Below are 56,822 nucleotides of genomic sequence, written 5' to 3' on the forward strand. Positions count from 1 at the left end.
AATGGTAGCTGGACAGGGGCGTTGGATAAAAAACTGAGCGAACGGGTCACCGTGATTATAAAAGGTATTCATCAGATTTTACCATATAATACTCCCCTCTCAGTATACGAGCTGGCTTGTTCTGGTATCCATTGCATCAGTTGCTCTTGTCGATGTTCATGCCCGAGTTGGACTGAAAAGCTACATAGTCAGATGCAGCCATTGCGTTTAGCTGATCAATATGGAGGTATCGATATTTGTGGGCAGTTACTTAAAGTGGAATATGACAATCATCTTCTTACATTGAAAATCTTGCTACCTGATAGCTCAGTTATTAAGGTATTTCGTATCCCCCACAGTGCCATTCACGAGCCAATGGAAGTAACAGGGAAAAAAATCTTACTGTACGGATTAAATACTTTCCACGAGACGCCAGCAGATGATTTTCCTCGAAACTTCTATGTCATCAATATGCAAGATACCAGAAGATCAGCATTTCAGTTCCATTTGCGGAGTGAAGGGGCGAATTAAATTACGAATAGTGGCTGCAATGGCTGGCTCAGTGCAAAGACAATCAGCTTTTTAGTAAATCGTAATTTTTCATCGGTACAACTTCTGTTCAGGTTTGCCAATATAATGCTGGAATTCTGTTTCTTAATAAAACAGAATTTTGGGCTAGATCTAAGGAATCATAAATTTCAAAAAGTACATGGAGTAATAACTAGTATCTTTGTAGAGTGACTATTTATAATAGATCATCAATATTGACAATTTTTGTGTTAATTTCAACTTCCAGCATTTCGAGGATCCCAGAAGCTCGGTTATAGCCAATACGAAACTGCCGCTGTATTTTTGAAATGGATACGTCCGACAAGGTAACTTTCGTCAGCTGTTTTTGAATTACCCATTCCCTGACAGAGGTTATCAGTAGTTCTTGTTGTTCATGCTTTTTCATCACTCGATTAACTTTATTCATAATTGCTTTTGTGACTTATTTTTTCTTGATTTAGAATATTTGAAAAACATTACATTACAACCCATACACGTTAATATAAAATTGGTTATCACCATTATCTGTTTTCTGTATCTGATATGTAATGGGGATACTTCTTGTCTCTCTGGCTGCATTATGCGTAAGTTCTAAATCAGCTGCGCATTGATATATGTCTAGTTGTGGCTCATGGTGGGTTGTTCTGGTATTTATTACTGAAAATTGAACTTCACTAAATTTAGTACCGATAGGGAGTCCGAGTCTTACCAAAGCATTATATAAATTTTTTCGACCGTAGTTCTCATGAGCAATATTAACGATCAATTCATGAGCATCATTACTATTGCACTTTGGTGTGCTGGTATCACAACCTACTAATGTAAACAGTGTCAAAAATGAGAAGGCAGGTAATAGTTTCATGGTTACAAACCCTATTAAATAATTAAATGAGATTCTTTTTTAATAAAATGTTTAATTAATGCGAATATTCTTAATAATTTTCCTAGATATCAGCGGTCGCCGTTTTTCTACATAGAAGTAAGCAACGTTGAAAGCGGATTTTTTATGGTTCCCTTGTCCCAATGAAGGCCAGTCTCTGAAAGCTTCAATCTGCTGTTCTGTAAATGGTGTGGTTGAGAAGTCGAAGAGTACTAGCAAGGCTTTACCGTCGTACTTCATCAACTTTTTCATTTCAGTCGCGTTCACATATGCGGAGAGTGTTGCTTTAGGGGCATCGGGACGTCTGACGGCGAATTCCACTGCGACATCATCAATGACAAAATCAATGTAGCCATTGCCCGTGAGTGTGCCAGGGAGCTTTGCCTGAACTTCTGGTGTAAGGTTGTCGCCAAACCAGCCTAAAAGGTAGCACCTTACCAGTGGTAAAAGTTCCCTTTCGTTACACTCATTCAGGCGTAGCGTTTTAACAAATTCATGTCTATAAAGTGAAGAAAACAGGTAATCGAAGCTTGAAACAACATCCCTGACAGAAGTACTCATTCAAGTATCCTTTTGGCTTTTTTCCCATGATAACGACTTGGCCAGATCTCTTCAGGTGTTACACCCAAAGCCTGTGCTATTAGGCTTTCTGCCCTTGGATAGTGACGTTCAAAGGCATTGTTTAATGTTCTTGCAGCCAGTCCCTGATCACGTGAAAGCTGTGATAATGTGAGCCCACGTTTATGCAAAGCTGCCACAATATCTGCTCTATGCCAGTCCTGTTGACTTCCCTTAGTTCGCTTTTTTTGCGATGCTAGTGAGTTATTCACGGTATTAACTCCACTGATTCATTACAGTGATATTAAAAGCGAACAAAAGGAACTTTTCAAGTATCTTTTTATTGTTTTTGTGCTCTTTTGTTTTAATGCTTTGATATCTGGTGATATTTTTATGACGCGTCAAGATAAAAAATTACATATATCAGACAATAATGCTTCCAATGAAAGTGGCGAATGGTTATCAGTAGCTGGTTTTGTGGGAATGAAAGGGATGCCCGGTACTGCCAAAGGCGCTCGTTTGCGACTGGAAAAGCTGGCTGCTATACATCCGGGGATTAAGCGAAAGAGAACTCAGGGAAAAGGGTTTGAATACCATATCAGCGCTGCAAGTATGTCGCTAAAAAGTGAGCGCTCGGCTGTGCAGGTTTCCTCTGATGAACAACTGAATCTTTGGATACAGCTGTTTAAATCGATGACGCCTGCATCACGTGAAAAAATTTTACAACAGGCGCTGGTGTTAGTGGCAGAGGATTTATCTTCTAAGCCCTGAAGAATGTCATAATGATTGTAACCATCTGATTTTTAAGTGATTTATTTTTGACTTTTATTATATAGATGGTATAATTATCAATGTTGGCAAAATACATTTTTTAAAATGCTTTGCCACATGTTATTTACTCACAAATAAACAAATATTTTATTATCCTTTTATTGGGAGGTTTATTGTTGTCTAAAATCTGAAAAATAAATTATTAAAACGAAGGTTTGTATTGTTTTTAATAAGTGATTAATTGTCGTTTCGTGTTAATTAATGGAAATACATTATGGAAAATAAAATGGCTTTTAAGCAGTCAGGGTTAAGTTTACCCATAAGCCAGGCATTTATTACTATTTTGAAAAGTATTATTTCTTTATCATCCAAAAATGAAATAAGTCATCATGTAGTAATACTTAATTTTCGAGACCCTCAATACACAGCAGAGAAGGGGGGATTTCATCCGGTGGAGATCCGTCTAATACGATGTAATGATGGCTGGCAATTTGATTATCTCACCGATTTCAGTTTTATGGGTGCAGTATGGCCTGAACTGGAAAAAGAAATGGATATCAGTTGGAGTCAGGAATATGTTTGGCATTATCTGATGGGGGATTTAGATCTCGAAGAAGGAGGAGCGTTATTTGAACTGTGGCAACGTAACTTTATTCAATACTGGAAAATGAAAATTTATACCGTTTCTGTCCAATGGGAATGTTGAGATAGGACGATAGTTAAAACAATAAATTTAAGTAATACGCGTAAAACCTTATTCATGACGTCATGAGCAACAGATATGTGGCTCAAAAATGGAAAAACTTCAAGCATCACTTTTAACCCCTGCAAAACAGGGTGAACTGGACAGCCTCTGTGGGCTTTACAGTGTCATCAATACGCTTTATTGGTTCTATGGTCAACAAGTTCGACGAAAGCCGCTGTTCAGAGCGCTCGTTCATCATCTCAGCCAACACAGTAGCATTGCCGATTACCTTACTAACGGCATGGAATCTCCCCAAATAGATTGTCTGCTGCACTTCCTTCAAACCAGCCGCTACAAACGTTATCCCATCACCGTTTACCGTCCGTTTCTTACCCAGCCTAATGTATCAACGAAAGCCATTTTAGCGCAGTGCCAGGAATGGCTTGAGTATAACCACGGTGTCATATTGCTGGGCGATCAGTATCACTGGTCTGTTGTCACGCATATTGATGATGATTGGTTGTGTTTTTTTGACAGTGGTTCACGTAAGCATATTCACCGGCATCGTTGGTCACTACGTCATCAACAGGGGAAATATCAGTTATTCAAAGATGCCATCTACTTTATTGAGCAGGGGGAACAGCCATGACCTCAACTGAACATCTATTGATAGAGCAGGCAAGAAAGCTACTTCGAGCATCAGTACGTAAGGGGAAGCAGCTAACGTCACCTGATGATGTACGTGACTTTCTGCTTTTCACGTTGGCCTTACGGGAAAATGAGGTGTTTGGTGTTGTTTTACTGGATAACCAAAATCGCGTACAGGTCTGGTGTGAGTTATTTCAGGGTTCCGTAAATGAAACCCCAATCTATCCAAGAGAAGTAGTGAAACTAGCGTTACAGCATAATGCGGCTGCAATCATCCTTGTTCATAACCATCCGAGCGGCAGCACAGAGGTTAGCGCTCAAGATCGCCACATTACTCAAAGACTACAACAAGCTTTAGAACTCATTGACGTCAGAGTATTGGATCACTTCATCGTTGCAGGGGATTGCACTGTATCGATGGCAGAGCGCGGCCAGCTGTAATGCTGGCTTTTGTTAATATGCATTAATGGACAAATATAATGACTAAAAATCATGGTAATAAGAATGCGCTGACGTCATTTTGTTCCGGGAAACCAACGTCAAAGACAGTGCTGGCAATTTATCTGGGTGGTTTGGCACCCAGTGGCCGACGTAGTATGTACTCTCTGCTAAACAGCTGTGCAGAAATACTGAAACCTGATAGTCGTGCTGATGACTTCGATTGGATGCAACTACGCTATGTGCATGTGGCCAAAACTCGAGCTACATTGCTGGATAAAGGATATGCAACATCTACGATAAACATGACGCTGGCAGCCCTGAAAGGCATTGCGCAGACGGCATTTAACTTACAGTTACTAGATGCTGACAATCTAGCGCGTATTAGAACCGTTAAGCGTGTCAAAGGCGACAGTTACCGCAAAGGTCGGGCATTAAGCAAGGATGAGATAAAAAAGCTTATTCAGGCAGCCAAGCAGCATCCGCAAAAAATACGCCAGCAACGTGATAAAGCGATTGTTCTAACGCTGTGCGGGGCTGGATTGCGTGTAGGAGAGCTGGTTGCGCTACGTATCGATGACTACCGTATTGCTACTCAAACACTCACCATACGCCGGGGAAAAGGGCGAAAATATCGAGAAATTACCGTTGCCCCTGTAGTAGCCCGTGCCTTGTGTTGCTGGATAAAAGCGAATGCTGGCAGTGATGCTTTGTTTACCCATATACATCGCTATGGTCAAGCGGGACAAAAAGCACTGACGGAAGCGGGGATCACCAGTATCTTGCAACAATTGGGGGATGTGGCTGGCTTACAACCATTTACGCCCCATGATTTGCGCAGAACCTTCATTACCCGCTTGTTAGAACAGGGCGCTGATATCAACATTGTACGCCAACTGGCTGGACATAGTGACATCAGCACGACGGTGTTGTATGACAGGCGTAGCGATAATATTAAGCGAATTACTTCTTCTCGCTTGCGTTTTTAACATCTTCTCGTGAAATACCATCTAGTTTTTCCATAGTTTGAACGATCCAACGGTAATTTTGAAGTAGCTCAAGATCATCATTCGACCAGCCTTTTCCATTAACAGTGGTTTTTCCTTTTTTAATATCCTCAGGTTTTGCATATTCTTCCGATAAGGTTTTTTTTAATTTTATTAAAGTGATGCTGGGATCTCTATTAAGCTCAAAATATCTCTCATAAAGTTTTTTAAGCGTTTTAGCCGCTTTAGTTTTGGGTTCATAAATATTATCGATATAAACCATATTTATCAGGTTGCTAATTGTTTTGTGGAATACATGTCCTTTAGTTTGTTTTAGTTCTTCATAATGCCGATTGTCGAGCCACTGAGCTATTTCAACCAACCTCTGCCTGCTATCGTGATGCAAATTTAAGTTTGCGACTGGCCCAAATTCTTCTACAAGGAAGTCACGGCTATTTTTTTTAACGATGAGTTTTTCGGAGCCATCTTTATCTTTCTTCATGTTTATTCCTATGGCAGTCATTTTATGATTAATGAACCTATGACGGTCATCATATGATTCAAGATATTAAGTTTATGACGGTCATAGTCAGTTATCTATGACCGTCATCACAGCGTAAGGTATTCAATGACATTCATAACTATAAAATTTTTATTTATGACCGTCATAGGATGAGGAAAATCACCAAAAATCAATTGTTTTAAACGCCCCTACGTGCCAAAGGGAGCACGCTATTTTGTAGGGCAATAATATGAAAAACGTACAATTGATTTCCAAAATCGATGTCTTAAAACTGTATCCGGTATCACGTGCGACGCTTGATCGTCAGGTAAAAGCAGGAATCTTTCCAAAACCGCTCCGCATCGGTGCTCGGCGGGTCGCATGGCGTTTAGAAGACGTTGAAACCCATATCGAAAAGCTTGTGAAAGTATCGTCAGTTGAATAAAGCTGCAAGCAAAACGTATCTAGTAGCAAGTTATAACCCCTATAAAGATACCTATAACTTAATTCATTAATAGCAATAGTAACTATCTCTCTATTTCTTTATAGAGGGCGTGGATTGCTATTGCCTGCGGGTAGGCGTTATGCCTGCCCGTAAGGAGTAAATATGAGTAAAAAGAAAGTAAGCAAACAGCGGGTAGATACTTTACGCCATTCTGTTTCTATGGGATCGACATCACTTGGGCAGCCGATGTACGCTCGGGTGGATAAGTTGGCTCTCGTGTCGGAGTTGGGTGCTGATGGCAATAAGGCGCTGTTTGCTCGTTTGTTTGCGTTAAAGAGCCGCTCCCGTTCGCCTTATAGCGTCGAGTACCATGAAGCTGCGAAAGATGAATGCGGAAACTTGTATCAGAGTGTAGTTAAGATTCGCATCAGGGATAAGCCAAAAGGACACTCTCCCGCGTTGATGATCTTCTTCAAGCCCACCTCAAAGCAGCATGGTGGTAAGCAGGGTATTACCCAGCGCGGTGCTATACGCATGGAACTTAGCCCGCAGCATTATTCCGCGGATGAACTGACGCAACTGTTGCGCTGGTTGGGTAAAAAAGGACGGCTAGGCAAATATTTATACCGTGTACTGAAAAAAGCATGGATAACACGAGTTGATTATGCGTTGGATATCGTCGGTATGCGGCTGTGCGACTTCTATATCAGCTTAGCAAGGGCGGGTACAGGGGAAGTCTACGATTCTGACAATGGCATGGAAGGAATGCGTATAGGAAGCTCTAAATCAACATTGTATGTTGCAGGCTATGAAAAAGTCGATGTAAGCGATTTGAGTGATGAGGAACGCTATCAGGCAACCCTTGTTGAGCTGGAATATAAGCAATATCGTGAGTTCCTTCGCCTTGAGCTGCGTTTGTCGCCTGAGAAAGGTGAGTTACCTCTGAAACAGGTGAATGAAATGATGAATTTACCATCTCGGCTGGCTTTCTACAGTAAGCAACTGCGTGAAGATAAGCGGCTAGATCCAGCGCTGGCAAGCCTGTTAGATAAAGGAATGAGTATCCCTCAAGCATGGCGTAAACATGTGCCATCGTCTGTTGTTAATGGGGAATCTGTCAGCACAGCTAAAAAACAGGCTAAAAAGCGCTTTAACCGCCTTTTGGTAAAGTATGAGGTTGAATTGTTTGATGCAGAAGCGCTATGGGACAAGCTACCTGAGGTGATTGAGCGGCTAGGAATATTGGGGAAACCGCAATACTGGAAGTATGAAAATCGCATAAAATGGCTGAGTAAATCATAAATAGAGCATACGGGCAGGGACGCCCATATCATTGAAAAAAAACACACGCTAAAAAAATATATAATGATATGTCATATTATATGACTATGTATATGAGGTACCCTCTCTGAGATAACTATGTGTGTTATATGGCTATAGTATGGGGAATCTTAATATAGTTAAATTAACAGAGAGCGGTTGTAGCGGTATCAGCTTTATTACTAGCCAGCTTGAAACCGTGCGTAGAGAATTATTGTTATTTCAAAATAGCCAATGAAAAACCGTTGCTAAGGTAGCGGCGTTTTTTAATGATGTGTTATATGCGCTTACGTAATTCATTGTGTCATAGAAATGTCTTGTAAATAGGCATTGCTAATTCACGCAATGGAGAATTTAAAATGAAAGCGTACTGTACTAAAAATAATATTTTGGTAACAGGGGGAACATCTAATTTCTATAAAGAGACTGTATTTAGTATTCCTATCGATAAATGTATCGATGGGCGAAGCAAGCCAACCTACTATACTTCTATCGCAATTTTCTTACAGCACCTAATTTGCAGTGCAACGGCCAGCCGGAATACTAAAAAACGGGCTCGTTTTAAAGGCGACAAAGATTGGACTTATTCAGTCCCCTTTCCTTATCAACTGGGTCATAAACATGCTGCTGGGGTCTTTAAGCAAAGCAGGGAGCTTCCTTTTAAGCGGGCACTGGAAAGGCTAAAACAGGTTGGTTTAATAAAGATCATTCCAAAGGATGTCGAAAATCATAAGTGCCGTGAGTTTGCGTTATCAAAGCGCTTTCTGAAGCTGTTGTTTCCCGGTAAGCGCAAGGACTATCTGCAACGGGAAGATCGCTATACCTATTTGACGGATATCTACGATAAGCGCCAAGCTCCCCAGACGTTAGAAGATTTAATGGTTCAAGCCGCTTCCGGAACGATGAAAGTGAAGCACAAGACTTCTGTACGCGATATTCCTGACAAGGCGTTTCGTGAGCGAGTAAAGCTGGTCTACAGCCAGCTTGAACCCCTCTGTATCAATCTGGATGCGCTGCGAGATTATTGTAACCAGCATCCTACGTCAGTGAATATGGGGTATTACCATAACATTATATCTCATCTTTGCGATGTCGGGGTGGAAATCATCAGTCATAAGCCGCTGGTGGTGGCTTATCGTCAATCTTATAAAGCTGCAAAAACAGGAGGACGTTCGTTTGAGCTGGGTACTGGATTTCAGTACTTGCCGAAAGGGATGAAATGGAGTTGTCTGACTGAAGGTTACAACTACGATATTAAGGGATGCCAGTTGGAAATTTTGCGCCATGAATTTCTTCGTATTGGTGTTCTCCCTAAAAACTTGAAGCGCCTTGAAACCTCTTATATCAGTAAAAAACTGGGAGTCAGCGAAGATAAGGTAAAAAACTTCCGTTTTTCGGCTATTTTCAGCGTTGGGACAGTCAGTCTGTCACTGAAAAGCTCAACCAGAAAGTATCTGAATAAACATTTGGGATCGGTAGAAGCTGAAAGGGTACTAAAACGCTGGAAAAAGCTAATGAAGCCGCTAAAAGAAGATCTAAAACAGCTTGTAGAACATTACTTAGCTACAGGAAAGTGTAACCGATATGGCTTGTGCGTTAAGAATGCTGTAGGACAGACTTTGAACTGTACGTATAAAAAATCAGGTAAAGGGAAAGAGTGGCAGCCTCATAAAATGCACTGTAAGCTGCTGGCTCATATGCTACAAGGGCTGGAAAGTCAGGCTGTATATGACTTTGTTGCTGAGCATAAGGGGATTTGTGCGTTGGAACATGATGGGTTCATCTGTAGGTGGAAGCTTGATGTGGAGAAGGATTGGCGGCATCCGTATTTGGTTATTGTGTTGAAGAACTTAGGGTAAAAAATTAAATATGAACGCTTTCATAATTTAATTGGGGGTATCTCCCTTAAAACACCCGATAATAAGGGAGATCCTAGTTTATTGAAATGGCATCCTTACAAACGAGAGCGAATTTCTAATAATGCCATGGCTGCATTATTAATTTCTAAAGCAAGCAATCTTGTGTTTTCTATGATTTTATAAAAGTGGTCAACTTGATCAGGACTTCTGACTCTAATTTGAGGAATATCAATATAGTCGTAATATTCGAGTCCGCCAGCTGATTGCTGAGAAAAGTAACGCCAGAAGTTTTGCACTTTCCTTACGAGATCGAGTCTGAGCTGCTCAAGAACATAGTTGTTGAAGGAATATGCAGGGTTGCCGTTCATGCTATCTAACCTATCAAGTGGATGAAGCACCGAACGAGAGACCTTAGCCCTGAATGGTTCATTAATAAGCGCTTGTAATGCATTGTAATTGAAAATATCAGTAATGGTTTCAAGGAGTCTCAGATCTCGCTCTGAATAAGTCTGCATTCCATTTTGTTGTGAAAGTTTTTGCAGTTCAGATTGATTAGCTTCTGCTAAACTTTTCCAACTCTTCAACTGCTCTACAGTGTAGGTTGAAAAGTCTGCATCTATCAAGCGCCCATGGTACTCACACATCCATATTCCATTTTCTATAGAACTTCTCTGCTCGGAGGTTAGACTTTCGTCAAATCTAGGGCCACCCTTTGCGGCAGCTGTAATATGTGCTGCCACACCTGTATTGACTTTTTTGGCAGGATCATGAAGATTCGGGCCAGTTGTAACTTGCCCACATCCCGGATATGAGCATCTTCCCCCGACTCGGTCAGATAAAATTTGTTTAGTTTTTGTTGAGAAATCATCTCTTGGTGCCATAATGCCCTCCTTATGTAATGTATTGACGCCCTAATATTCAACTGTTTTTTGAATATGCTATTGCATGGCTTGGGCTTTGTTATAATTGCAATGTAATAACGAGTTGTGTTAGTGTGCAAACTCACTCAAATCCAATATCTTTCATTTTTATCTTTGTTTGAACTTTATAGCTTTTACTCTGAATTTTAATTTCATTAGAAATAGTGTAGGAATGTGACTCACAAAATAATTGCCAATGCTCCTCATTTTTTATTTTCCTAACAGAAATCCTCCCATCTTCAATTCTATCTAGTGCTCTGGTAAATCCAGATTTAACTCCTGCACTAAAAATTGTATTAACAAAATCTATTATTTGGCTATTAGTTAAATTAAGCTTGGTTTTTAATTGCAGTATTGCATCATCAATTTCCTTACAACCATAACTAATTAGCTCCTCTTCTCTTAACCGTTTCAGAACATGGCGTTTACCTATTACAACTCCTTTTTTTTCTGCTCCATTTATCATACGGTACTCCTTTAGGGAAAATGATTAGACTTAACTGATTGTATGGATTGAGGTTTGCCTCTGTATATCCAATTTAGCATACTTTTTTACTTTAAATTTGAATAGTACTGCATACCCACCCATCCAACTTATCCGCCCAATCCTGCATCATCACTCGTCGCTCATCAAGGTAGGTAGCGTGGTTATAAGTCCTACGAACGTTGTTTTTATCCGCATGTGCCAGTTGTGCTTCGATAGCGTCAGCGCGGTAGCCCATTTCATTTAAACGTGTACTGCCGGTAGTTCGGGTGGCATGAGGGCTATAGGTGCCACTCCAGCCCAGAGTTTTAAGCGCCTGTCTCAAGGAATGCGTTGTCATCGGGCCATGACGATTGTCGCGACCGGGGAACAGGTGCTTGCGATTTCCTGTTATTCCTTTGAGTGCGGTGAGCATTTCTACGGCCTGATGGGGTAGGGGAATGGTGTGGTCGCGGCGAGCTTTCATTCTTTCTGCTGGAATAATCCATAGTGCTTTTTCCAGAGCAAATTCAGCCCACTCGGCTTCCGCCACTTCTGCAGGGCGAGCCAGCGTCCACCACATTAGCCACATGCAATAATTTACCTGATAAGTGCATCGAGTGTTGTCAAAGCTGCTTAATAACTTACCGATTTGCTCTGGTGTCAGGGCTGGCTTGTGCTGAGTTTTATTAGCGGGTAACGCCTTACGTACAGGCCAAACGGGATCGCTATCTGCGCGTAGTGTAGCTACGGCAAGCTCAAAGATGGCAGAAATGGTGCGTCTGGCTTCAGCAGCAACGGTAGGTGCTCCACGCTTAGCTGTGTTTTGCAGAATACTCAAAATGTGGTGTGGCGTTATTTCTTTGACAGGAAGCTTTCCGATAGCGGGGAAGACAACGCGCTCCAGCATATCAAGGCGGCGTGTTTTAGTAATTTCAGCCCAATCCTTCATCTGTAACCACTCTCTTGCGATGACCTCAAAAGTATTGGCGGCTTCATTGGTTTTACGGATCTTATCGAGCTGGCGTGCCTGAGCGGGATTGATGCCTTCACTGACGAGTTTGCGAGCCTGCTTACATTTCTCACGCGCTTCAACCAGTTTAACGAGCGGATACTCACCCAGAGCAAACATGCTGGATTTTCCATTGATTTTGAAACGATAACGCCAGGCTTTCTTGCCGTTGGGCTTAACTTCCAGATAGAGGCCGTTAGTGTCATTGAGGCGATAAAGCTTTTCTTTGGGCTTTGCAGTACGGCACTGGGTGTCTGTGAGCATAACGTTGTCCCTGTATAATTATTATACCGTTATTGTACTCACCCTGAGAGAAGATAAAAGTATTTTATACTCACTCCTGTACTCATTTTTGACTGAGCTGTATTGAGATTAGTTGAGGTCTTGTGAAAATAAAAATCCATGCAATTGCATGGATTTTATGGAGTTTTTTGATTATCGTGAGATCTAATGAAACCTCATGAGGCAACAGATATTATTTAGACGTTGAACAGGAAGTTCATCACATCGCCATCTTTCACGATGTAGTCTTTACCTTCAGCGCGCATTTTACCGGCTTCTTTCGCGCCCTGTTCGCCTTTGTAGGCGATAAAGTCTTCATAAGCGATGGTCTGCGCGCGGATAAAGCCTTTTTCGAAGTCGGTGTGGATCTTACCGGCTGCCTGCGGCGCGGTCGCCCCGACCGGGATGGTCCAGGCGCGAACTTCTTTCACCCCAGCGGTGAAGTAGGTCTGCAGGTTCAGCAGGGCGTAGCCAGCGCGGATCACGCGGTTCAGGCCCGGTTCTTCGAGACCCAGCTCAGCCATAAACTCATCACGCTCTTCATCGTCCAGTTCGGCGATGTCCGCTTCAACCGCGGCGCACACCGGCACCACTACAGACCCTTCCTGCTCGGCGATAGCGCGAACCTGATCGAGGTATGGGTTGTTCTCGAAACCGTCTTCGTTGACGTTCGCGATGTACATGGTCGGCTTGAGGGTCAGGAAGCTCAGATAGCGGATGGCCTCTTTCTCTTCTTTGGTCAGATCCAGCGCGCGCAGCATACCGGCGTTTTCCAGCTGCGGCAGGCATTTCTCCAGCGCGGCCAGCTCAACTTTCGCGTCTTTATCGCCGCCTTTGGCTTTTTTGGAGACGCGGTGAATCGCGCGCTCGCAGGTATCAAGGTCAGACAGCGCCAGTTCGGTGTTGATAACGTCGATATCTTCCGCCGGGTTCACTTTACCTGCCACGTGAATGATATTGTCGTTTTCAAAGCAGCGAACCACATGGCCGATAGCTTCGGTTTCGCGGATGTTGGTCAGGAACTGGTTGCCGAGACCTTCGCCTTTGGACGCGCCTTTCACCAGGCCCGCGATATCAACGAACTCCATGGTGGTCGGCAGGATACGCTGCGGTTTGACGATTTCAGCCAGCTTGTCCAGACGCGGATCGGGCATCGGTACGACACCGGTGTTCGGCTCAATGGTACAGAAGGGGAAGTTGGCCGCTTCAATACCCGCTTTGGTGAGCGCATTGAACAGGGTGGATTTGCCGACGTTGGGCAAACCGACGATACCGCATTTGAATCCCATGATTTAAATCACCTTAATCTTTGGATAATCAATCTGTTATCAGGAACAGATTGCAGAAAATTGAATAGCTTTGCCTATTATACACGGTGCGCGGCAAAAATGCCGCACGACAACGGCTTATTGCGCCTTAAAGGCGTGTAAACGGTTGGTCGCTTTAGTGAGACCATCCTTTAACCAGATTTCCGTACAGCGCGCCGCTTCGTCGACGGCATCATCAATCAGTTTCTGCTCGCTGGCCGGTGGTTTGCCGAGGACAAAGCCGACAACCTTGTTTTTGTCGCCCGGATGGCCGATCCCGACGCGTAAGCGGTGAAAGTTCGGGTTATTGCCGAGCTTGCTGATGATGTCTTTCAGGCCGTTGTGGCCGCCATGGCCGCCGCCAAGCTTAAATTTCGCCACGCCCGGCGGTAAATCCAGCTCATCATGGGCAACCAGAATTTCGTCCGGGTTGATGCGATAAAAGGTCGCCATCGCGGCCACGGCTTTACCGCTAAGGTTCATAAAGGTGGTGGGCACCAGCAGGCGAACATCCTCGCCCGCCAGGTTGATGCGCGAGGTATAGCCGAAGAATTTGCTCTCTTCGCGCAGCGGCGCGCGATGGCGATCCGCCAGTAAATCCACATACCAGGCGCCAGCGTTGTGCCGGGTGGCGGCATATTCCGCACCGGGGTTGGCCAGGCCGACAATCAGTTTAATGGTCACGTTTTCTTTCCTGCATGGGGCATTCTCTGCCGCGTAGTGTACTGTCTGCGGGCGCGCTTGACAAAGTTCTGGCCTCGAGACAATACCAGCATTGATGATTTACTCTCTAAACCATTAGAATTTGATATTGTTCATAGGCTTATTTGTAAATTTTTGTCTATTTGCTGTTCACTAATGTGATCGTGGGCGCACTCCACAGAAGAGACCTTGTCTATACTACACCTATAAGATTTGGGGACATTCCCTGGCAACCCAAAGTCCGGAGGTGACACATGAAACGCAAAAACGCTTCGTTACTCGGTAACGTACTCATGGGGTTAGGGTTGGTGGTGATGGTTGTGGGGGTGGGTTACTCCATTCTGAACCAGCTTCCGCAGCTTAACCTGCCACAATTCTTTGCGCATGGCGCAATCTTAAGCATCTTCGTTGGTGCGGTGCTCTGGCTGGCCGGTGCCCGTATTGGCGGCCACGAGCAGGTCAGCGACCGCTACTGGTGGGTGCGCCACTACGATAAACGCTGCCGTCGTAATCAGCATCGCCACAGCTAACCGCAGCATGATTCCCGCATCGGTCCCTGAAGGCCGATGCGTTTTACTGTGCCTCTCGTTATCTCTTCTTCTTTTTCCCGCCATTTGACGACCCCCATTCCGACCTGACCTTCGTGATGCTATGGTTGCCGCCAAAAGTGAATATCAAGCGCGTTTTTCGCTTGACCCTGACGTTACGTCAGGCAGCAGAGTAGCGGACCTGGCCACAGAGAGGAGCAGTCATGTTAATTCAGGTAGGAGAGCTGGCGAAGCGCGCCGGGCTGACGGTGCGTACGCTGCATCATTATGAACAGACGGGGCTGTTAACGCCTTCGGCCAGAAGCGAGGCGGGCTATCGGCTCTATAACCTGTCCGCGGTTCAGCGCCTGCATATGATCAAGGCGCTGGCGCAGACCGGGCTGACGCTCGCCACCATCAAGGACTATCTCGATCGGCGAACGCTGTCGCTACCCGAACTGCTGACGCAGCAGATAGAGACGCTTAATGACCAACTGCGCGATGTCGGCAGGCTGCGCGACCGGCTGTTGGCGCTGCGCGAGGCGCTGGCGAGCGGCAATGAACCCGATCTGGAGTCCTGGCTACAGACGCTGGAGTTAATGAAAATGTACGATCGTTGGTTTAGTCAACAGGAGTTAGCCGTGCTGCCGTTTGCGGCACAGGATGAACAGCGCGCGCAGGCGTGGCGCGAGCTAACAGAGGAGGTGCAGACGCTGATGGCGAGCGGCTGCCCGACGGACAGTCCGCAGGCGATGAGTCTGGCGACGCGCTGGATGGAGCGCCTGGAGCAGGATACGGCCGGGCGCCCGGAGTTTCTGACCCGCCTGAACGAGATGCATGCCGCCGAGCCGCAAATGGTTGAACAGACCGGCGTCACCCCGGCCATCATTGCCTTTATCACCGAAGCCTTTGCCGAAAGCAAACTGGCTATCTGGGCGCGGTATCTCGACGACGAGGAGATGGCGTTCACCCGCCGGCACTACTTCGACCGGCTACAGGAGTGGCCAGCGCTGGTGGCGAAGCTGCATCAGGCGTGCCGTGAGGGCGTAGCGCCGGACTCGGCGTCGGGTCAGGCGCTGGCCCGGGCGTGGCTTGAGCTGTTTCAGTCCTACGCCGGCACCCGGCCGCAGACGTTGCAGAAGTTTCGTCAGGCAATGGAGCAGGAGCCGCATTTGATGAAGGGCACCTGGATGACGCCGGCGGTGCTGAGCTGGCTGCAGCAGGCGACCGGAGCCTTGATGCGGCAGGCGCAGGGGCCTGCCGCCGGGTGATCACAGGTCAGCCAGCGCGGCCTGACGATCGGGGTAGAAGCTCAGGCGTCCGGGCAGCGGCTTGACGCCGGCGCGCGCTAACGTGCGTAGCGGCTGAAATTCGAGGTTAGATACGCGTAATTCACAGCCTTCCGGCAGCTTGTTCACAAAGCGCTGGAAGGCATCCAGACCGCCGGCGTCGAGAACCGGCACCGCGTCCCACTTCAGCACCACGATGCGCTTGCCGGCGATCCGGGTCTCCAGGTCGTTGAATAGACCTTCGGCGGCGGCAAAGAACAGCGGACCGATCACCCGCAGCACCAGCACGTCGTCTGGCACTTCGACGTTGACCGGCGCCAGATGGGTCATGCGCGCGATACGGCGCATAAATAACAGCGAAGCCAGCACAATCCCGACGCTGATGGCGATCACCATATCAAACAGCACCGTCAGCGACATGCACATCAGCATCACCACGATGTCGTCCTTCGGCGCGTGGCGCAGCAGATTGATGACTTTATGCGCCTCGCTCATGTTCCATGCCACCATCAGCAGCAGGGCGGCCATCGCCGACAGCGGCAGCCAGGAGAGCAGCGGGGCGAGGATCAGCAGCGCCATGATCACCAGCAGGGCGTGGATCACGGCGGCGATCGGCGATGTTGCGCCGGCGCGGACGTTCGCCGCCGAGCGGGCAATCGCCGCGGTGGCGGTGATCCCGCCGAAGAACGGCGCAACGATGTTGCCCAGCCCCTGGCCAATCAGCTCGCTGTTGGCTTTATGTTTGGTACCGGTCATGCCGTCGAGCACCACCGCGCACAGCAGAGATTCAATAGCGCCAAGCATCGCCATGGAGAAAGCCGCGGGCAGCAGTGCCTGCAGCGAAGCCCAGCTCAGGCTAAAGTTGGAACCCGGCATATCCCAGGGCAGCACCAGCTGCGGCAGCAGCTGCGGAATGCCGTTGCCCTGAGTGCCGTCCGCCAGCTGATAGTGGAACTGCGAGCCGATCGTCGCCACATCGCCGCCGAGCAAGTTGACGACCAGCATCACCCCACAGCCGGCCAGCAGCGCCGGGAGGTGGCCCGGCAGACGGATACCCAGCCGCGGCCAGAGGATCAGGGTGCTGAGGGTGACGACGCCGATGGCGGCGTCCCCAACGTTAATGGTCGGCAGGGCCATCGCCAGCGCCGCCACTTTCTGCAGATAATGTTCCGGCACATGGGGCATCTGCAGGCCGAGGAAATCTTTAATCTGCATGGTACCGATGGTGATACCGATCCCGGAGGTGAAGCCGAGGGTGACCGACAGCGGGATATATTCGATCAGGCGGCCAAAGCGCGCCAGGCCGAAAAGCATTAAAAAGATCCCCGACATCAGCGTCGCCACCAGCAGCCCCGCCAGGCCGAACTGCTGGGAAACCGGATAGAGGATCACCACAAAGGCGGCGGTCGGTCCGGAAACGCTAAAGCGCGATCCGCCGGTTAAGGCGATCACAATCCCTGCCACCGCTGAGGTATAGAGGCCGTACTGCGGCGGCACACCGCTGCCAATCGCCAGCGCCATCGCCAGCGGAATCGCAATGATCCCGACGGTGATCCCGGCGATCAGGTCGCGGGTAAAGCGGGCAGTGGTGTACTTTTCTTTCCAGCAAGCGTCGATGAGGGCGCGGAAAGGCATCACATGTGAGGAAAATAATCTGTTCACAATAATGTTTCATCCATGAGCGCATCATCTGTCAACTGAATGGCAGGTGAAGGAGGCATCGGTCATTGCCACATCATCCTTCGGGATGCCTCTGTGTTGGCTGCGTTCATTTACCCCGGTCACGTACTGCCTGTACGCTCCCGGGGATTCATTCACTTGCCGCCTTGACGCATGCCGAATGATTTTGTGGAAGAATTAAAAATTCAGAGACAAAAAAACCCGCCGCAGCGGGTTTTTGTGCTCGGCTCGATTAATGTTCGAACATAGCAGAGATTGATTCTTCATTGCTGATACGGCGAATAGCTTCAGCCAGCATACCGGAGAGCGTCAGAGTACGCACTTTATCCAGCGCTTTAATTTCTGGTGCCAGCGGAATGGTATCGCAGACGACAAATTCATCGATCACAGAGTTTTTAATGTTCTGGATAGCGTTGCCGGAGAAGATCGGGTGCGTCGCGTAAGCGAATACGCGTTTCGCGCCGCGCTCTTTCAGCGCTTCTGCCGCTTTACACAGGGTGCCGCCGGTGTCGATCATATCGTCGACCATCACGCAGTCACGACCCGCGACGTCGCCGATGATATGCATCACCTGGGAGACGTTGGCGCGCGGACGGCGCTTGTCGATGATAGCCATATCGGTATCGTTCAGCAGTTTAGCGATAGCGCGAGCACGAACCACGCCGCCGATGTCCGGAGAAACCACGATCGGGTTGTCCAGGTTCAGCTGCAGCATATCTTCCAGCAGGATTGGGCTGCCGAACACGTTATCAACTGGCACATCGAAGAAGCCCTGGATCTGTTCTGCGTGCAGGTCAACGGTCAGCACGCGGTCAACGCCGACGCTGGACAGGAAATCTGCCACCACTTTCGCGGTGATTGGCACACGAGCAGAACGAACACGACGGTCCTGACGAGCATAACCGAAGTAAGGGATAACGGCGGTGATACGACCTGCCGAAGCACGACGCAGAGCATCAACCATAACAACCAGTTCCATCAGGTTGTCATTGGTGGGAGCACAAGTGGACTGGATGATGAAAATATCACCACCGCGTACGTTTTCATTGATTTGTACGCTGACTTCGCCGTCGCTAAAACGACCTACAGCGGCGTCGCCAAGAGAAGTGTACAGGCGGTTGGCAATACGTTGTGCTAGTTCCGGGGTGGCGTTACCAGCAAAAAGCTTCATATCAGGCACGAGAAGAACCTCAGGCATGCGTCCAGTGGTGGATGAATGGGCCAATAATGTGCGGGCTGGCGCCATTCGATCCAGTCGGTGTATTTAAAGAGCACGATGCAACGTCTGGAACAGGGTGACGTTGTCACCATAACTCAATTTCCCCGGCTGACTCATGAACGATGCGCCCTCACGGCGCAGGATTCAGAGCAGGGCCTGCTTGAGCGGCGAGAGATTTACTCCGCGCGCCACAAAGCCATTTAGCCATGCCGGGGCAGTGTCCAGCACCTGACGGGCAGCGGATTCGGTGTTAAATTCAGCAAACACACAGGCCCCTGTGCCGGTCAGGCGTGACGGCGCATATTCTAACAGCCAGGAAAGCGCGGCATCAACCTCGCGAAAACGTTTTCTTGCGATAAGCTCGCAATCGTTGCTGAATTCACAATTTAATAACGTATTAATTGACCGGCGCGGGGTATTTCGTGGTAGCTCCGGGTCGCGAAAAATGATCGGCGTCGGAATACTGACGCCCGGGTGGGCCACCAGGTACCATTTTTCCTCAGGCTCCACCGGCGTCAGAATTTCACCCACCCCCTCGGCAAAGGCGGCATGGCCGCGCACGAACACCGGCACATCGGCCCCCAGCTGCAGGCCAAGGGTCGCCAGCTCATCTTCCGAGAGTCCGCAGCCCCAGAGATGGTTGAGCGCCACCAGCACGGTGGCGGCATTGGACGAGCCGCCCCCCAGACCGCCGCCCATCGGCAGGCGCTTATCGATACTGATATCGGCGCCGCTGCCCGCCGGCAGGCGGCCGCTTTCGCCGGCGGCGCGCATCAGCAGACGCGCGGCGCGAACGATCAGATTCTCTTCGTCCGGCACCCCGGCCACCGGCGTCAGCAGGCGCAGTTCGCCGTCAGCGCGCGGTTCGATGGTCAGCGTATCGCCGTAGTCGAGGAACTGAAACAGCGTCTGCAGGGTGTGGTAACCATCGGCCCGCTGGCCGGTGATATATAAAAACAGATTCAGTTTTGCAGGTGAGGGCCAGCGGCTCATCATTTCACGATCCAGTTATCCATCTTCAGCTTGATGCGCTGGGCGCCATTGTTCAGCTCGACATTAGACGGCAGGGCGGGCTGGGTATCGCTGGTGTAGCCGCCGTAGGTGACGTGCCAGGTTTTGCCGTTTTGCGTGTAGTTCAGTTCACGCAGACGGTACCGATCGTCCAGCGAATAGTCGGTGGCGTCGCCCGGCAGGCCGATGATCCACTGGCGCAGGCTGTTCAGCGGGATCGGCATCCCGGTCAGGCGGCCAATCATCTCTTCGGCATCGGTGGCGGTGTAGGTCTGGCCTTTGTTGTCGATCAACTGCACGCTGCCAGGCTGCGCGGTCAGCGACAGCTCGGTGCTGCCCAGCGGGTTGGTCAACAGCAGGCGATAGCGGTCCTGGCCGGTCTGCTGCCAGAAGAAGCGGGCATAGACTTTTTGCTCATCGGAGAGATAGGCAAACGCCCCGCGGGTCTGGAACTGGTTGAGGCTGCGAACAGCCTGCTGGTGCTGGCGCCACTGCGGCGAATCCGGGCTTTTGCCAGGCCCCTCGGGGGTATGAACAGAACAAGCGGTCAGGACGAGGCTGGCCAGCGGCAGCAGGCGGAACAGTCGATTCATAATGATGACAAATCCTTGATGTCTACAGTGAAATCCGGCGGCAGGGGAACAGCGGGCCGATTTGTGTAGCAGGTTACATTTATAATCCTTAATGCTAGCGTCGCCGGGCGATAGCGTCTACGTTCAAGTTGTCTGAAATCAAAAAATTAACCTTAATGGCGGTCTTGCTTTGGCTATTACTCCAAAAGGGGAGCCTCTCTTTTATTGATTACGCGCATCCTGTATGATGCACTCAGACTAACCTTAGCAACGCTGGTACTACTCCCTCACAATGACCCTTTTAGCTCTTGGCATCAATCACAAAACAGCTCCGGTCGCCCTGCGAGAACGCGTTGCGTTTTCGCCGGAAACGCTCGATAAGGCGCTGGAGAGCTTGCTGGCTCAGCCGATGGTGCAGGGTGGGGTGGTGCTGTCGACCTGCAACCGCACGGAACTCTATCTCAGCGTCGAAGAGCAGGATAACCTGCAGGAAGCGCTGATCCGCTGGCTGTGCGATTACCACGGCCTCAATGAAGAAGACCTGCGTAAAAGCCTCTACTGGCACCAGGATAACGACGCCGTCAGCCATCTGATGCGCGTCGCCAGCGGCCTTGATTCGCTGGTGCTGGGCGAACCGCAGATCCTCGGTCAGGTGAAAAAAGCCTTCGCCGATTCCAGCCGCGGCCATCTTAACGTCAGCGAACTGGAGCGGATGTTCCAGAAATCGTTCTCGGTGGCCAAGCGCGTGCGTACTGAAACCGATATCGGCGCCAGCGCCGTTTCCGTCGCGTTCGCCGCCTGTACCCTGGCGCGGCAAATCTTTGAATCCCTGTCGAGCGTGACGGTGCTGCTGGTCGGCGCCGGTGAAACCATCGAACTGGTGGCGCGCCATCTTCGCGAACATCACGTGCGCAAAATGGTGATCGCCAACCGCACTCGTGAACGCGCCCAGGCGCTGGCGGAAGAAGTGGGCGCCGAGGTGATTGCCCTCAGCGATATCGACGAACGGCTGAAAGAGGCCGACATCATTATCAGCTCCACCGCCAGCCCGCTGCCGATCATCGGCAAAGGCATGGTGGAACGTGCGCTCAAGGCGCGGCGCAACCAGCCGATGCTGCTGGTGGATATCGCCGTCCCCCGCGACGTCGAACCGGAGGTCGGCAAACTGGCTAACGCTTACCTCTACAGCGTCGACGATCTGCAAAACATCATTCAGCATAACCTGGCGCAGCGTAAGGCCGCGGCGGTGCAGGCGGAATCGATCGTCGAGCAGGAGACCAGCGAATTTATGGCCTGGCTGCGCGCGCAGAGCGCCAGCGAGACCATTCGCGAATACCGTTCTCAGTCCGAGCAGGTCCGTGAGGAGCTGACGGCGAAGGCGCTGGCCGCGCTGGAGCAGGGCGGTGATGCCCAGGAAATTATGCAGGATCTGGCGCGTAAGCTCACCAACCGCCTGATCCACGCGCCAACCAAATCACTTCAGCAGGCCGCCCGTGACGGGGACGACGAACGCCTGCATATTCTGCGCAACAGCCTCGGGCTGGAATAGCGCACCTTTCTCTTATTTTCAGGACAGGGTGAATTCACGCCTATGAAGTCTTCTATTGTTGCCAAACTGGAAGCGTTGTACGAGCGCCACGAAGAAGTGCAGGCGCTGCTCGGCGATGCCGCGACGATTGCCGATCAGGATAAATTCCGCGCGCTGTCGCGGGAGTATGCTCAACTAAGCGATGTGGCGCGCTGCTATACCGACTGGCGTCAGGTGCAGGAGGATATTGAAACCGCGCAGATGATGCTCGACGATCCGGAAATGCGCGAAATGGCGCAGGAAGAGCTGCGCGACGCCAAAGATAAAGGCGAACAGCTGGAGCAACAGCTACAGGTCCTGCTCCTGCCGAAAGATCCTGATGACGAGCGTAACGCCTTCGTGGAAGTGCGCGCCGGGACCGGCGGCGACGAAGCGGCGCTGTTTGCCGGCGACCTGTTCCGCATGTACACCCGTTACGCGGAATCGCGCCGCTGGCAGGTGGAGATCCTCAGCGCCAACGAAGGTGAACACGGCGGCTTTAAAGAGGTGATCGCCAAGATCAGTGGCGACGGCGTCTATGGTCGGCTCAAATTTGAATCCGGCGGCCATCGCGTGCAGCGCGTGCCGGCCACCGAGTCGCAGGGGCGTATCCACACCTCCGCCTGTACGGTGGCGGTGATGCCGGAGCTGCCGGAGGCGGAAATGCCGGATATCAACCCGGCGGATCTGCGCATCGATACGTTCCGTTCCTCCGGCGCGGGCGGTCAGCACGTTAACACCACCGACTCGGCGATCCGTATTACCCACCTGCCCACCGGCATCGTGGTGGAGTGTCAGGACGAACGTTCGCAGCATAAAAACAAAGCCAAGGCGCTGTCGGTGCTGGGGGCGCGGATCCGCGCCGCCGAAGTGGCCAAGCGTCAGCAGGCGGAAGCCTCCACGCGCCGCAACCTGCTGGGCAGCGGCGACCGCAGCGATCGCAACCGTACCTACAACTTCCCGCAGGGCCGCGTGACCGACCACCGCATCAACCTGACCCTTTACCGTCTCGATGAGGCGATGGAGGGCAAACTCGACATGCTGATTGAGCCGATAGTCCAGGAACACCAGGCCGATCAGCTGGCGGCGCTGTCCGAGCAGGAATGATGACCTTTCAGGCCTGGCTGCAGCAGGCAATCGCCCGCCTGGCGGAGAGCGACAGTCCGCGACGCGACGCCGAGATCCTGCTAGGACACGTCACCGGTCGGGCGCGCACCTGGATCCTGGCCTTCGGCGAAACGACGCTGTCCGCCGACGAGGCGACGACGCTGGAGGCGCTCCTGCAGCGACGCCAGCGCGGGGAGCCCATCGCCCATCTGGTCGGGCAGCGGGAGTTCTGGTCGCTGCCGCTGTTTGTCTCCCCGGCGACGCTGATCCCCCGCCCGGATACCGAATGTCTGGTGGAGCAGGCGCTGGCGCGTCTGCCCGTCGCGCCGTGCCGTATTCTCGACCTCGGCACCGGGACCGGCGCCATTGCCCTGGCGCTGGCCAGCGAACGTCCTGACTGTGAAGTGATCGCGGTGGACGTGATGCCGGACGCCGTGGCGCTGGCGTTGCGTAATGCCGCCCATCTGGGCATTGCTAACGTGACGATACGGCAAAGTGACTGGTTCAGTGCGCTGGCCGGGCAGCGCTTCGCCATGATCGTCAGCAATCCCCCCTATATCGACGCCGCTGACCCGCATCTTGCCGAAGGCGATGTGCGTTTTGAGCCGTTGACGGCGCTGGTGGCAGGCGACCAGGGGCTGGCCGATCTGGCGCAGATTATCCGCGAGGGGCGGCAGTATCTGCAGCCCGGCGGCTGGATGCTGCTGGAGCATGGCTGGACCCAGGGCGAAGCGGTACGCGCCCTGTTTCGCGAGGCGGGCTATCTGGATGTCGCGACCTGCCGCGACTATGGCGACAATGAGCGTCTGACCCTCGGACGTTTACCCGACATGGAGAACGTTGGCTGATGAACTTATTCACGGCTGTCCTCTACCTGCACATCGCCAGCGTGGTGGTGTCGGTAGGATTGTTCGTTTTACGTTACTGGTGGATGTATCACCAGAGCCCGCTGCTGAACCAGCGGTGGGTGCGAATTGCGCCGCACTGCAGCGATACGCTGCTGTTTCTCAGCGGTGCGGGATTAATGGCGATAACGCACTACCTGCCGTTCACAGAAGACGGCGCATGGCTGACTGAAAAGCTGTTTGGCGTTATCATTTACATCGCATTAGGTTTTATCGCGCTGGGCCGTCGTCGTCCGCGCAGCCAGCAGAGCCGCTTTATCGCGTTCCTGCTGGCGCTGGTGGTGTTGTTTATCATCATTCAACTCGCCATCACAAGAATACCGATACTGGGGTAGGTCATGGGGTCATTAGCGGATTTCGAATTTAACAAAGCGCCATTGTGTGATGGCATGGTCCTCATTTCTGAACAGGTCCGCGACGATTTTCCGACGCGTTTTGTCGAGGAAGAGCTGCAGCGGCTGCTGCGCCTCGCGCAGGAGGAGATTGCGCCTTCGTGGGACCAGGAACGCCAGATAGAACGCCTGCTGGCGCTGTTTTACGAGGAGTGGGGCTTTGGCGCCTCGCAGGGCGTTTATCGTCTATCCGACGCGCTATGGCTCGATAAAGTGCTGGTCAACCGCCAGGGTAGCGCGGTGTCGTTAGGGGCGATCCTGCTGTGGATCGCCCAGCGCCTGGGGCTGCCGGTGGTGCCGGTGATCTTCCCGACCCAGATGCTGCTGCGCGCGGACCCGGAAACCAGCGAAGAGATGTGGCTGATTAATCCGTTCAACGGCGAAACTCTCGACGAACATACTCTGGAGGTATGGCTGAAGGGCAACATCGGGCCGGTGGCGGAACTGTTTAATGAAGATCTCGACGAAGCGGATAACGCCGAGGTGATCCGCAAGCTGCTGGACACCCTGAAATCGGCGCTGATGGAAGAGCGGCAGATGGAGCTGGCCCTGCGCGCCAGCGAAGCGCTGCTGCAGTTTAACCCGGAAGATCCGTATGAGATCCGCGACCGCGGGCTGATATACGCCCAGCTGGATTGCGATCACGTGGCGCTGCTGGACCTGAGCTATTTTGTCGAGCAGTGTCCGGAGGATCCGATCAGCGAGATGATCCGCGCACAAATCAACACGATTTCGCACAAACAAATTACATTGCATTAGTCTGGAACCATTCCGGTTACACCCTGATAAGGCGAATTTATGAAACAAAAAGTGGTTAGCATTGGTGATATCAACGTAGCGAACGACCTGCCGTTCGTGCTGTTCGGCGGGATGAACGTGCTGGAGTCACGCGATCTGGCGATGCGCATCTGCGAACATTACGTCACCGTTACGCAGAAGCTTGGCATCCCCTACGTCTTCAAAGCCTCCTTTGATAAAGCCAACCGTTCCTCCATTCACTCCTATCGTGGGCCGGGTCTGGAAGAAGGGATGAAGATTTTCCAGGAGCTGAAGCAGACCTTTGGCGTGAAAATCATCACCGACGTTCATGAAGCCAGCCAGGCGCAGCCGGTGGCTGACGTCGTGGACGTGATCCAGCTTCCCGCCTTCCTCGCGCGCCAGACTGACCTGGTGGAAGCGATGGCCAAAACCGGAGCGGTGATCAACGTCAAGAAACCGCAGTTCGTCAGCCCGGGCCAGATGGGTAACATCGTCGATAAATTCATCGAAGGTGGTAACGACAAAGTGATCCTCTGCGACCGCGGCGCGAACTTCGGTTACGACAACCTGGTGGTGGATATGCTCGGCTTCGGCGTGATGAAGAAAGCCTCCAACAACTCGCCGGTTATTTTCGACGTCACCCACGCGCTGCAGTGCCGCGACCCGTTTGGCGCTGCCTCCGGCGGTCGCCGCGCGCAGGTGAGCGAGCTGGCCCGCGCCGGTATGGCGGTGGGTATCGCCGGTCTGTTTATCGAAGCGCATCCGGATCCGGACCACGCGAAATGCGACGGCCCGTCCGCGCTGCCGCTGGATAAACTGGAGCCGTTCCTCAAGCAGATGAAAGCGATTGACGATCTGGTGAAAAGCTTCGACGAGCTGGATACCAGCAAGTAAGCCTGACCGCATCACTGAAAAAGCCTGCCGGCGTCAAAACCGGCAGGCTTTTTTTTCGCCCGGACTCCGCCGGACGGGAAAGCGGGGTCAGGCGAAAATGGTCATCAGGTAGGCGGCGAACAGCGCCAGATGGGCCGCGCCGTTCAGCACATTGGTGCGTCCGGTGGAGAAGGAGATATGGCACAGCACCAGCGAGGCGACCATCACCACCATCTCCGGCGCGCCAAGGCCAAAGCGCAGCTCATTGCCGGTCAGGAAGGCGATGAGGGTGACCACCGGGACCGTCAGCGAGATGGTGGCCAGCACGGAGCCGAAGAACAGGTTCATCGCCCGCTGTACCTGATTGTTGAGCACCGCTTTGAGCGCGCCAAGGCCTTCCGGCGACAGGATCAGCAAGGCCACGAGGAAGCCGGTGAAGGCCACCGGGGCATTCATGCTGGTCAACAGCGTTTCCAACGGGTTGGCGTTCATTTTAGTGACGGCGATCACCGCCACCAGGTGCACCAGCAGCCAGGCGGTATGCCACCCGCTGCTGTGGGCGGACGGTTTACCGTGGTGCGGGTCGTCATCATCGCCGTCGTCTTCATGCTCATAAACAAACAGACTCTGATGGGTTTTGGTCTGAATAAGCAGGAAAACGCCGTACATGGCCGCCGAAATCACCGCCACCAGCAGCGATTGCCCGGTGCTGAAGTTCGCGCCCGGCAGCGCCATGGGAAACACCAGCACGATAATCGCCAGCGGAAACAGGGCGATAAGATACTGCTTAATGCCGAACAGATTCATATATTGGGTGGCGAATTTACGCCCGCCCAGCAGCAGGGAGAAACCGACCAGACCGCCGGTGACGATCATAATGATGGAGTAGAGCGTATCACGCATCAGGGTCGGCGCGGCGTCGCCGGTGGCCATCAACGCGGAGATCAGACTGACCTCAAGGATAACCACCGACAGGCTGAGAATCAGGGAGCCGTAGGGTTCGCCCAGGCGGTGGGCGAGGACGTCGGCGTGGCGGACCACGCTGAAGGCGCTGCTTAAAATACCGACCAGCGCGAGGATATTAATCGCGATAACCACTGGCAGTGACTGGCTGCTGCCCCAGAAAAACAGCACTGCCAGCGCCAGCACCGGAAAGACGAGGGAAGACTCCTTATGGCGGGTTTTTACCGCCTCATGTGCATGGGTCATGAACCATCTCCATTTATGCAGGTGTTATAATTATAAAAACGCAGGGCGATAAAGTAACAGATTTTGCTAAATTTATGCTGTATTTTTACTTAAGTTTACGGGTGTCGAGAGATATCTTGATTAGTTTATTATAATTTGCGATTACGTTATTTTTATACTTACTATTCAGATAATTACTAAAATTCATTTTTAACTCATCATCGGCTTGATAGCCTGTCGCCTGCGTTCCAGACTTAAATTTTATGCTCAAACAGGAGGTCATTATGCCCTATAACAGTAAACAAGAGCTCCCCGACAGCGTTCAGCATGTTCTGCCTGCCCATGCGCAGGAAATTTATAAAGAAGCGTTTAACAGCGCCTGGGATCAATATAAAGATAAAGACGAGCGGCGCGATGACGCCAGCCGTGAAGAGACGGCGCACAAAGTCGCCTGGGCGGCGGTTAAGAACAGTTACGAGAAAGGCGATGACGATAAGTGGCATAAGAAAAAATAATTGCTGACGCCGCTTTTATGCTTGCCAGCGCCCCGCTGATTGCTTATTGAAAGATAAAGCTGGATAATATTTCAGCAATATTGACGGATGCATGAGACGAACGCCGGGAAGCGGGCAGTGGCGGAGGTAGTAAACAGTGTTAACTCGTGATTTCTTGATGAATGCGGATTGTAAGACAGCGTTTGGCGCTATTGAGGAATCGCTACTCTGGTCGGCAGAACAACGCGCAGCCTCGCTGGCGGCGACGCTGGCCTGCCGCCCGGATGATGGCTCAGTATGGATCTTTGGCTACGGTTCGCTTATCTGGAACCCGGCGCTCAATTATCGCGAGTCCTGCACTGGCACGCTGCCGGGCTGGCACCGCGCGTTTTGCCTGCGGTTGACCGCCGGGCGCGGGAGCGCCTGCCAGCCGGGACGCATGCTGGCCCTGAAAGAGGGCGGTCGAACCACCGGCGTCGCTTATCGTCTGCCGGACGACACGCTGGAAGAAGAGCTGACGCTGCTGTGGAAACGGGAGATGATTACCGGCTGCTATCTGCCCACCTGGTGCAAGCTGGAGCTGGACGACGGGCGGACGGTAAATGCGCTGGTGTTTATTATGGATCCGCGTCATCCGCTGTTTGAGCCGGATACCAGCGCCCAGGTCATTGCTCCGCTGATCGCCCGGGCCAGCGGGCCGCTCGGCACCAACGCGCAGTACCTGTTTTCGCTGGAGCAGGCGTTGAGTAAGCTCGGGATGCACGACGCCAGTCTTGATGATCTGGTGGCCAGCGTCCGCGCGCTGTTGGGCGACAGCCCGACGCCGGGCCTGGCCTGAGCGCGCGGAAAAGAAAAACGCCCGGCATGGCCGGGCGTGTGTTAAGGCAGTGACTGTCAGGCCGGAACGTAGCTGATGGAGTGCTCCAGTGACTGGCTGTGACTGTCGATAAGCACGTTCCAGGTGCCGCTGTAGGGCACCGTCAGATAGGCGCTGTCCCGATCCTGCACGCTCAGAATATCCGCATGGCTGTCGCCAGGAACCTTCGCGCTCATCAGATGAATATGGCAGCGCTCTGAGCACCGCACCACCAGCGTGTCACCGCCAAACAACGTCAAACTTGCTTTTACCATCGCCATTTTTGTACCCCGTTTCTGTCCCGCTACAGCATCCTGCCCACCCAGTCCTCGCGTGATATTGTTCACACTTTGCTCTGTGCATCACACCAAACGGCGCGGGTCGGGATGCTGATTTTGATCAAAAAAAAGGATAAAGATTAAACAAAAATGACGTTGTTCCTGAAAGCATTCAGCTAACGTTTTTTTTACCTCTTCAGGCGGCGAAACCTGATATTTCCTCCCGTTCGGCGGCGCAGATTTAGAAGGTCAGCACTTTATCTGCCGCCAGGGTCCACTGGGCCAGCTCAACGAGAGTGCCAACCTCCACCCCATCAACCAGCGGCAGTGCGCTGACCCCGCGGCCGTCCGCGCAGGTCTTGCACAGCTTCACGGGAACCTGCTGGGCGGTGAGGATCTCCAGCATCTGCTGCACATTATACCCTTCCGCCGGCTTCTGCCCGCGTAGCCCGGCGGTGACGGCGTCGGACATCAAAAACAGCTTGAGATCGAGGTCGGACTGCTGTTCGCGCAGGGCAATGGCCAGGCGCAGGCTGTTGAACAGGGATTCACTGCCGTAGGCGGCGCCGTTGGCGATAATCACAATACGTTGCATACAAACTCCTTCTTAAAGGCACGGTTATTGCTTTACCGCAGTATAAAGCGTTAACCCGGAGGAGGGGTATGAATAATACGACTGGTCACGCGGACGAGGCGACGGCCTGGCTGCAGCTGGCGCGCCGCCTGCAAAAACAACAGCTTCAGCAACTTGCCCGGCTGGGCGAGCTGGCAAGTCAGCTCAGCGCGCTGGTGCATATGCTGCAGTGCGAGCGCGGGGCGTCGAATATTTTTCTTTGCTCGGGCGGTCAGCTGTACGCGGCGGAGTGTCGGGCGGGTGGGGCGCTGGTTGATGAGCGGCTGGCCTTGTTCTATGCCGCCCTCGAACGGGCGCGCGCGGTCGCCGGCAGCGCGCTGTGCTGGCGCATCGCCCGGACGGTCGGCGATCTGGCGCAGCTCCCGGCGCTGCGTGAGCAGGTCAGCCGTCGGCAGGTCGCCGCTGAAGCCGCGACGGAGCAGTTCAGCCGTATTATCCGCCATCTGCTGAATATCGTCCCGCAGCTCAATGACAGCATTGACGACCCGTCGGTAGCCGGGCGTATGGTCGCCCTGTACAGCTTTATGCAGGGAAAAGAGCTGGTGGGCCAGGAGCGCGCGCTGGGAGCATTGGGCTTTACCCGCGGCGAGTTCAGCGACAGCCTGCGCCAGCAGCTGGTGGACCGTATTGATGGTCAGCAGCCCTGCTTTGACAGCTTCCAGGCGCTGGGCAGTCCGGCGACGGTCCAGCTGTTTACGACCGAGTGCCAGGCCGGTCTGGACATCGAGCAACTGCGGCGGATCGCCTGCACCCGCCAGCCGGCGGCGGACGGCGGGGAAACGGCGCTGCGCTGGTTCGGCCTGCAAACCCAGCGGCTTGAGCAACTGCGCGAAGTGGAAGAGCAACTGATCGACGATCTGCTGGACGCCACCGACGCGCTGTTAGAAGACGACGCGCCTGGCTGGCTGGCTGGGGAGGAGAGCGACAGCGTGACGCCGCGGCTGGATAAACAGCTGCTGCCGCTGGTGCGCCAGCAGGCCTATGAGCTGCAACAGCTCTCCAGCCAGCTGGCTTCGCTGAAAGACGCGCTCGAGGAACGCAAGCTGATCGAAAAAGCGAAAAGCCTGCTGATGACTCACCAGGGGATGCCGGAGGAGCAGGCCTGGCAGACGCTGCGCAAGATGGCCATGGACAAGAATCAGCGGATGGTTGAGATAGCCCGCGCGCTGCTGATGGTGAAGGCGATCTGGCCATTAACCCCAAAGGAGTAGATGCACAATCGATGGGCATTCGCTGCCTGTCGGCGGTGCACTTTTGCCTGACAAACCGACCAGAGCGAAAGGAAAAGCCCGCCAGCGCGCCATAGCCAAAGCTGGCATCCCCTTTGCATTAGCATTAGTGAGTGAATATAAGTCCGGGCGACGAACCAATGGCGGTTCGGGTGTCCGTGGATAAAGGCGTCCTGCAGTGCATATGCACTGTCGGGCGCTTTTTTTTTGCGCGTGTGGAGCGGATATGAGCGATAAGTTTTCAATTTCACGGCGGCGCTTGCTGCAGGCAGGGGCCGCGCTGGGCGGCGCGATGCTGCTGCCGGGCGTGATGCAGGCCGCATGGGCCGGCGGCTCGGACAGACCGGAGCAAACCACCGTGCGGGTAGGGTTTATTCCGCTGACCGACTGTGCGCCGCTGGCCATCGCCGCGGCGAAGGGGTTTGACAAAAAATATGGCATTACCCTGGCGCCGAGTAAGGAGGCCAGCTGGGCGGCGGTGCGCGACAAGCTGGTGGCCGGTGAACTGGACGCGGCGCATATTCTCTATGGCCTGCTGTACGGTCTTGAACTGGGGATCGCCAGCAAGCCGCAGGCGATGGCTAATCTGATGACCCTCAACCGCAATGGTCAGGCCATCACCCTCTCCAGCGAACTGCAGGAGAAAGGGGTGACCGACCTCGGCGGACTGAAGCGGCTGATCGACCGCAGCGCGCCGGGCAGCTACACCTTCGCCCATACCTTTCCCACCGGCACCCATGCCATGTGGCTTTACTACTGGCTGGCGAGCGCCGGCATCGATCCCTTTAACGATGTGCGCACCGTCGTGGTGCCGCCGCCGCAGATGGTGATGAACATGCGCATCGGCAATATGAGCGGCTTTTGCGTCGGCGAGCCGTGGAACGCCCGCGCCATTAACGACCGTATCGGCTTCACCGCGGCCACTTCCCAGGATATCTGGCCTGAGCATCCGGAAAAGGTGCTGGGCGCCCGTCGCGACTGGGTGGAACGCCACCCGAACACCGCCCGCGCGCTGGTGGCGGCCCTGATGGAGGCGCAGCGCTGGATCGCCGCCTCGGCGGAGAACACCCGGGAGACGGCCCGCCTGCTCGCCAGACGCGGCTGGCTCAATACCAAAGAGCAGTACCTCACCGGCCGGATGCTTGGGGAGTATGACAACGGCCTCGGCCGCCGCTGGCAGGATGCCCATCCGATGCGCTTTTACGCCGAGGGAGAGGTGAGCTTTCCCTGGCTGTCGGACGGGATGTGGTTCCTCACCCAGTTTCGTCGCTGGGGGCTGCTGAAGCAGGCTCCGGATTACCTCGCGGTGGCGTCGCGTCTTAACCGCATCGACGTCTGGCAGGCGGCCGCCCAGGCGGTCGGCGGGATCAGTACACCGGCGGCCACGATGCGCAGCAGCACACTGATGGACGGTACGGTCTGGAACGGGTCTGACCCGGAAGGCTACGCCCGCCATTTCGCTATTCAACGTAAGGGGGCATGAGATGAAGCAGGCACAACGTAAGCAACCGGTCGTCAGCGTGGAGAACGCGCCTGGCGAAGTCATTATCCTGCCGCCGGTGCAGGTCCGGCGCACCACGCCGACCGTCACGCGCTGGCTGCGTGAGCTCATCCAGCGCCTGCTGCCCCCGCTGCTGGGGCTGGGGGTGCTGCTGCTGGCCTGGCAGCTGGCGGCGATGCACAGCAAAGGCTTTCCCACCCCGCTGAGCACGCTGGACTCGGCGCTGACGCTGTTCGCCGATCCGTTCTATCAGGACGGGCCGAATGACATGGGGATCGGCTGGAACGTGCTGGCCTCCCTGCAGCGCGTGGCGGTGGGCTTCGGCCTGGCGGCGCTGGCGGGCATTCCGCTGGGGTTTTTGATCGGCCGCTCGCTGTTCTTCGCCCGCATGTTTAATCCGCTGATTGCTCTGCTGCGCCCGGTCAGCCCGCTGGCCTGGCTGCCGATTGGCCTGCTGCTGTTCCAGAAGGCGGAGCCAGCCTCCAGCTGGACCATTTTTATCTGCTCCATCTGGCCGATGGTGATCAACACCGCGGAAGGCGTGCGGCGGATCCCGCAGGACTATCTCAACGTCGCCCGCGTCCTCCAGCTCTCAGAGTGGACGGTGATGCGCAAAATTCTCTTTCCGGCGGTGCTGCCGGCGGTGCTCACCGGCGTGCGCCTCTCCATCGGCATCGCTTGGCTGGTGATCGTGGCGGCGGAAATGCTCACCGGCGGGCTGGGGATCGGCTTCTGGATCTGGAACGAGTGGAACAACCTCAATGTGGAAAACATCATCATCGCCATCGTCATTATCGGCGTCGTCGGCCTGCTGCTGGAGCAGGGCCTGATGCTGCTCGCCCGCCGCTTTAGCTGGCAGGACAAATAAGGAGCCAATATGAAACCATTAATTCAGGTGCAGGCCGTCAGCCAGCGCTTCAACACCGCCAGCGGCGAGTTTCTGGCGCTACAGAATGTCTCCTTCGATATCGTCGAAGGGGAGACCATTAGCCTGATCGGCCACTCGGGGTGCGGAAAATCGACCCTGCTGAATCTGATCGCCGGGATCACGACCCCTACCGAGGGCGGACTGCTGTGCGATAACCGGGAAATCGCCGGGCCCGGGCCGGAGCGGGCGGTGGTTTTCCAGAACCACTCGCTGCTGCCGTGGCTGAGCTGTTTCGACAATGTGGCGCTGGCGGTGGATCAGGTGTTCCGTCGCACCATGAGCAAGCATGAGCGTCGGGAGTGGATTGAACACAACCTTGCTCGCGTGCAGATGAGTCATGCGCTGCATAAACGGCCCGGGGAGATCTCCGGCGGCATGAAGCAGCGGGTGGGTATCGCCCGGGCGCTGGCGATGAAGCCGAAAGTGCTGCTGCTTGATGAGCCCTTCGGCGCCCTGGACGCGCTGACCCGCGCTCACCTCCAGGACACGGTGATGCATATCCAGCAGGAGCTCAATACCACCATCGTCATGATCACTCACGACGTTGATGAAGCGGTGCTGCTTTCCGACCGGGTGCTGATGATGACCAACGGCCCGGCGGCGACGGTCGGCGAGATCCTCGCGGTCGATCTGCCGCGTCCGCGGCATCGCGTTCAGCTGGCGGACGACAGCCGGTATCACCATCTGCGCCAGCAGATCCTCCATTTCCTGTATGAAAAACAGCCGAAAGCGGCATGAGGAGGCGGTAATGACGCGGCGATTGGTGGTGATCGGTAACGGCATGGCGGCCACCCGGCTGGTGCAGCGGCTGGTTGAGCGCGACCCTGCGCGGTTTGCCATTACCGTCGTCGGCGACGAGCCGCACCCGGCCTATAACCGCATCCAGCTCTCGCCGCTGCTGGCTGGCGAAAAAACGGCATCGCAGATCCCGTTGCTGCCGGCGGAGTGGTACACCCGGCACGGGGTGTGTCTGCGGTCTGGCGAGGCGGTGGATGAAGTGGATGTTGCGCAACGGCGGCTGCGCATCGCTGACGCCTGGCTGCCGTGGGACGAGCTGGTTTTCGCCACCGGCTCGCGGCCCTTTATCCCGCTGCTGCCGGGCATTGATCGTCCGCAGGTTATGCCCTTCCGCACCCTGGCGGACGTGGAACGTATTCTGGCGATACCCGGCCCGGCGGTGGTGATTGGCGGTGGGGTTCTGGGCGTGGAGGCGGCGGCGGCGCTGCGTCGCCGCGGCGGGGAGGTCACACTCCTGCATCGCGGCAGCGGATTAATGGCGCCGCTGATCGACGCCTTTGCCGCCGATGAGCTCAGGCAGCAGCTTGAAGCGCGCGGTATTCGCTGCGTGCTGGATTGCCGGATCGCCGCCATCGACGCCGACGGCGTGCGGCTGGCGGACGGGCGCGTATTCCGCGCCGCCCGAGTGGTGCTGGCGACCGGCGTGCAGCCCAACAGCCGTCTGGCGGCGCAGTCCGGCGTGCTGTGCCAGCAGGGGATCGTGGTTGACCGCCAGATGGCCGCCTCGCTGCCGGGGATCAGCGCCATTGGCGAGTGTTGCGAAATTGACGGCCAGACCTGGGGGCTAGTGGCTCCCTGCCTGCGCCAGGCCGAGGTGCTGGCGGATCGCCTGTGCGGCGCCCCCGGCGCGGGCTTTGTCTGGCAGGACGCCGGGACCCGCCTGAAGGTCACCGGCATTGAACTCTTTAGCGTCGGCGAACAGCAGGCCGGCGAACAGGATGACATCTATACCAGCTGGGATCCCATCGACCGGCACTATCGTCGCCTGCTGCTGCGCGACGGCCGCCTGCGCGGCGTGCTGCTGATGGGCGACTGTACCACCGCCGCCGCGCTCACCGCGCGCCTGGAAAGCGACGAGCCCGCCACCGCGGACTGGCTTTTTGACCCTTCTTCAACGCAGCCGCAGGCTGCAGGAATAATGACGATGACGAAACCTGTATTAGTGCTGGTGGGACATGGCATGGTCGGCCACCATTTTCTCGAACAATGCGTGAGCCGCAACCTGCATCAGCAATATCGTATCGTGGTGTTTGGCGAAGAGCGTTACGCCGCCTACGACCGGGTGCATCTCTCCGAATATTTCGCCGGACGCAGTGCCGAATCGCTGTCGCTGGTGGCCGATGATTTCTTTCACCAGCACGGCATCGAACTCCGCCTCGGCAAGGCGGTGGCGACGATCGACCGCGACGCCCGGCTGGTGCGGGACGCCGAGGGGCATGAAACCCACTGGGATAAACTGGTGCTGGCGACCGGCTCCTATCCCTTTGTTCCGCCGATCCCTGGCAACGATCTCGACGGGTGCTTTGTCTATCGTACCCTTGACGATCTCGACCGTATCGCCGCCCATGCCGCCGCGGCGAAGACCGGGGTGGTGATCGGGGGCGGCCTGCTCGGGCTGGAGGCCGCCAACGCCCTGAAACAGCTGGGGCTGGAGACGCACGTGGTGGAGTTTGCCCCGAACCTGATGGCCGTCCAGTTGGATAACGGCGGGGCGGCGATGCTGCGGGAGAAGATCGTCGCCCTCGGCGTGGGGGTGCATACCAGCAAAGCCACCACCGCCATCGTGCGCGAGGCCGACGGCCTGCGGCTGAACTTTGCCGACGGCGGCACGCTGGCGGCCGACATGGTGGTCTTCTCGGCAGGGATCCGCCCGCAGGACGCGCTGGCCCGCGGCTGCGCGCTGCAGGTTGGCGAGCGCGGGGGGATTGGCATCGACGGCCAGTGCCGCACCACTGACCCGGACGTGCTGGCGATAGGCGAATGCGCCCTGTGGGATAATAAAATTTACGGCCTGGTGGCGCCGGGTTATCAGATGGCGCGGATCGCCGCGGCCACCCTCGCAGGAGAGGACGCCTGCTTTAGCGGCGCCGACATGAGCACCAAACTGAAGCTGCTGGGGGTTGACGTAGCCTCGTTTGGCGATGCGCAGGAGCGCACGCCGGGCTGCCAGAGCTATCAATGGACCGACGGTCCGCAGCAGGTTTACAAAAAAATCGTCGTCAGTCAGGACGGCAAAGCCCTGCTTGGCGGCGTGCTGGTGGGGGACGCCAGCGACTACGCCACGCTGCTGCAGATGATGCTGAACGGCATGGCGCTGCCGCCGCGTCCGGAGAGCCTGATCCTGCCGGCGCTGGAGGGGGCCGCGCCGAAGGCGCTGGGGGTGGCGGCGCTGCCCGACAGCGCGCCGATCTGCTCCTGCCATAGCGTCAGCAAAGGCGATATCTGCCAGGCGGTGAACAATGGCGCGGGGGATATGGCGGCGATAAAAAGCTGCACCAGAGCGGCCACCGGCTGCGGCGGCTGCAGCGCGCTGGTGAAACAGGTGATGGAGCACCAGCTGGCGGCGCAGGGCGTCGAAGTGAAAAAAGACGTCTGCGAGCATTTCCCGTGGTCGCGTCAGGAGATCTACCATCTGGTGCGGGTCAACCATATCCATACCTTCGAGCAGCTGATTAGCCGCTACGGCCAGGGGCACGGCTGCGAGGTTTGTAAACCGCTGGTGGCCTCGGTGCTGGCCTCCTGCTGGAACGAATACCTGCTGAAGCCGGCGCACCTGCCGCTGCAGGATACCAATGACCGCTATTTCGCCAACATTCAGAAGGACGGCACCTATTCGGTGATACCGCGGATGGCGGCGGGGGAAGTGACGCCGGACGGGCTGATCGCCATCGGGCAGATCGCCAAACGTTACCAGCTCTACAGCAAAGTGACCGGCGGCCAGCGCATCGACCTGTTTGGCGCGCGGCTGGAACAGCTGCCGGCGATCTGGCGCGAGCTGGCCGACGCCGGGTTTGAAACCGGCCACGCCTATGGCAAGTCGCTGCGCACGGTGAAGTCCTGCGTCGGCGCAACCTGGTGTCGCTACGGCGTGCAGGACTCCACCGGGCTCGCGGTGCGGCTCGAGCATCGCTATAAAGGGCTGCGCGCGCCGCACAAAATCAAGATGGCGGTCTCCGGCTGCACCCGCGAGTGCGCCGAAGCCCAGGGCAAAGATATCGGGGTGATTGCCACCGACAAAGGCTGGAATCTCTACGTCTGCGGCAACGGCGGAATGAAGCCGCGTCACGCCGACCTGTTTGCCAGCGACCTCGACGAAGCGACGCTGATCCGCAGCATCGATCGTCTGCTGATGTTCTATATCCGCACCGCCGATCGCCTGCAGCGGACCAGCACCTGGATGGACAACCTGGAGGGTGGCGTGGCCTACCTGCGGCAGGTGGTGCTGGAGGACAGTCTCGGCATTGGCGAGGAGCTGGAACAGGAGATGGCCCGCATCGTCGACAGCTACCAGTGCGAGTGGCAGACCACGCTCAACGATCCCCAGCGCCTGGCGCTGTTCCGTTCCTTCGTGAACAGCGACCAGCCCGACGAGGCGGTGCAGCGCCACGATCTGCGCGGTCAGCCGCAGCCGTTGCCTGCTGAAGCGTTGCCTGAAGGCGAACTCCCATCCCGGCCGTGGCAGGCGATTTGCGACCTTGACGCTATCCCGGCGCAGGCGGGGATCGGCGCCCGGTTAGGGGAGCGGCAGATCGCCCTGTTCCGCTTTGGCGATCGGGTGTATGCCCTGGACAACCGCGAGCCGGGCAGCGCGGCCAACGTGTTGTCGCGGGGGCTGTTAGGGGACGTCGGCGGGGAACCGGTGGTGATCTCCCCGCTGTACAAACAGCGGATTCGCCTGCGCGACGGCTGGCCGTGCGACGGCGGTGAACAGGCAGTGCGCGCCTGGCCGGTGAAAGTGGAAAACGGCAAAGTGTGGGTGGGCAGCCAGCAGCTGCTGGCGCGAGCGGAGGCCTCCTGATGAAGACCATCCGAACGACCTGTCCCTACTGCGGCGTAGGCTGCGGCGTGCTGGCGAGCGTGGATGACGCGGGTCAGGTGAGCGTGCGCGGCGACGAACAGCACCCGGCCAACCTCGGCCGCCTGTGCGTCAAAGGGGCGGCACTAGGGGAGACCATGGGTCTGGCGGGGCGGCTGCTGGCGCCGGAGGTGGACGGCCAGCCGGTGGCCTGGTCTCAGGCGCTGGCGGAGACCGCTTCCCGCCTGCAACAGGTTATCGACCAGCACGGTCCGCAGGCGGTGGCCTTCTACGCCTCCGGCCAGCTGTTGACGGAGGATTACTATGCCGCCAACAAGCTGATGAAGGGATTTATCGGCGCGGCGAACATCGACACCAATTCGCGGCTGTGCATGTCGTCGGCGGTGACCGGCTACAAGCGGGCCTTTGGCGCCGACGTGGTGCCCTGTAGCTATGAGGATGTGGAAAACAGCGATCTGGTGGTGCTGGTCGGCTCGAACGCCGCCTGGGCGCACCCGGTGCTGTACCAGCGTCTGGCGCAGGCGAAGCGGGATAATCCCCGGCTACAGATCGTGGCGATAGACCCCCGGCGCACCGCCACCTGCGAAATCGCCGATCGCCATCTGGCGCTGGCGCCGGGAAGCGACGGCGGGCTGTTCGTGGGGTTGCTTAACGCCCTGGCGCAGGCCGGGGCCTGCGTCGACGGTTTTCGCGACGGCCCGCAGGCGCTGGCCGCCGCCCGCGGCTGGGACGTGGCGAAAGTGGCGGCTTTTTGCGGCCTGCCCGCCGATGAGGTGGCGAGTTTCTATCGGGATTTTATCGCCGCCCCGCGGGCCATCACCCTCTACACCATGGGAATTAACCAGTCAGCCAGCGGCAGCGACAAATGTAATGCCATCATCAACGTCCATCTGGCCAGCGGAAAGTATGGCCGCCGAGGCTGCGGCCCCTTTTCGCTGACCGGTCAACCCAACGCCATGGGCGGGCGCGAAGTCGGCGGGTTGGCGACGATGCTGGCGGCGCACATGGATTTTGTGCCAGACGATCTGCAGCGGCTGGCCCGCTTTTGGGGAACCGAGCGGCTGGCGCAGACCCCGGGGCTGACCGCCGTGGAGCTGTTTGCCGCCATCGGCCGCGGCGAGGTGAAAGCGGTGTGGATCATGGGCACCAACCCGGTGGTGTCGCTCCCCGACAGCCACGCGGTGAGCCAGGCGCTGGCCGGCTGTCCGCTGGTGATCGTCTCGGATGTCGCCGCTGAGACGGATACCGGACAATTCGCCCACATTCGCTTTCCGGCGCTGGCCTGGGGCGAGAAAAATGGCACGGTCACCAACTCGGAGCGGCGCATCTCCCGTCAGCGTAGCTTCCTGCCGCCGCCGGGGGAGGCGAAAGCGGACTGGTGGATCATCGCCAGAGTGGGGCAGGCGCTGGGGTATCGCGAGGCGTTTACCTGGCAGCATCCGCATGACGTCTTCCGCGAGCATGCGGCGCTGTCCGGTTTCGAAAACGACGGCCAGCGGGCGTTTGATATCGGCGCGCTGGCGGATCTCAGCCGCGAGGCATGGGACGCCATGGCGCCGGTACGCTGGCCGGTCAGCCGCCGCCGCGCCGCCTGGGATGTCACGCGCGGCTGGCATAGCGATGGCAGGCTGCGGATGGTGCCAGTGACGCCTCAGCCGACCCGGGCGGCAACCGATGCCTTTTATCCGCTGATCCTCAACAGCGGGCGGATCCGCGATCAGTGGCACACCATGACCCGCACCGGCGCCGTGCCGCGGCTGATGCAGCATATCGCGGAGCCGGTGGTGGAGGTGGCGCCGCAGGACGCCGTTCGCTACCAGCTTGTCGCCGGCGGGCTGGCGCGGATCTGGTCGCGCCATGGGGTGATGGTGGCGAAAGTGGCGATCAGCGAAGGCCAGCGCCCCGGCTCGCTGTTTGTCCCAATGCACTGGAACAATCAGTTCGCCCGCCAGGGGCGGGTGAATAATCTGCTGGCCGCCGTCACGGACCCGCATTCCGCCCAGCCGGAGAGTAAACAGGCGGCGGTGGCCATCGCCCCCTGGCAGCCTGCCTGGCATAGCGAACTGTTTTGTCGCGAACCGCTGCCGTTTCCTGCGGCCTGGCACTGGCGGCGGCGGGCGGCGGCGGGCGTATTGCACTACTCGCTGGCCGGGGAGGCGTCAGCCCGACAGTGGCTCAGCGTCTGGTGCGCGCAGCGCGGCTGGCAGCTGCAGATAGCAGACGGCGGCGCGGTGTGGAACCTGCTGGCGTGGCATCAGGGGAGGCTGATGCTGGGCTGGTGGAGCGATGCGCGCGAGCCGGCGGTGGATAGCGCAGGGATAAGCGCCGCCTTCGCCGCGCCGCCGTCCGATGCCGCCCGGCGCCATGCGTTGCTCAGCGGCCGACCGGACGCCGCCGCCGCGCCGCCGGGGCGGATCGTCTGCAGCTGTTTTGGGGTGGGGGAGCGGGCGATCGGCGAGGCCATCGCCAGCGGCTGCGCCAGCGTTGGGGCTTTGGGCGCCAGGCTTAAGTGCGGGACCAACTGCGGCTCCTGCGTGCCGGAGCTCAACGCGCTGCTGACGGCGCAACCGGCCCGCGTCGGGGCGTAACGGCGCGGCGGCACCTTCTGTGGTTGGGCGACAATGTGCCCAACCGGTTTCAGCATATTCCTGGAATTGTCCGCAGGGCTGCGGGAGAAGGGAAAAAACGATAAACTAAAACTATCTTCCAATTTTTTCTGCGAGCCCGCGCCAAACCTGTTGATGCCTGTGTCGTACCGTTTGCTGCCATCCCTGATCTTTCTCCTGCTGCTGCCGGGCGCTCCCGTCTGGGCGCTGACCGCCAGCGACACCGCTCTTATGCCCCAGGGAGAAGATCCCTTGCCCGATTTGGGGATCGCCCCGCAGGTCGATGACGACGCCAGACACTTTGCCGAAGTGGCGAAGAAATTCGGCGAGGCCAGCATGAGCGATAACGGATTGACGGCGGGAGAGCAGGCGCAGATGTTCGCCATCAACAAACTCGGCAATGAAGTGAGCCACCAGCTGGAGAGCTGGCTCTCGCCGTGGGGCAACGCCAATGTCGACCTGCTGGTCGATAAAGAGGGGAAGTTCACCGGCAGTAAAGGGAGCTGGTTCGTGCCATTGCAGGATAACGAGCGCTACCTGACGTGGAACCAGTATTCGGTGACCCGGCGCGAGAACGATCTGGTGGGCAACATTGGGCTTGGCCAGCGCTGGCGGGTCGGCGGCTGGCTGCTGGGCTATAACTCGTTTTATGACAAGGTGCTGAGCGAAAGTCTGGCCCGCGGCAGCGTCGGCGCCGAGGCGTGGGGGGAATATCTCCGCCTGTCGGCGAACTACTATCATCCGCTGGGCGACTGGCAGCTGCGGGAGAATCAAACTCAGGAGCAGCGGATGGCCGCGGGGTATGACGTTACCGCCCAGGCGCGGCTGCCGTTTTATGAGCACATCAACACCAGCGTCAGCGTCGAACAGTACTTCGGCGACAGCGTCGATCTGTTTCACACCGGCACAGGCTACCATAACCCGGTGGCCGTCTCCGTCGGGCTCAATTATACCCCGGTCCCGCTGGTCACCGTAACCGCCAAGCATAAGCAAGGGGAAAATGGCGTCAGCCAGAACAACGTTGGCCTGAAGCTCAACTACCGCTTTGGCGTGCCGCTCAAGCAGCAGCTGGCGGCGGACGAGGTGGCGTTCAGCAACTCGCTGCGCGGCAGCCGCTTCGACAGCCCGGAGCGGGATAATCTGCCGGTCGTGGAGTATCGGCAGCGCAAAAATCTGACGGTCTACCTGGCCACGCCGCCCTGGGATCTACAGTCCGGGGAGACGGTGCAGCTGAAGCTGCAGAGCCATAGTCTGCACGGCATCAAGTCGCTGCACTGGCAGGGCGACACCCAGGCACTCAGCCTGACGCCGCCGGTGGATGCCAGCAGCCCCGATGGCTGGAGCGTGATTATGCCGGTGTGGAACAGTGAACCGGGCGCCGCGAACCGCTGGCGCCTGTCGGTGGTGGTAGAGGATAAACAGGGGCAGCGCGTCTCCTCCAATGAGATCGTCCTGACGCTGACCGAGCCGCTGATCAAGTTCACCGCGCCTGGCGTCTCGTGGACGGACTCGCCTTAAAAAATTCGCTCCTGGTGGACCCATACCGCGGCTTCCACCCGGGATTTGAGCTTCATTTTCTTCAGCATGTGCTTGACGTGCACTTTGACGGTGCTTTCGGTGATATCCAGCCGGCGGGCGATCATTTTGTTCGGCAGCCCCTGGGCGATCAGCTTGAGGATGTCGCGCTCGCGCGGGGTCAGCTGGCTGATGTCGCGATCGGAGGTGGCGCGGTTGGCGCGCAGGCTGGCGGCCAGCACCGGGGTTAACGCTTCGCTTAATACCATCTCGCCGGCGGCGGCCTGCTGCAGCGCTTTCAGCAGATCTTCCGGCTCCATGTCTTTCAGCAGATAGCCATCGGCACCGCGCTTGAGGGCGGTAACAACGTCCTCTTCATGGTTAGAGACGCTGAAGACCACCACCCGGCCAGACAGCGATTTCTCACGCAGTTTGTCCAGCGTTTCCAGACCGTTCATGCCCGGCATATTGAGGTCCAGCAGGATCAGGTCCGGATCCAGCGACTCCGCCAGCTCGATACCTTGCGCGCCATTGCTGGCTTCGCCAATCACCTGGATGTCCGGCGCCATGCTGATCAGTTGTTTCACGCCGGTGCGCAGCATCGGATGGTCGTCAATGAGAAGGATGGTTGCCCGTTCCTGTTGACTCATGGGGGTCTCCTTATTGGATGGAAAACGTTTTTTCCGGGATAAACGTGACGATCACTTCGGTCCCGCCGGTTTCCCGGCGCCGAACCTGACAGTCGCCGCGCAGACTTTGCGCGCGATCCCGCATAATGATTAAACCGTAATGGTTACTCCGCTCGGCGTGGTCCGGCACGCCGCGGCCGTTATCCGCCACCACCAGACGGACCTGATTATCGCGTTGTGACACCGTCACGGTGACTTGGGTCGCGCAGGCATGCTTCAGGGCATTGCTTAACGCTTCGCGGGCGATCTGCAGCAGGTGAATGGCCTGATGCGACGGCACAAAGCGCGGCGGGAGCTGATAATCAAGCTGCACCGTAAAGCCGAAGTGGGCGCTGTACTCCTGACAGCTGGCCTCCAGCGCCGGGCGCAGGCCCGGCTCGGTCAGCTGCAGGCGGAAGGTGGTCAACAGCTCACGCAGCTGGGCCCAGGAGGTATTCAGCTCGTTACGTATCTGCCCCAGCAGCTGACGGCTCTCCGCCGGCAAGGCGTCGCCCTGCATCTGCAGGCAGCTGACCTGCATCTTCATACAGGATAGCGACTGGGCGATGGAGTCATGCAGCTCGCGGGCGATAGTGGCCCGCTCTTCCATAACGATCAGCTGCTGCTGTTTCTCCTGATGGCGGTCCAGCGCCAGGGTGCTGGTCAGTTGTTCAACCACAGTATCCACCAGCTGCTGCTGATCGTGGCTGAGATGACGGCCAACCGGCAGCGTCGCCAGCAGGATGCCGTACTGATTATGCGCATCCGACAGCCGCCACTTCAGCGTCGTTCCGCCATCCGGCAGCGGCGGCAGGTTGCGTGGGCAGAGGTAGCAGCCCATGTCGTCACATTCATTATCCGAGTGGCAGGTAAACTCCTGATGGTTGTCTTCATCTTCCAGATCGTAGACCCGCACCTCGATATCGCGCAGCAGCGTCAGACCCTGCAGGCCGTTCAGCACCGGCGAAATGCGTTCACAGAGCGGGGCGTTGGCGTGCAGCCGGCGGTTGGCCTGCCATAAGAAGGCGAGGATCTCGTTCTTCTGTTCCAGCCCGGCGGTCTTCTCCTGCACCCGGCGCTCCAGCACGGCGTAGCTTTCCGCCAGCTCTTCCGACATGTTATTTAGGGCCATGCCGAGGGTCGCCATTTCGTTGCGTCCGCTGATGTGCGCCCGCTGGGTGAAATCACGCTGGCTCACCGCTCGCGCCATGCTCAGCAGCTGTTTCCATGGCCGCAGCAGGCGGGCGCGTAGCCAGATGATGGTGAAGATCAGCAGCAGCGCCATGCCGATGGCGAGGAGGCGATGGATCCAGACCACCCGTTCGATACGCTGCTCGGTGGTATGGTCGAATGCGGTGACCAACTGGTCGATACGATCGACAAAGTCGGCGACATCCTGGGCGACCTCCGCCTGGTTGACCGCGCGCTGCATGCCGGGAGCCAGCGCCAGCTGCCAGTACTGCTGCAGGGCCTGCAGCTGGCGCTCCTGCCCGTCGCGGCGGGCGGAGTTTTGCAGCTCCGGACTGAAGACGGTGGCGGTCATATCATCGACCAGCTTTTGGTCGTGTTCATTCAGCGGGATCGCCGCCAGCAGCCGGTAGCTCTGCATGCGTAATGACCCGGCTTTGTTAATGGCGTGCGCGCTGCCCTGCACGCCGTTGACCAGGCGCGCGGAGATCGCCATACCGGCGACGCCAGTAAGGGTGGCAAGCAGGACGATCAACGCCAGTTGATTGACCAGCGTCAGCGGGGTAAAAAGACGTTTTAACATGGAATGCGTGGCTCCTGACCGGTCGTGTCCCCGGGAGTGGCGCTTATTCTCGGCTATCCCCTGGAGTATACCCATACCCACAAAGAGTTACTCCTTAATTGTCGGTGGTAGGCGCCGTTGGGAGAGGGGTTAGACGCATCCCGGCAGCCGTGTGAAAAACCACACTTTTTTTCCCACCATTCTCTACTCACTTCGGAGCATGGTTTATTTTCGCACAAATTAGCGCGCGCTTTTCCTTTGATTTATATCAACTTACCGCCCGGGGCAACCCCTAAGGTAGCGGCAGGAAAAATGAATAATCAGAGGTATCTATGAGTCAATCTTCCCTCCCGGAGAAGGCTAACCGCTCGGTCATTACCGACTGGCGGCCTGAAGATCCTGAATTCTGGCAACAGCGCGGCCACCATGTGGCGAGCCGCAATTTATGGATCTCCGTTCCCTGTCTGTTACTGGCGTTCTGCGTGTGGATGTTGTTCAGCGCCGTTGCCGTTAACCTCAACAAAGTGGGCTTTCAGTTTACGACCGATCAGCTGTTTATGCTGACCGCGCTGCCGGCGCTGTCAGGCGCCTTGTTGCGCGTGCCTTACGCTTTCATGGTACCGCTGTTCGGCGGCCGCCGCTGGACGGCGTTCAGTACCGGGATCATGATTGTGCCGTGCGTGTGGCTGGGCTTTGCGGTCCAGGATACCTCCACGCCGTTTAGCGTCTTCGTGATCATCTCTCTGCTGTGCGGCTTCGCCGGGGCCAACTTCGCCTCCAGTATGGCCAATATCAGCTTCTTCTTCCCGAAAGCGAAGCAGGGCGGGGCGCTGGGCGTCAACGGCGGCCTTGGTAATATGGGCGTCAGCGTGATGCAGCTGGTCGCGCCGCTGGTGGTGTCGGTCTCGGTGTTTGCCATTTTTGGCGGGACCGGCAGCGAGCAGCCGGACGGCTCAATGCTGTATCTGGAAAACGCCGCATGGATCTGGGTACCTTTCCTGATTATTTTCACCCTGGCGGCGTGGTTCTTTATGAACGACCTGTCCGCTTCTAAAGCCTCGCTGAGCGAACAGCTGCCGGTGCTCAAACGCCTGCACCTGTGGATCATGGCGCTGCTCTATCTGGCGACCTTTGGCTCCTTTATCGGTTTCTCCGCCGGTTTCGCCATGCTGTCAAAGACCCAGTTCCCGGACGTGCAGATCCTGCACTACGCCTTCTTCGGTCCGTTTATTGGCGCGCTGGCGCGTTCGATGGGCGGGGCGATCTCCGACCGTCTCGGCGGTACCCGCGTGACGCTGGTCAACTTTGTGGTGATGGCTGTCTTCTGTGCGCTGCTGTTCCTGACCCTGCCGACCAACGGCCAGGGCGGTAACTTCATCGCCTTCTTCGCGGTGTTTATGGTGCTGTTCCTGACCGCCGGGCTGGGGAGCGCTTCCACCTTCCAGATGATCTCCGTGATCTTCCGTAAGCTGACCATGGACCGGGTGAAGGCCCAGGGCGGCAGCGAAGCCCAGGCGATGCGCGAGGCGGCGACCGATACCGCGGCGGCGCTGGGCTTTATCTCCGCCATTGGTGCCATCGGCGGCTTCTTTATTCCGAAGGCGTTCGGTATCTCGCTGGATCTGACCGGCTCGCCGGCCGGCGCGATGAAAGTCTTCCTGATCTTCTATATCGCCTGCGTGATCATCACCTGGGCGGTATACGGCCGTAAGCGTCAGTAATTCGCCATCGTCGATGTTGCTTCGTAAAGGCGTACTCCCGAAGGAGGCGCCTTTTTTTACCGGCCTATTTAGTTACAACATACTAATGGGTGATTGTATGCGTATTGGCCACTGAGCTGGGAAGGGACGGCTTACCAGCGTCACTGCTCTACCCCTTAATACCTCCCTGGTGAACAATTCCGCGCCTGGTGACCCATTTTTCGATAAAAACCATTAAAAAACATGCAGTTAAAAAATCGAGATTACTACCACCTTGGTGGTAAATGCCAATTTCCGCCGCGATAACAAGCCAGTCCGTATTGATCGCTATCAATTCCCGTCCGCTTTCATAGCGTTACCTTCGCTGCAAATCCAGCAATGTCGATTTATCAGAGAGCCGTCAGGCTCCATATCAGGAGAAACCCGATGAGTAAATTCCTGGACCGGTTTCGCTACTTCAAACAGAAGGGTGAAACCTTTGCCGATGGGCACGGCCAGCTTCTAAACACCAACCGGGACTGGGAGGATGGATACCGTCAACGTTGGCAGCATGACAAAATTGTGCGTTCCACTCACGGTGTCAACTGCACCGGTTCATGCAGCTGGAAGATTTATGTCAAAAACGGACTGGTGACCTGGGAAACCCAGCAAACGGACTATCCGCGCACCCGTCCGGACCTGCCAAACCACGAACCACGCGGCTGCCCGCGCGGCGCCAGCTACTCCTGGTATCTGTACAGCGCGAACCGCCTGAAATACCCGCTGATGCGCAAACGCCTGATGAAGATGTGGCGGGAAGCGAAGGTCCAGCATAGCGATCCGGTTGAGGCATGGGCCTCGATTATCGAAGACGCCGACAAAGCGAAAAGCTTCAAGCAGGCTCGCGGTCGCGGCGGGTTTGTCCGCTCCTCCTGGCAGGAAGTGAATGAGCTGATTGCCGCCTCCAACGTTTATACCGTGAAAACTTACGGTCCGGATCGCGTGGCCGGCTTCTCGCCGATCCCGGCGATGTCGATGGTCTCCTACGCCTCCGGCGCTCGTTACCTGTCGCTGATCGGCGGTACCTGCCTGAGCTTCTACGACTGGTACTGCGACCTGCCGCCGGCCTCGCCGATGACCTGGGGCGAGCAGACCGACGTGCCGGAATCCGCCGACTGGTACAACTCCAGCTATATCATCGCCTGGGGCTCCAACGTGCCGCAGACCCGTACCCCGGATGCGCACTTCTTTACCGAAGTTCGCTATAAAGGGACCAAAACTGTCGCCATCACCCCGGACTACGCCGAAATCGCCAAGCTCTGCGATCTGTGGCTGGCGCCGAAGCAGGGTACCGATGCCGCGATGGCGCTGGCGATGGGCCACGTGATGCTGCGTGAGTTCCATCTTGATAAACCGAGCCAGTACTTCACCGATTACGTGCGTCGCTACACCGACATGCCGATGCTGGTGATGCTTGAGGAGCGCGACGGCTATTACGCCGCCGGCCGCACGCTGCGCGCGTCCGACCTCGTGGATTCCCTTGGTCAGGAGAAGAATCCGGAATGGAAAACCGTCGCCTTTGATGAGAAGGGCGATCTGACCGTGCCGAACGGTTCCCTCGGATTCCGCTGGGGCGACAAAGGCAAATGGAACCTCGAACAGCGCGACGGTAAAACCGGCGAAGAGATTGAGCTGCGTCTGAGCCTGCTGGGCAGCCATGACGAGGTCGCGGACGTCGGCTTCCCGTACTTCGGCGGCGAAGGTTCTGAACACTTCAACAAAGTCGCGCTGGAAAACATTCTGCTGCACAAACTGCCGGTTAAACGCCTGCAGCTGGCCGACGGCTCCACCGCCCTGGTGACCACCGTGTACGACCTGACCATGGCCAACTATGGCCTGGAGCGCGGTCTGAACGATGACAACTGCGCCGCCAGCTATGATGAAGTGAAAGCCTACACTCCGGCCTGGGCGGAGAAAATTACCGGCGTCTCCCGCGCGCATATTATCCGTACCGCCCGCGAGTTTGCCGATAACGCCGATAAAACCCATGGTCGGTCGATGATTATCGTCGGGGCGGGTCTCAACCACTGGTTCCACCTCGACATGAACTACCGCGGTCTGATCAACATGCTGATCTTCTGCGGTTGCGTCGGCCAGAGCGGCGGCGGTTGGGCGCACTATGTGGGCCAGGAAAAACTGCGTCCGCAGACCGGCTGGCAGCCGCTGGCGTTCGCCCTTGACTGGCAACGCCCGGCACGTCATATGAACAGCACCTCGTACTTCTATAACCACTCCAGCCAGTGGCGCTATGAAAGCGTGACCGCGCAGGAGCTGCTCTCGCCGATGGCGGATAAATCCCGCTACAGCGGCCATCTGATCGACTTCAACGTCCGCGCCGAGCGGATGGGCTGGCTGCCGTCGGCGCCGCAGCTGGGCGTAAACCCGCTGCGCATCGCCGATGAGGCGAAAAAAGCGGGCATGACGCCGGTGGATTACACCGTCAAATCTCTGAAGGAGGGATCGATTCGCTTTGCGGCAGAGCAGCCGGAAAACGGAAAAAACCATCCGCGTAACCTGTTTATCTGGCGTTCCAACCTGCTGGGCTCCTCCGGTAAAGGTCATGAGTACATGCTCAAGTACCTGCTGGGTACGGAGAACGGCATTCAGGGTAAAGACCTTGGCAAGCAGGGCGGCGTGAAGCCGGAAGAAGTCGAATGGCGCGATAACGGCCTCGACGGCAAACTGGACCTGGTGGTGACCCTCGACTTCCGTCTGTCGAGCACCTGTCTCTACTCCGATATCGTGCTGCCGACCGCCACCTGGTACGAAAAAGACGACATGAATACCTCGGATATGCATCCGTTTATTCATCCGCTGTCGGCGGCCGTTGACCCGGCCTGGGAATCGAAGAGCGACTGGGATATCTACAAAGGTATCGCGAAGAAATTCTCTGAAGTGTGCGTGGGCCACCTCGGTAAAGAAACCGACGTCGTTACGCTGCCGATCCAGCATGATTCCGCCGCGGAAATGGCGCAGCCGCTGGACGTCAAAGACTGGAAGAAGGGCGAATGTGACCTGATTCCGGGGAAAACCGCCCCGCATATTATTCCGGTCGAGCGTGATTACCCGGCGACTTATGAGCGCTTCACCTCCATTGGCCCGCTGCTGGAAACCATCGGCAACGGCGGGAAAGGCATCGCCTGGAATACCCAGAGCGAAATGGACCTGCTGCGTAAGCTCAACTACACCAAGGCCGAAGGCCCGGCGAAAGGTCAGCCGAAGCTGGAAACGGCCATCGACGCCGCGGAGATGATCCTCACCCTGGCGCCGGAAACGAACGGTCAGGTGGCGGTGAAGGCGTGGAAAGCGCTGAGCGAAATCACCGGCCGCGAACACGCGCACCTGGCGCTGAACAAAGAAGACGAGAAGATCCGTTTCCGCGATATTCAGGCGCAGCCGCGGAAAATCATCTCCAGCCCGACCTGGTCCGGGCTGGAAGACGAACACGTCTCCTATAACGCCGGATACACCAACGTTCACGAGCTGATCCCATGGCGTACCCTGTCCGGTCGTCAGTCGCTGTATCAGGATCACCAGTGGATGCGCGACTTTGGCGAGAGCCTGCTGGTTTATCGTCCGCCGATTGACACCCGCTCGGTGAAAGCGGTGATGGGCGAGAAGTCCAACGGCAACCCGGAGAAGGCGCTGAACTTCCTGACGCCGCACCAGAAATGGGGTATCCACTCGACCTACAGCGATAACCTGCTGATGCTGACCCTGTCACGCGGCGGTCCGATCGTCTGGATGAGCGAGGCGGATGCGAAAGATCTGGGTATCGAAGATAACGACTGGATCGAAGTGTTCAACGCCAACGGCGCCCTGACGGCGCGCGCGGTGGTGAGCCAGCGCGTGCCGGCCGGGATGACCATGATGTACCACGCGCAGGAACGCATCGTGAACCTGCCTGGCTCTGAAGTCACCGGCCAGCGCGGCGGGATCCATAACTCGGTTACCCGTATTACGCCGAAACCGACCCATATGATCGGCGGCTATGGCCATCTGGCCTATGGCTTTAACTACTACGGCACCGTCGGCTCCAACCGCGATGAGTTTGTGGTGGTACGTAAGATGAAGAACATTAACTGGTTAGACGGCGAAGGCAATGACCAGGTACAGGAGAGCGTAAAATGAAAATTCGTTCACAAGTCGGCATGGTGCTGAATCTCGATAAATGCATCGGCTGCCACACCTGCTCGGTAACCTGTAAAAACGTCTGGACCAGCCGGGAAGGGATGGAGTACGCCTGGTTCAATAACGTGGAGAGTAAGCCTGGCGTCGGTTTTCCGAACGACTGGGAAAACCAGGAGAAATGGAAGGGCGGCTGGATCCGCAAAATCAACGGCAAGCTGCAGCCGCGCATGGGCAACCGCGCGATGCTGTTAGGTAAAATCTTCGCGAACCCGCATCTGCCGGGCATTGATGATTACTACGAGCCGTTCGATTACGACTACCAGAACCTGCATAACGCCCCGGAGAGTAAACACCAGCCGATCGCCCGTCCGCGCTCGCTGATCACCGGCCAGCGGATGGACAAGATCACCAGCGGTCCGAACTGGGAAGAGATCCTCGGCGGCGAGTTTGAAAAGCGCGCCAAAGACCAGAACTTCGACAACATGCAGAAGGCGATGTACGGCCAGTTCGAGAACACCTTCATGATGTATCTGCCGCGCCTGTGCGAGCACTGCCTGAATCCGGCGTGCGTCGCAACCTGCCCGAGCGGCGCCATCTATAAGCGTGAAGAAGACGGCATCGTGCTGATCGACCAGGACAAGTGCCGCGGCTGGCGGATGTGCATCACCGGCTGCCCGTACAAGAAGATCTACTTCAACTGGAAGAGCGGGAAATCTGAGAAGTGCATCTTCTGCTACCCGCGTATTGAATCCGGAATGCCGACGGTATGCTCCGAAACCTGCGTGGGCCGAATCCGCTACCTCGGCGTCCTGCTGTATGACGCGGACGCGATCGAAAATGCCGCCAGCACCGAGAACGAGAAAGATCTCTATCAGCGTCAACTGGACGTGTTCCTCGATCCGAACGACCCGAAAGTGATTGAGCAGGCGCTGAAAGATGGCGTACCGCAGGGCGTGATTGAAGCCGCGCAGCAGTCGCCGGTCTGGAAAATGGCGATGGACTGGAAGCTGGCCCTGCCGCTGCACCCGGAATATCGCACCCTGCCGATGGTTTGGTACGTGCCGCCGCTGTCGCCGATTCAGTCCGCCGCCGATGCCGGCGAACTGGGCAGCAACGGGATCCTGCCGGACGTGGAAAGCCTGCGTATTCCGGTGCAGTATCTGGCGAACCTGCTGACCGCCGGCGATACCCAACCGGTCCTGTTGGCCCTGAAGCGGATGCTGGCGATGCGTCACTATAAGCGGGCGGAAACCGTTGACGGCGTTGTCGATACCCGCGCGCTGGAAGAGGTGGGCTTAAGCGAAGCGCAGGCTCAGGAGATGTACCGCTACCTGGCGATCGCCAACTACGAAGATCGTTTCGTGGTGCCGAGCAGCCATCGGGAACAGGCGCGGGAAGCGTTTCCGGAGAAAAATGGCTGCGGCTTTAGCTTTGGCGACGGCTGCCACGGCTCTGACAGCCAGTTCAACCTGTTCAACAGCCGTCGCATCGACGCCATCGACGTGACCAGCAAAACGGAGCCGCACGCATGATTGAACTTGTGATTGTGTCGCGTTTGCTCGAATACCCTGACGCTGCCTTATGGCAGCATCAGCAGGAGATGTTCGAGGCGCTCGCGTCATCGGAGAAACTCGGCAAAGAAGATGCTCACGCGCTGGGCGTTTTTCTGCGCGATCTGCTGGCTCAGGATCCGCTGGATGCCCAGGCGGCCTACAGCGAACTGTTTGACCGCGGCCGGGCCACCTCGCTGCTGCTGTTTGAACACGTGCACGGCGAATCCCGCGATCGCGGCCAGGCGATGGTTGACCTGATGGCGCAGTATGAGCGCCACGGTCTGCTGCTCGATAGCCATGAGCTGCCGGATCATCTGCCGCTGTATCTGGAGTATCTGGCGCAGCTGCCGGAAGAGGACGCGCTTGGCGGCCTGCGGGACGTCGCGCCGATCCTCGGCCTGCTCAGCGCGCGCCTGCAGCAGCGCGAGAGCCGCTATGCGGTGCTGTTCGAGCTGCTGCTGAAGCTGGCCAACACTCAGGTCGACAGCCAGAAAGTGGCGGAGAAGATTGCCGACGAAGCCCGCGACGATACGCCGCAGGCGCTGGACGCAGTCTGGGAAGAAGAACAGGTTAAATTCTTTGCCGACCAGGGCTGCGGCGAGTCGGAGATTTCCGCTCACCAGCGTCGTTTTGCCGGAGCCGTGGCCCCGCAATATCTGAATATCTCTAACGGAGGACAGCAATAATGCACTTCCTGAATATGTTCTTCTTTGACATTTATCCGTACATTGCGGGCTCGGTGTTTCTGATCGGCAGCTGGCTACGCTATGACTACGGTCAGTACACCTGGCGCGCGGCCTCCAGCCAGATGCTGGACCGTAAAGGGATGAATCTGGCGTCGAACCTGTTTCATATCGGCATCCTCGGCATTTTCGCCGGCCACTTCCTCGGCATGCTGACGCCGCACTGGATGTATGAATCCTTCCTGCCGATCGACGTCAAGCAGAAGATGGCGATGATCGCCGGCGGCGCCTGCGGCGTGATGACCCTGGTGGGCGGTTTACTGCTGCTCAAGCGTCGTCTGCTCAGCCCGCGCGTTCGCGCCACCACCACCGGCGCGGATATTCTGATCCTCTCCCTGCTGATGGTGCAGTGTGCGTTGGGCCTGCTGACGATCCCGTTCTCAGCCCAGCATATGGACGGCAGCGAAATGATGAAGCTGGTCGGCTGGGCGCAGTCGGTGGTCACCTTCCACGGCGGTGCGTCGCAGCACCTGGATGGCGTGGCGTTTATCTTCCGCGTCCACCTGGTGCTGGGTATGACCCTGTTCCTGCTGTTCCCGTTCTCCCGTCTGGTTCATATCTGGAGCGCGCCGGTAGAGTACCTGACGCGCAAATACCAGATTGTTCGCGCCCGTCGCTAACTGGCCCGCGACTGCTGACTGACCCCGCTCTGGCGGGGTTTTTTTTCGCCCCAGCCGAGGTTATTCCCCGCGGCGGCAAACAGAATCAGCATCCCGCCGCACCACTGCACAGGGGTTAACGCATGGTGGAAGACCAGATAGTCGCCCCCCATCGCCACCAGTGGATAAATAAAGGAGAGTGAACCGGTAATGGGCGTTGGCAGCTTCTGTATCGCGCTATATAAAAGCTGATACATGATCCCGGTATGGACGACGCCGAGGATCAGCAGATAGCGCCAGGGAAAGCTGGCAGAAAACTCGGGCATTTGCACCAGCGGCAGCAGCATCACGACGCCGACCAGCACCTGAATAAAGGCGATATGCTGAGCAGGGAGCGGATGCAGTTTGCGGGCGATAATGGCGGTCAGAGCATAGAAAAATGCTGCGCCTAATGCCAGCAAAACGCCGGTCGCGAGACTATCGCCGTGCGCCGGGGCAAGCTCGCTTGACAGCAGGATCACCACGCCGCCGAAGGCCAGCAGTAACCATCCCCATTTTACGGCGCTGACTCGCTCCCCTAGCACCATGCCCATCAGTACCAGCATAAACGGCTGGGTGTTGTAGACCACCGTGGCCATGCCAATTGAAATACGCGAGTAGGCGGCAAAAAGCAGCAGCCAGTTGATGACCAGCGCAATGCCGCCAAGCACCGCGAGGGCGAGGGTGAAGCGCGTGAGACGACTGAAGGGTTGGCGGCTGAGAACGATAAACAGCAGCAGGGTGAGCGCGCCAATCAGGCAGCGCCAGAACACCACATCAATTACCGGCAAACCAGAGAGCAGCACGAACGCGCCGATCGAGCCAGAAATTATCATCGCCAGGCTCATTTGCCAGACGCCGCGGGTAAGTTGCATATTTCACCTCCAGAAGTTTTCCATTATTGTGCGAAAAATCCTGACAGCCTGACATGGCTGAATTAAGGTAAGCAGGGGGAAATTCCTTTCATAATTAGGTAAAAACCATGAATGACTTACTTGATGAAATTGACCGGGCGATCCTCGCTTGCCTGACTCAGGACGCCAGAGTCTCGTTGAAGGTATTGAGCGCGCGGGTGGGGCTGACCTCGCCGAGCACCGCCGAGCGGGTGAAGCGCCTGGAGGAGCGGGGGGTGATCCAGGGCTATGGGGCGCGGGTGAATCTCGCCGCGCTGGGCTACAGCCTGCAGGCGCTGGTGCGGGTCCGGCCGCTGCCTGGTCTGCTGCAGAAGGTGGATAAATATATCCAGGCGATGCCGGAGTGCATCGAAAGTGACAAAGTGACCGGAGAGGATTGTTTCGTGATGCGACTGGTGGTGCGTGATATTGCCCAACTGGATACGCTGCTTGACGGCCTGGCTGAATTTGCTCAGTGCAATACCTCGGTAGTGAAGAGTTCGCCGGTGAAGAGACGACTGCCCCCGCTGTGAGTTTCCCGGAGGCAGTGAGGCGCACCAGTCCGGGCTGCCAAACGGCACCATCTGTAGCCTCGCTAAGCGAAGCGCGAGCGAGGAGGTAGCAGTACAGGTGGTTGCAGAGAGCGCGAGAATGGTGGGGGAAGGATGACTCGGCGCTAACGCGCCTCGCCCTTCGGGCCGTTGCCTGCGGCAACGGCTCGAGTCGAACCTTGGTCGAAACTTCTCATCCTCCCCCGTAGGGGAGAATATAGCATGTAGCCTCGCTAAGCGAAGCGCGAGCGAGGAGATAGCAGCACAGGTGGCTGAAGAGAGTGCAACAGTAGTGGGGGAAGGATGACTCGGCGCTAAAGCGCCTCGCCCTTCGGGCCGTTGCTTGCGGCAACGTTCTCTCGCTACGCTCGAGTCGAACCTTAGTCGAAGCTTCTCATCCTTCCCCGTGGGGCAGAATATAGAGTATCGCAAGTGAAGTAAGTTGGGTAATACATGAAGAGATGGTGGTGGGGGAAGGATGACTCGGCGCTAAAGCGCCTCGCCCTTCGGGCCGTTGCCTGCGGCAACGTTCTCTCGCTACGCTCGAGTCGAACCTTAGTCGAAGCTTCTCATCCTTCCCCGTAGGGCAGAATATAAAAGATCGTCGAGTAGTCGAATTGGGAAGTTTTTTAAGAAGATGGTGGTGGGGGAAGGATTCGAACCTTCGAAGTCGATGACGGCAGATTTACAGTCTGCTCCCTTTGGCCGCTCGGGAACCCCACCAGGGGTAAAATCAAATTGTAGGCTATTCAGCAAAGTGAATGGTGGTGGGGGAAGGATTCGAACCTTCGAAGTCGATGACGGCAGATTTACAGTCTGCTCCCTTTGGCCGCTCGGGAACCCCACCACGGGGTAATGCTTAGTACTGGCCTGCTTCCTTCTCGGGAAGCGGGGCGCATCATACCAAATGATGCGCCCCTGTAAAGCATTCCTTTGACAAAAATAAACTGGTTGCCTGATTTTTACCCGTAACGCCGGAAAGCTAACCAATTCATTTCTCAGTCGATTAAAGAATAATCGTCCGGTTACCGTAGACGAAGACGCGCTGCGCCAGGACCTGATACAGCGCCCGGCTCAATACGTTTTTTTCGACATCGCGCCCGGCACGCATCATATCTTCTGCAGTATAAGTATGATCGACGTGAATGACGTCCTGCATAATGATGGGACCTTCGTCCAGGTTATCATTCACGTAGTGGGCGGTGGCGCCGATGATCTTCACGCCGCGCTCATAGGCCTGATGATACGGACGCGCGCCGATAAACGCCGGCAGGAACGAGTGGTGAATATTAATGATCTTGTTCGGGAAACGAGCGACAAATTCCGGCGTAAGAACGCGCATATACTTGGCCAGCACCACGTAATCCGGTTCGTGGGCGGCAATCGCGTCGCCCATCTGCTTGTCGTGCTCTTCGCGGCTCAGCCCTTCATGGCTGACCAGTTCAAACGGGATGCCAAAACGTTCCACCAGCGGGCGCAGGGTGTCATGGTTGCCAATAACCGCGGCAATGTCGACATCCAGCCCGCCGTAGTTGGCTTTCATCAGCAGATCGCCGAGGCAGTGCGCCTCTTTCGTCACCAGAATCACTACCCGGCGGCGGCCTGCCGGATTGAGTTCACGAATCGAGCCTTCCGGCAGGGCGCTGTCCAGATCGGCCAGCAGAATAGCGTCGTTGAAGATGCCTTCCAGTTCGGTGCGCATAAAGAAACGACCGGTACGGTGGTCAACAAATTCGTTGTTCTGCACAATGTTAAGTTCGTGCTTGTAGCAGATATTGGTGATACGCGCGATGAGGCCTTTCTGATCAGGGCAAATAGTGCGTAGTACTTTACGTTGTAATGAATGCATCGCGAGGAAAATCCTGTAGTGTTTGCAAGCGCTGCGG

Annotated in this window: 53 protein-coding genes, 2 tRNA genes and 3 other RNA genes (1 of these 58 running past the window's edge); 32 read left to right on the forward strand and 26 right to left on the reverse strand. The window is 56.3% G+C overall.

Features of this window, described 5'->3' with window-relative positions; all coding sequences use genetic code 11:
- On the forward strand, positions 1 to 510 hold the 3' end of the coding sequence (locus MKR05_RS07070) for a PD-(D/E)XK nuclease family protein (protein ID WP_284118155.1). 639 nt of this gene lie to the left of the window's left edge; the window shows 510 of its 1,149 coding nt (coding positions 640-1,149); the start codon falls outside the window, past its left edge; the stop codon is at positions 508 to 510.
- Between the two features lie 214 nt (positions 511 to 724).
- On the opposite strand, the gene MKR05_RS07075 is transcribed toward MKR05_RS07070, so the two are convergent.
- Genes MKR05_RS07075 through MKR05_RS07090 form a run of 4 tightly spaced genes read right to left on the reverse strand, consistent with a single transcriptional unit; the run spans position 725 to position 2,238 of the window.
- Positions 725 to 955 (reverse strand): DNA translocase FtsK, encoded by a 231-nt coding sequence (locus MKR05_RS07075; protein WP_284118154.1) that lies wholly within the window; start codon positions 953 to 955, stop codon positions 725 to 727.
- A 54-nt stretch (positions 956 to 1,009) separates the two neighbouring features.
- Positions 1,010 to 1,390: a hypothetical protein gene (locus tag MKR05_RS07080; protein WP_284118153.1), complete on the reverse strand. Its 381-nt coding sequence runs from the start codon at positions 1,388 to 1,390 to the stop codon at positions 1,010 to 1,012.
- 51 nt (positions 1,391 to 1,441) lie between these two features.
- The gene (locus MKR05_RS07085; RefSeq protein ID WP_284118152.1) at positions 1,442 to 1,969 is read right to left on the reverse strand and encodes a hypothetical protein; all 528 of its coding nucleotides are present in this window, start codon (positions 1,967 to 1,969) and stop codon (positions 1,442 to 1,444) included.
- The gene (locus MKR05_RS07090) at positions 1,966 to 2,238 is read right to left on the reverse strand and encodes a helix-turn-helix transcriptional regulator (protein WP_075208598.1); all 273 of its coding nucleotides are present in this window, start codon (positions 2,236 to 2,238) and stop codon (positions 1,966 to 1,968) included. Before MKR05_RS07090 ends, MKR05_RS07085 begins: the two co-directional genes overlap by 4 nt.
- Before the next feature lie 121 nt (positions 2,239 to 2,359).
- Between MKR05_RS07090 and MKR05_RS07095 the strand changes: the two genes are divergently transcribed.
- The 5 genes from MKR05_RS07095 (at position 2,360) to MKR05_RS07115 (ending at position 5,497) form a co-directional block, all read left to right on the forward strand.
- Positions 2,360 to 2,737 carry a hypothetical protein gene (locus tag MKR05_RS07095; RefSeq protein ID WP_284118150.1) on the forward strand — a complete coding sequence of 126 codons (378 nt, stop codon included), beginning with the start codon at positions 2,360 to 2,362 and terminating at the stop codon, positions 2,735 to 2,737.
- A 274-nt stretch (positions 2,738 to 3,011) separates the two neighbouring features.
- Entirely contained in the window at positions 3,012 to 3,443 is a 432-nt protein-coding gene (locus tag MKR05_RS07100) for a DUF2787 family protein (protein WP_284118149.1), read from the forward strand.
- 88 nt (positions 3,444 to 3,531) lie between these two features.
- Complete coding sequence (locus tag MKR05_RS07105) at positions 3,532 to 4,071, forward strand: hypothetical protein (RefSeq protein WP_284118148.1); 540 nt, start codon at positions 3,532 to 3,534, stop codon at positions 4,069 to 4,071.
- A complete protein-coding gene (radC, locus tag MKR05_RS07110; RefSeq protein WP_284118147.1) occupies positions 4,068 to 4,511 on the forward strand; it encodes a RadC family protein in 444 nt (147 codons plus the stop codon). Before MKR05_RS07105 ends, radC begins: the two co-directional genes overlap by 4 nt.
- 38 nt (positions 4,512 to 4,549) lie before the next feature.
- Complete coding sequence (locus tag MKR05_RS07115; protein WP_284118146.1) at positions 4,550 to 5,497, forward strand: site-specific integrase; 948 nt, start codon at positions 4,550 to 4,552, stop codon at positions 5,495 to 5,497.
- On the opposite strand, the gene MKR05_RS07120 is transcribed toward MKR05_RS07115, so the two are convergent.
- Positions 5,472 to 5,996 (reverse strand): hypothetical protein, encoded by a 525-nt coding sequence (locus MKR05_RS07120; protein ID WP_284118145.1) that lies wholly within the window; start codon positions 5,994 to 5,996, stop codon positions 5,472 to 5,474. The genes MKR05_RS07115 and MKR05_RS07120 overlap by 26 nt on opposite strands.
- A gap of 250 nt (positions 5,997 to 6,246) precedes the next feature.
- On the opposite strand from MKR05_RS07120, the gene MKR05_RS07125 reads away from it, so the two are divergent.
- The 3 genes from MKR05_RS07125 (at position 6,247) to MKR05_RS07135 (ending at position 9,620) form a co-directional block, all read left to right on the forward strand.
- Positions 6,247 to 6,441, forward strand: a complete 195-nt coding sequence (locus MKR05_RS07125; protein ID WP_284118144.1) for an AlpA family transcriptional regulator — start codon at positions 6,247 to 6,249, stop codon at positions 6,439 to 6,441.
- Positions 6,442 to 6,603: 162 nt separating this feature from the next.
- Positions 6,604 to 7,743: a hypothetical protein gene (locus MKR05_RS07130; RefSeq protein ID WP_284118143.1), complete on the forward strand. Its 1,140-nt coding sequence runs from the start codon at positions 6,604 to 6,606 to the stop codon at positions 7,741 to 7,743.
- Between the two features lie 377 nt (positions 7,744 to 8,120).
- Positions 8,121 to 9,620, forward strand: a complete 1,500-nt coding sequence (locus MKR05_RS07135; RefSeq protein ID WP_284118142.1) for a hypothetical protein — start codon at positions 8,121 to 8,123, stop codon at positions 9,618 to 9,620.
- A gap of 95 nt (positions 9,621 to 9,715) precedes the next feature.
- Here MKR05_RS07135 and MKR05_RS07140 read toward each other — a convergent pair whose 3' ends face one another.
- The 5 genes from MKR05_RS07140 to pth all read right to left on the reverse strand — a co-directional run bounded on the left by MKR05_RS07140 (position 9,716) and on the right by pth (position 14,288).
- The gene (locus MKR05_RS07140) at positions 9,716 to 10,501 is read right to left on the reverse strand and encodes a hypothetical protein (RefSeq protein ID WP_284118140.1); all 786 of its coding nucleotides are present in this window, start codon (positions 10,499 to 10,501) and stop codon (positions 9,716 to 9,718) included.
- A 121-nt stretch (positions 10,502 to 10,622) separates the two neighbouring features.
- Entirely contained in the window at positions 10,623 to 11,006 is a 384-nt protein-coding gene (locus MKR05_RS07145) for a hypothetical protein (RefSeq protein ID WP_284118139.1), read from the reverse strand.
- A 91-nt stretch (positions 11,007 to 11,097) separates the two neighbouring features.
- Positions 11,098 to 12,279: an integrase arm-type DNA-binding domain-containing protein gene (locus MKR05_RS07150; RefSeq protein ID WP_284118138.1), complete on the reverse strand. Its 1,182-nt coding sequence runs from the start codon at positions 12,277 to 12,279 to the stop codon at positions 11,098 to 11,100.
- 215 nt (positions 12,280 to 12,494) lie between these two features.
- On the reverse strand, positions 12,495 to 13,586 hold the full coding sequence (gene ychF, locus MKR05_RS07155) for a redox-regulated ATPase YchF (protein WP_002910443.1): 1,092 nt from the start codon (positions 13,584 to 13,586) through the stop codon (positions 12,495 to 12,497).
- Positions 13,587 to 13,703: 117 nt separating this feature from the next.
- Positions 13,704 to 14,288 (reverse strand): aminoacyl-tRNA hydrolase, encoded by a 585-nt coding sequence (gene pth / locus MKR05_RS07160; protein ID WP_004180389.1) that lies wholly within the window; start codon positions 14,286 to 14,288, stop codon positions 13,704 to 13,706.
- Between the two features lie 272 nt (positions 14,289 to 14,560).
- On the opposite strand from pth, the gene ychH reads away from it, so the two are divergent.
- Together ychH and MKR05_RS07170 are read left to right on the forward strand one after the other, a co-directional pair.
- Positions 14,561 to 14,836 (forward strand): stress-induced protein YchH, encoded by a 276-nt coding sequence (gene ychH, locus MKR05_RS07165; RefSeq protein ID WP_002910437.1) that lies wholly within the window; start codon positions 14,561 to 14,563, stop codon positions 14,834 to 14,836.
- A 221-nt stretch (positions 14,837 to 15,057) separates the two neighbouring features.
- The gene (locus tag MKR05_RS07170) at positions 15,058 to 16,104 is read left to right on the forward strand and encodes a MerR family transcriptional regulator (protein WP_048297769.1); all 1,047 of its coding nucleotides are present in this window, start codon (positions 15,058 to 15,060) and stop codon (positions 16,102 to 16,104) included.
- Here the strand turns inward: MKR05_RS07170 and dauA are convergent, their stop codons facing one another.
- The 4 genes from dauA to lolB form a co-directional block, all read right to left on the reverse strand.
- On the reverse strand, positions 16,105 to 17,784 hold the full coding sequence (gene dauA, locus MKR05_RS07175; protein WP_101995948.1) for a C4-dicarboxylic acid transporter DauA: 1,680 nt from the start codon (positions 17,782 to 17,784) through the stop codon (positions 16,105 to 16,107).
- A 250-nt stretch (positions 17,785 to 18,034) separates the two neighbouring features.
- On the reverse strand, positions 18,035 to 18,982 hold the full coding sequence (gene prs, locus MKR05_RS07180) for a ribose-phosphate diphosphokinase (protein ID WP_002910407.1): 948 nt from the start codon (positions 18,980 to 18,982) through the stop codon (positions 18,035 to 18,037).
- A 183-nt stretch (positions 18,983 to 19,165) separates the two neighbouring features.
- Complete coding sequence (gene ispE / locus MKR05_RS07185) at positions 19,166 to 20,014, reverse strand: 4-(cytidine 5'-diphospho)-2-C-methyl-D-erythritol kinase (RefSeq protein ID WP_072413462.1); 849 nt, start codon at positions 20,012 to 20,014, stop codon at positions 19,166 to 19,168.
- A complete protein-coding gene (lolB, locus tag MKR05_RS07190; RefSeq protein ID WP_023290149.1) occupies positions 20,014 to 20,625 on the reverse strand; it encodes a lipoprotein insertase outer membrane protein LolB in 612 nt (203 codons plus the stop codon). Before lolB ends, ispE begins: the two co-directional genes overlap by 1 nt.
- A 271-nt stretch (positions 20,626 to 20,896) precedes the next feature.
- Here lolB and hemA point away from each other — a divergent pair, with 271 nt between their 5' ends.
- From hemA to kdsA, 6 genes are read left to right on the forward strand one after another with little or no spacing between them, the layout of a single operon-like run.
- Positions 20,897 to 22,153 (forward strand): glutamyl-tRNA reductase, encoded by a 1,257-nt coding sequence (hemA, locus tag MKR05_RS07195; RefSeq protein WP_023290148.1) that lies wholly within the window; start codon positions 20,897 to 20,899, stop codon positions 22,151 to 22,153.
- 42 nt (positions 22,154 to 22,195) lie between these two features.
- Positions 22,196 to 23,278, forward strand: coding sequence for a peptide chain release factor 1 (gene prfA / locus MKR05_RS07200; RefSeq protein ID WP_004203214.1), 1,083 nt, complete (start codon positions 22,196 to 22,198; stop codon positions 23,276 to 23,278).
- On the forward strand, positions 23,278 to 24,126 hold the full coding sequence (gene prmC / locus MKR05_RS07205; protein WP_032453303.1) for a peptide chain release factor N(5)-glutamine methyltransferase: 849 nt from the start codon (positions 23,278 to 23,280) through the stop codon (positions 24,124 to 24,126). Before prfA ends, prmC begins: the two co-directional genes overlap by 1 nt.
- On the forward strand, positions 24,126 to 24,518 hold the full coding sequence (sirB2, locus tag MKR05_RS07210) for an invasion regulator SirB2 (protein WP_008804389.1): 393 nt from the start codon (positions 24,126 to 24,128) through the stop codon (positions 24,516 to 24,518). Before prmC ends, sirB2 begins: the two co-directional genes overlap by 1 nt.
- A 3-nt stretch (positions 24,519 to 24,521) precedes the next feature.
- Positions 24,522 to 25,334: an invasion regulator SirB1 gene (sirB1, locus tag MKR05_RS07215; protein WP_017899847.1), complete on the forward strand. Its 813-nt coding sequence runs from the start codon at positions 24,522 to 24,524 to the stop codon at positions 25,332 to 25,334.
- Positions 25,335 to 25,373: 39 nt separating this feature from the next.
- Positions 25,374 to 26,228, forward strand: a complete 855-nt coding sequence (kdsA, locus tag MKR05_RS07220; protein WP_002910393.1) for a 3-deoxy-8-phosphooctulonate synthase — start codon at positions 25,374 to 25,376, stop codon at positions 26,226 to 26,228.
- Between the two features lie 87 nt (positions 26,229 to 26,315).
- Here kdsA and chaA read toward each other — a convergent pair whose 3' ends face one another.
- Positions 26,316 to 27,416 (reverse strand): sodium-potassium/proton antiporter ChaA, encoded by a 1,101-nt coding sequence (gene chaA / locus MKR05_RS07225; RefSeq protein WP_004203207.1) that lies wholly within the window; start codon positions 27,414 to 27,416, stop codon positions 26,316 to 26,318.
- A 263-nt stretch (positions 27,417 to 27,679) separates the two neighbouring features.
- On the opposite strand from chaA, the gene chaB reads away from it, so the two are divergent.
- Together chaB and MKR05_RS07235 are read left to right on the forward strand one after the other, a co-directional pair.
- Complete coding sequence (gene chaB, locus MKR05_RS07230; protein ID WP_023290145.1) at positions 27,680 to 27,910, forward strand: putative cation transport regulator ChaB; 231 nt, start codon at positions 27,680 to 27,682, stop codon at positions 27,908 to 27,910.
- 136 nt (positions 27,911 to 28,046) lie between these two features.
- Positions 28,047 to 28,727 (forward strand): gamma-glutamylcyclotransferase, encoded by a 681-nt coding sequence (locus tag MKR05_RS07235; protein ID WP_023290144.1) that lies wholly within the window; start codon positions 28,047 to 28,049, stop codon positions 28,725 to 28,727.
- 56 nt (positions 28,728 to 28,783) lie between these two features.
- Here the strand turns inward: MKR05_RS07235 and MKR05_RS07240 are convergent, their stop codons facing one another.
- Both MKR05_RS07240 and MKR05_RS07245 read right to left on the reverse strand, forming a co-directional pair.
- Positions 28,784 to 29,026 carry a DUF1883 domain-containing protein gene (locus tag MKR05_RS07240; RefSeq protein WP_002910387.1) on the reverse strand — a complete coding sequence of 81 codons (243 nt, stop codon included), beginning with the start codon at positions 29,024 to 29,026 and terminating at the stop codon, positions 28,784 to 28,786.
- 238 nt (positions 29,027 to 29,264) lie between these two features.
- Complete coding sequence (locus MKR05_RS07245; protein ID WP_002910380.1) at positions 29,265 to 29,618, reverse strand: DsrE/DsrF/TusD sulfur relay family protein; 354 nt, start codon at positions 29,616 to 29,618, stop codon at positions 29,265 to 29,267.
- Positions 29,619 to 29,686: 68 nt separating this feature from the next.
- On the opposite strand from MKR05_RS07245, the gene nasR reads away from it, so the two are divergent.
- The 7 genes from nasR (at position 29,687) to MKR05_RS07280 (ending at position 42,273) form a co-directional block, all read left to right on the forward strand.
- Entirely contained in the window at positions 29,687 to 30,868 is a 1,182-nt protein-coding gene (nasR, locus tag MKR05_RS07250) for a nitrate regulatory protein NasR (protein WP_117128998.1), read from the forward strand.
- 244 nt (positions 30,869 to 31,112) lie between these two features.
- Complete coding sequence (locus tag MKR05_RS07255; protein ID WP_032453296.1) at positions 31,113 to 32,369, forward strand: CmpA/NrtA family ABC transporter substrate-binding protein; 1,257 nt, start codon at positions 31,113 to 31,115, stop codon at positions 32,367 to 32,369.
- 1 nt (position 32,370) lies between these two features.
- Positions 32,371 to 33,255, forward strand: a complete 885-nt coding sequence (gene ntrB, locus MKR05_RS07260) for a nitrate ABC transporter permease (RefSeq protein WP_008804396.1) — start codon at positions 32,371 to 32,373, stop codon at positions 33,253 to 33,255.
- A gap of 9 nt (positions 33,256 to 33,264) precedes the next feature.
- On the forward strand, positions 33,265 to 34,053 hold the full coding sequence (locus MKR05_RS07265) for an ABC transporter ATP-binding protein (RefSeq protein ID WP_023290140.1): 789 nt from the start codon (positions 33,265 to 33,267) through the stop codon (positions 34,051 to 34,053).
- Positions 34,054 to 34,063: 10 nt separating this feature from the next.
- Positions 34,064 to 38,131: a nitrite reductase large subunit NirB gene (gene nirB, locus MKR05_RS07270; protein ID WP_131095998.1), complete on the forward strand. Its 4,068-nt coding sequence runs from the start codon at positions 34,064 to 34,066 to the stop codon at positions 38,129 to 38,131.
- On the forward strand, positions 38,131 to 40,737 hold the full coding sequence (locus tag MKR05_RS07275) for a nitrate reductase (protein WP_131095997.1): 2,607 nt from the start codon (positions 38,131 to 38,133) through the stop codon (positions 40,735 to 40,737). Before nirB ends, MKR05_RS07275 begins: the two co-directional genes overlap by 1 nt.
- Positions 40,738 to 40,890: 153 nt before the next feature.
- The gene (locus MKR05_RS07280) at positions 40,891 to 42,273 is read left to right on the forward strand and encodes a YchO/YchP family invasin (protein WP_131095996.1); all 1,383 of its coding nucleotides are present in this window, start codon (positions 40,891 to 40,893) and stop codon (positions 42,271 to 42,273) included.
- Here MKR05_RS07280 and narL read toward each other — a convergent pair.
- Both narL and narX read right to left on the reverse strand, forming a co-directional pair.
- Complete coding sequence (gene narL, locus MKR05_RS07285; RefSeq protein ID WP_002910198.1) at positions 42,270 to 42,920, reverse strand: two-component system response regulator NarL; 651 nt, start codon at positions 42,918 to 42,920, stop codon at positions 42,270 to 42,272. The genes MKR05_RS07280 and narL overlap by 4 nt on opposite strands.
- 10 nt (positions 42,921 to 42,930) lie before the next feature.
- A complete protein-coding gene (gene narX, locus MKR05_RS07290) occupies positions 42,931 to 44,709 on the reverse strand; it encodes a nitrate/nitrite two-component system sensor histidine kinase NarX (RefSeq protein ID WP_048297761.1) in 1,779 nt (592 codons plus the stop codon).
- Positions 44,710 to 45,020: 311 nt separating this feature from the next.
- On the opposite strand from narX, the gene MKR05_RS07295 reads away from it, so the two are divergent.
- The 5 genes from MKR05_RS07295 to narI all read left to right on the forward strand — a co-directional run bounded on the left by MKR05_RS07295 (position 45,021) and on the right by narI (position 53,474).
- The gene (locus MKR05_RS07295) at positions 45,021 to 46,409 is read left to right on the forward strand and encodes a NarK family nitrate/nitrite MFS transporter (RefSeq protein WP_023290135.1); all 1,389 of its coding nucleotides are present in this window, start codon (positions 45,021 to 45,023) and stop codon (positions 46,407 to 46,409) included.
- A 405-nt stretch (positions 46,410 to 46,814) separates the two neighbouring features.
- The gene (locus tag MKR05_RS07300; protein WP_023290134.1) at positions 46,815 to 50,558 is read left to right on the forward strand and encodes a nitrate reductase subunit alpha; all 3,744 of its coding nucleotides are present in this window, start codon (positions 46,815 to 46,817) and stop codon (positions 50,556 to 50,558) included.
- The gene (narH, locus tag MKR05_RS07305) at positions 50,555 to 52,090 is read left to right on the forward strand and encodes a nitrate reductase subunit beta (RefSeq protein WP_023290133.1); all 1,536 of its coding nucleotides are present in this window, start codon (positions 50,555 to 50,557) and stop codon (positions 52,088 to 52,090) included. The genes MKR05_RS07300 and narH overlap by 4 nt, the downstream gene beginning before the upstream one ends.
- Positions 52,087 to 52,797 (forward strand): nitrate reductase molybdenum cofactor assembly chaperone, encoded by a 711-nt coding sequence (narJ, locus tag MKR05_RS07310; protein ID WP_048297760.1) that lies wholly within the window; start codon positions 52,087 to 52,089, stop codon positions 52,795 to 52,797. The genes narH and narJ overlap by 4 nt, the downstream gene beginning before the upstream one ends.
- Positions 52,797 to 53,474 carry a respiratory nitrate reductase subunit gamma gene (narI, locus tag MKR05_RS07315; protein WP_002910189.1) on the forward strand — a complete coding sequence of 226 codons (678 nt, stop codon included), beginning with the start codon at positions 52,797 to 52,799 and terminating at the stop codon, positions 53,472 to 53,474. Before narJ ends, narI begins: the two co-directional genes overlap by 1 nt.
- On the opposite strand, the gene MKR05_RS07320 is transcribed toward narI, so the two are convergent.
- Positions 53,471 to 54,367 (reverse strand): DMT family transporter, encoded by an 897-nt coding sequence (locus MKR05_RS07320; RefSeq protein WP_048297759.1) that lies wholly within the window; start codon positions 54,365 to 54,367, stop codon positions 53,471 to 53,473. The two genes, narI and MKR05_RS07320, sit on opposite strands and share 4 nt — an antisense overlap.
- A gap of 107 nt (positions 54,368 to 54,474) precedes the next feature.
- On the opposite strand from MKR05_RS07320, the gene MKR05_RS07325 reads away from it, so the two are divergent.
- On the forward strand, positions 54,475 to 54,918 hold the full coding sequence (locus MKR05_RS07325) for an Lrp/AsnC family transcriptional regulator (protein WP_023290130.1): 444 nt from the start codon (positions 54,475 to 54,477) through the stop codon (positions 54,916 to 54,918).
- Positions 54,919 to 55,034: 116 nt separating this feature from the next.
- Here MKR05_RS07325 and MKR05_RS07330 read toward each other — a convergent pair.
- From MKR05_RS07330 to purU, 6 genes are all read right to left on the reverse strand, one after another.
- Positions 55,035 to 55,154: non-coding RNA, RtT sRNA (locus tag MKR05_RS07330), on the reverse strand.
- Between the two features lie 69 nt (positions 55,155 to 55,223).
- Positions 55,224 to 55,355, reverse strand: a non-coding RNA gene (locus MKR05_RS07335) — RtT sRNA.
- A gap of 43 nt (positions 55,356 to 55,398) precedes the next feature.
- A non-coding RNA gene (locus MKR05_RS07340) (RtT sRNA) lies at positions 55,399 to 55,530 on the reverse strand.
- 44 nt (positions 55,531 to 55,574) lie between these two features.
- Positions 55,575 to 55,659: transfer RNA gene (locus tag MKR05_RS07345), tRNA-Tyr, on the reverse strand.
- Positions 55,660 to 55,698: 39 nt separating this feature from the next.
- Positions 55,699 to 55,783: transfer RNA gene (locus MKR05_RS07350), tRNA-Tyr, on the reverse strand.
- Positions 55,784 to 55,942: 159 nt separating this feature from the next.
- Positions 55,943 to 56,785, reverse strand: a complete 843-nt coding sequence (gene purU / locus MKR05_RS07355; RefSeq protein WP_004203178.1) for a formyltetrahydrofolate deformylase — start codon at positions 56,783 to 56,785, stop codon at positions 55,943 to 55,945.
- Positions 56,786 to 56,822: the final 37 nt, after the last annotated feature.

The sequence above is a fragment of the Klebsiella sp. K5-204 genome, from assembly GCF_030128585.1.
In the GTDB taxonomy this organism is placed as follows: domain Bacteria; phylum Pseudomonadota; class Gammaproteobacteria; order Enterobacterales; family Enterobacteriaceae; genus Klebsiella; species Klebsiella quasipneumoniae.

Coding starts and splice junctions, on each gene's coding strand:
- narX (WP_048297761.1), bottom strand. CDS start 44,709: ATGTTAAAACGTCTTTTTACCCCGCTGACGCTGGTCAATCAACTGGCG.
- narJ (WP_048297760.1), top strand. CDS start 52,087: ATGATTGAACTTGTGATTGTGTCGCGTTTGCTCGAATACCCTGACGCT.
- sirB1 (WP_017899847.1), top strand. CDS start 24,522: ATGGGGTCATTAGCGGATTTCGAATTTAACAAAGCGCCATTGTGTGAT.
- MKR05_RS07300 (WP_023290134.1), top strand. CDS start 46,815: ATGAGTAAATTCCTGGACCGGTTTCGCTACTTCAAACAGAAGGGTGAA.
- MKR05_RS07140 (WP_284118140.1), bottom strand. CDS start 10,501: ATGGCACCAAGAGATGATTTCTCAACAAAAACTAAACAAATTTTATCT.
- narL (WP_002910198.1), bottom strand. CDS start 42,920: ATGAGTCAACAGGAACGGGCAACCATCCTTCTCATTGACGACCATCCG.
- chaB (WP_023290145.1), top strand. CDS start 27,680: ATGCCCTATAACAGTAAACAAGAGCTCCCCGACAGCGTTCAGCATGTT.
- ychH (WP_002910437.1), top strand. CDS start 14,561: ATGAAACGCAAAAACGCTTCGTTACTCGGTAACGTACTCATGGGGTTA.
- MKR05_RS07095 (WP_284118150.1), top strand. CDS start 2,360: ATGACGCGTCAAGATAAAAAATTACATATATCAGACAATAATGCTTCC.
- sirB2 (WP_008804389.1), top strand. CDS start 24,126: ATGAACTTATTCACGGCTGTCCTCTACCTGCACATCGCCAGCGTGGTG.
- MKR05_RS07150 (WP_284118138.1), bottom strand. CDS start 12,279: ATGCTCACAGACACCCAGTGCCGTACTGCAAAGCCCAAAGAAAAGCTT.
- MKR05_RS07075 (WP_284118154.1), bottom strand. CDS start 955: ATGAATAAAGTTAATCGAGTGATGAAAAAGCATGAACAACAAGAACTA.
- MKR05_RS07170 (WP_048297769.1), top strand. CDS start 15,058: ATGTTAATTCAGGTAGGAGAGCTGGCGAAGCGCGCCGGGCTGACGGTG.
- MKR05_RS07295 (WP_023290135.1), top strand. CDS start 45,021: ATGAGTCAATCTTCCCTCCCGGAGAAGGCTAACCGCTCGGTCATTACC.
- MKR05_RS07120 (WP_284118145.1), bottom strand. CDS start 5,996: ATGAAGAAAGATAAAGATGGCTCCGAAAAACTCATCGTTAAAAAAAAT.
- MKR05_RS07100 (WP_284118149.1), top strand. CDS start 3,012: ATGGAAAATAAAATGGCTTTTAAGCAGTCAGGGTTAAGTTTACCCATA.
- nasR (WP_117128998.1), top strand. CDS start 29,687: ATGAATAATACGACTGGTCACGCGGACGAGGCGACGGCCTGGCTGCAG.
- MKR05_RS07240 (WP_002910387.1), bottom strand. CDS start 29,026: ATGGCGATGGTAAAAGCAAGTTTGACGTTGTTTGGCGGTGACACGCTG.
- narH (WP_023290133.1), top strand. CDS start 50,555: ATGAAAATTCGTTCACAAGTCGGCATGGTGCTGAATCTCGATAAATGC.
- prmC (WP_032453303.1), top strand. CDS start 23,278: ATGACCTTTCAGGCCTGGCTGCAGCAGGCAATCGCCCGCCTGGCGGAG.
- chaA (WP_004203207.1), bottom strand. CDS start 27,416: ATGACCCATGCACATGAGGCGGTAAAAACCCGCCATAAGGAGTCTTCC.
- MKR05_RS07105 (WP_284118148.1), top strand. CDS start 3,532: ATGGAAAAACTTCAAGCATCACTTTTAACCCCTGCAAAACAGGGTGAA.
- MKR05_RS07085 (WP_284118152.1), bottom strand. CDS start 1,969: ATGAGTACTTCTGTCAGGGATGTTGTTTCAAGCTTCGATTACCTGTTT.
- MKR05_RS07115 (WP_284118146.1), top strand. CDS start 4,550: ATGACTAAAAATCATGGTAATAAGAATGCGCTGACGTCATTTTGTTCC.
- ntrB (WP_008804396.1), top strand. CDS start 32,371: ATGAAGCAGGCACAACGTAAGCAACCGGTCGTCAGCGTGGAGAACGCG.
- MKR05_RS07325 (WP_023290130.1), top strand. CDS start 54,475: ATGAATGACTTACTTGATGAAATTGACCGGGCGATCCTCGCTTGCCTG.
- radC (WP_284118147.1), top strand. CDS start 4,068: ATGACCTCAACTGAACATCTATTGATAGAGCAGGCAAGAAAGCTACTT.
- MKR05_RS07265 (WP_023290140.1), top strand. CDS start 33,265: ATGAAACCATTAATTCAGGTGCAGGCCGTCAGCCAGCGCTTCAACACC.
- MKR05_RS07245 (WP_002910380.1), bottom strand. CDS start 29,618: ATGCAACGTATTGTGATTATCGCCAACGGCGCCGCCTACGGCAGTGAA.
- ychF (WP_002910443.1), bottom strand. CDS start 13,586: ATGGGATTCAAATGCGGTATCGTCGGTTTGCCCAACGTCGGCAAATCC.
- ispE (WP_072413462.1), bottom strand. CDS start 20,014: ATGAGCCGCTGGCCCTCACCTGCAAAACTGAATCTGTTTTTATATATC.
- purU (WP_004203178.1), bottom strand. CDS start 56,785: ATGCATTCATTACAACGTAAAGTACTACGCACTATTTGCCCTGATCAG.
- kdsA (WP_002910393.1), top strand. CDS start 25,374: ATGAAACAAAAAGTGGTTAGCATTGGTGATATCAACGTAGCGAACGAC.
- MKR05_RS07320 (WP_048297759.1), bottom strand. CDS start 54,367: ATGCAACTTACCCGCGGCGTCTGGCAAATGAGCCTGGCGATGATAATT.
- MKR05_RS07255 (WP_032453296.1), top strand. CDS start 31,113: ATGAGCGATAAGTTTTCAATTTCACGGCGGCGCTTGCTGCAGGCAGGG.
- MKR05_RS07080 (WP_284118153.1), bottom strand. CDS start 1,390: ATGAAACTATTACCTGCCTTCTCATTTTTGACACTGTTTACATTAGTA.
- MKR05_RS07280 (WP_131095996.1), top strand. CDS start 40,891: ATGCCTGTGTCGTACCGTTTGCTGCCATCCCTGATCTTTCTCCTGCTG.
- MKR05_RS07125 (WP_284118144.1), top strand. CDS start 6,247: ATGAAAAACGTACAATTGATTTCCAAAATCGATGTCTTAAAACTGTAT.
- MKR05_RS07130 (WP_284118143.1), top strand. CDS start 6,604: ATGAGTAAAAAGAAAGTAAGCAAACAGCGGGTAGATACTTTACGCCAT.
- MKR05_RS07135 (WP_284118142.1), top strand. CDS start 8,121: ATGAAAGCGTACTGTACTAAAAATAATATTTTGGTAACAGGGGGAACA.
- hemA (WP_023290148.1), top strand. CDS start 20,897: ATGACCCTTTTAGCTCTTGGCATCAATCACAAAACAGCTCCGGTCGCC.
- MKR05_RS07145 (WP_284118139.1), bottom strand. CDS start 11,006: ATGATAAATGGAGCAGAAAAAAAAGGAGTTGTAATAGGTAAACGCCAT.
- prfA (WP_004203214.1), top strand. CDS start 22,196: ATGAAGTCTTCTATTGTTGCCAAACTGGAAGCGTTGTACGAGCGCCAC.
- MKR05_RS07275 (WP_131095997.1), top strand. CDS start 38,131: ATGAAGACCATCCGAACGACCTGTCCCTACTGCGGCGTAGGCTGCGGC.
- lolB (WP_023290149.1), bottom strand. CDS start 20,625: ATGAATCGACTGTTCCGCCTGCTGCCGCTGGCCAGCCTCGTCCTGACC.
- narI (WP_002910189.1), top strand. CDS start 52,797: ATGCACTTCCTGAATATGTTCTTCTTTGACATTTATCCGTACATTGCG.
- nirB (WP_131095998.1), top strand. CDS start 34,064: ATGACGCGGCGATTGGTGGTGATCGGTAACGGCATGGCGGCCACCCGG.